Genomic DNA, 57,671 nt, shown 5'->3' with positions numbered 1-57,671 from the left:
TGTTCGATCTGTCTTCGCAAGCTCCCCTCTGGTTTTCCTCCTCCTTTCGGAGTCATCACGTCCCAGAAAATCGTATGCAGATAATGCCCGGCTCCGTGGAAAGCGGCTTCGCGTTCCCAGTGCTTGATCAGATCGTATTGCTGTTGCTCCCGTGCTTTTTGCATTTGAAGTTCGGCTTGATTTAATCCCTTCACATAGCTCAGATGATGCTCGTCATGATGCAGTCGCATCGTCTGTTCATCGATGTACGGCTCCAGTGCATCATATGGATAGGGGAGCGGAGGGAGTCTGTGCTGTCCGATCGGAACCGAAGTCATGGCATCCGTGTTTCCGGTATTCGATCCACCCGCATATTCACTCCAGGTGCCCTCTGTCCATGACGAGAGGGAGAGTGATTGCTGCCGGCTGCCAAGGCGAACGTCCATGATATCCGAACCTTTTTCTTCTGCCGCCGCCTCTTGCTGCAGCAAGGCATGCATCACATTCAGGAAATATTCTGATTCGCGAATAATATGCAGGATGACCGTTCGGGCAACATGGTTTTTTCGTATGACGCGGCTATGCTCCATCATTTGATAGAGCTGCTTGATGAATGCCTGTGAATGATAGACACAACGGTCAATAAAAGGCTGGAGCTGGTCTGCTTCAACTGTGAGAGCAGAAGCGGAAGGGGGTACAGGGGATGCGCTCAATTCCTGCTCAATCCACGCGTTTGCCGCCTCTCTGTTCTGGGCGAAAACCTGCTCCCATTCCTTCATGAGCTGGACAAAGGGCTGCTCCAGCTGGTTGACCAGGCTGCGTATGACAACCGTATGCTCCTCCTCCTGGGTTTTCCAAAATCGAATTTCTTCCAGTATGCGCATGGGCATCATGCGACCATAGATCATCAGCATGAGATGAACCTCCTTGGAGGGATGTTCCCTATCCCCATATGTATTCAGCCTGAAAAATGGATATGTGCGTGGACGATGACAATTTCCTTGATTTGCAGTACAATATTTGTAACTAAGTTTCATTATATGAAACTATGAGGTGGGATCAGTCATGGAGGAAGGAAAAGCAACGGTACGCGCGGTAGATCGTGCTTTGGATATACTGCTCTGCTTTACGGAAGCGACAGAGCTGTCGATGACAGACATCTCCGTAAAGGCAGGCCTGCATAAGAGCACCGTTCATCGTCTCTTGTTGTCACTGGAACACAAAGGTTTTGTCATACGGGATGGCGGCACCGACAAATATCGGTTAGGCTTCCGCATCTGGGAGTTGTCCGCCCAATTGTCCGAATCAGATATCAGTTCAATTCTGTTGCCGGAAATGGAAAGACTTCGGGATGAGATCGGGGAAACGATCAGCCTGTATGTACGAGACGGCAAGGAACGGATTCGCATCCAGGCCGTTCAGAGCAAGCAGTCCGTACGGCGGGTGGCTCCGATTGGAGCGAGGCTGCCTTTATATGTCGGTGCCTCCAGCAAGATTCTGCTCGCTTATGCCTCCATGGAGGATCGCAAGGCCGTGTTGCATGATGAGAACTGGCCTGTCTATATGGAGCGGGAAGCCTTTGAACAGCAGCTGGAAACCATTCGTCTTCAGGGGTATGCCACGAGCATCGAGGAGAGAGAAGCAGGGGCGGCTGCTGTCGCAGTGCCATTGTTCAACCGATCCAACCAGTTGGCCGCTTCGCTGTCCATTTCGGGACCAGCCAACCGGTTGACGATGGACAAGATGAGGGAGCATGCACGTGTCCTTCAGGAAACAGCGCGCAAAATGGGGAACATGATTCGTTCCTGACATGTTTCACCTCTCGCCTGATCGACCAGACCCATTGAAAGAAAGTCGAGTAACCAAAAGAACCAAAGAAACCGCTCCTGTAGCTCACACAGGGCGGTTTCATTTTCGTTATGAGATGGTTAACGGCAATAGGAACAACTAGGCATGAATCTTGAACTTCTGAATAAGTTGCTCCAGATTTTGTGAAAGATCGCTGACCTGTCTGGAAGCATCTGCGATTTGCTGTATGGATGCCAGTTGAGCGCCTGCCAGTCTGGATACTTCATCAGAAGCCTGTGAGGCATCCTGAGAAATGGTGGCCAGCTCAACAATGCTCGCGGTCACTTCTTCAGAGCTTGCGGACATTTCTTCAGACACAGCGGAGACCTCCTGCATCTGGCCGCTGATTTTGCCGATGGAGCTGACGATCAATTGAAAGGCCTCGTTCATGCGATGGAACAATGTCGTGATCTCCCCGACATCCTCCGAACCCCGTACCATCGCTTCGACAGCTTCAGTGGTCATCTGTTGAATACGCTGTACGATGTGTGTAATCTGGTTGGAAGCGTCTCTGGATTGTTCCGCAAGCTTGCGAATCTCATTGGAGACCACTGAAAATCCTCTTCCGTGCTCACCGGCCCGCGCTGCTTCAATCGCTGCATTGAGGGAAAGCATGTGAGTCTGGCTGGCGATACCCGTGATGACGGTTGTGATGTTGCCGATCTCCTCGCTGAGCTTCCCAAGTTGCTGGATGGCGTCAGCGGAACTGGACACAGACTGCTGAATGTTCTCGACAGTATGGGTGTAGCTCTCCACAGCCTGACGATTATGATCAGCCTGAGACAATGCTTCTGTAGAAGCTTCAGAGGCAAGGGAAGCCGATTCCGCGATGTTTTGTATGCCGCTCGACATTTCCTCTAGTGCTCTGGAGCTTTCCTGCGTACTGAGCATTTGCTGCTTGGAGCCGGTGGCGACGGACACGATAACTTCATTCGTTTTCGTTGCTGCTTGTGTGGTCGACGCCGAGTTGTCAGTCAGTGCCTGAGAGGAATGATTCACTTCAGCCACTACGTGCTGCACATTCTGGATCAAGTCTCTCAAATTGACGATCATCGTGTTAAAGCTGCCAGCCAGGATGCCGATTTCATCCTTGGATTTCTGCTCAATGGACACAGTCAGATCCCCTTTGGCTGCCTGTTCGGTAAGCCGTGAAAGTTCAATGATCGGTCGCAGGGTACGGTTGAGGATGTAGATGAGTGCAGCTGCGATTACGATCATAATGGCCAGTCCCGTCAAGATACTGCTCACGATCATGCTTCGAAACTTGTCCTTGACCATGCCATAATCAAAATCCAGTCCGACATAGGCGGTTATGCCGTTGTTGCTGTCATAGATCGGGCTGAGAAGAGACAACCATGTACCAGAATGATCGTCATAAGGGTCGGTCATGCCTACTTTTTCCGTACGTGCTTCATCCAGCGCAGTCCGGAATTCCGGCGTCAATTCATACAGACTCTGGGACGTCAGTCCATCGTCTATGAGCGCCTGATTGGCGGCGAGTACTTTAATGTACGCTTTGCCGTCCTGCTCGATGATATCCGGGTAGAGTATGTAGAGGTTGGAAATGTCCTCAGAGGTCACATAGGATTCGATTTGCGTTTGCAGCTGTCTGCCCGGTGCGGTTTCCACATACGCATTCGGGTTGCTTTCCGCCAGCTGACGATAATTGTTGAGCAGCTCCATATTGCCCTGAAACTGATGCTGGACGATGGCTTCAATGTCTTTCAGTTCTTTATAATATTGCTGCTGCAATTGAGTGGTACTGACAAAGATGAGGGCTGCACACAAGATGACAATACATGTGATGATGATGGCAGATATTTTAAAAACAATGCGGTTTTTTAGTCGATTCAGCATAGATATCGCTCCTCCTGATGATCATTCCGTCTATAACTTAATAGTACCTTTTATTAAGACAAATTTCGACCATTTTTTTGTAAAATATCTGACATAATAGTGTAAGATAACTGTAAAAATGATTGGAATATGAGAGGAAAGGAAGGAAAAGCGAAAAAAAGCGTATCGTCATGTCAGATAACAAAACGATACGCCAATAGTGAATTTGAGTTTGAGAGTTTCCTTTTACTTGTCTTCCTGAATGAGCTGACGCAATACGGTTTGCAGAATACCACCATTGCGGTAGTAATCGACATCCACCAGACTGTCCAGGCGAACGATCACTTCGAATTCAAAGGAGCTGCCGTCTGTGCGAATAGCTTCGACTTTCAGCTTCTGGCCAGGTGTGACGTCATTGCTCAGACCTTTAATGTTGAAGGTTTCAGTGCCTTCGATATTGAGCGTCTTCCAGCTTAATCCCTCAGGGAACTGGAGAGGAAGCACACCCATCCCGACCAGATTACTGCGGTGAATACGCTCAAAGCTTTCCGCAATAACCGCTTTGACACCCAGGAGATCGGTTCCTTTTGCTGCCCAGTCACGGGAGCTTCCGGTTCCGTATTCTTTACCTGCGATGACCACAAGCGGTGTTCCGTTTTCCTGATACTTCATGGAAGCATCATAGATCGGCATGATTTCACCATTTGGCAGATAAGTGGTTACCCCACCTTCTGTTCCAGGAGCCATCTGGTTACGGATACGAATGTTGGCGAACGTACCGCGCATCATAACTTCATGGTTACCACGACGGGAACCGTAAGAGTTGAAGTCTTCCTTCTTCACGCCATGGTCAATCAGGTATTGTCCAGCCGGGCTGTCCACCTTGATGTTACCTGCAGGTGAAATGTGATCCGTCGTAACGGAGTCATTCATCAGCGCCAGCGTCTTCGCGCCATGAATTTCTTCGATATTGTCCAGCTCGGTGGAGAGTCCTTCGAAGAATGGAGGCTCTTGAATGTACGTGGATTTGTCATCCCATTCATACAGTTGGCCTTCCGGTACCGGAATCTCATTCCAGCGAGGGTTCGCACGGAAGACATCCTTGTACTTCTCTTCAAACAATTCAGGGCTCATGGCCTGCTGAATCGCATTTTTGATCTCTTCATTCGTCGGCCAGATATCTTTCAGATAAACGGCTTCACCCTGTTCATTGTGACCGATTGGATCATTGGCCAAATCAACATTGACCGTTCCAGCGAGTGCATACGCGACAACTAGTGGCGGAGAGGCCAGATAGTTGGCTTTGACCTGGGCATGCACGCGGCCTTCAAAGTTACGGTTACCGCTTAGGACAGAAGCCACGGTAAGGTCATGATCGGCAATCGCCTTGCTGACCTCATCCGGCAATGGACCGGAGTTTCCGATACAGGTGGCACAGCCATATCCGGCGACGTGGAAGCCGAGTGCTTCCAGAGAGGCAAGCAGACCGGATTTCTTCAGATATTCGGTAACGACAAGAGAACCAGGTGTCAGACTGCTTTTTACATAGGCTGGCTTGACGAGTCCTTTTTCCACGGCTTTCTTGGCAACCAGTCCGGCACCCAGCATCACGCTCGGGTTGGAGGTGTTCGTACAGCTGGTGATGGCGGCAATGACGACTGCGCCGGTTCCAAGTTCTGTCGTTTCACCATTCGGATGTTTGACTTGTACCTTTTCCTCGATCTTTGCTTCATCCAGTCCATATCCGCCCTGATCGATAGGGGTACGAATAATTTGATTGAATGCTTCCTTCATGTCAGTCAGCTCAATGCGGTCCTGTGGACGCTTGGGTCCGGACAAGCTCGGCACGACGGTAGACAGGTCGAGTTCGATGGTATCGGTAAATGCCGGATCTTCCATCTCATCGGTACGGTACATGCCCTGTGCCTTGTAATAGTCCTCAACCAGCTGAACCTGCTCAGCGCTGCGGTTGGTCATTCTCATGTAGTTGAGTGTTTCATCATCTACCGGGAAGAAACCAACAGTCGCGCCATATTCAGGCGCCATGTTGGCCACCGTTGCACGGTCAGCCAGTGTAATGTTGCTCAGACCGGAACCGTAGAACTCAACGAATTTGCCGACAACGCCTTTTTTGCGAAGCATTTGGGTCACGGTCAGAGCCAGATCCGTTGCGGTCGCTCCTTCACTGAGACTGCCTGTCAGTTTGAAACCGATGACTTCTGGTGCAACGAAATACAGGGGCTGACCCAGCATACCCGCTTCTGCCTCGATCCCTCCAACACCCCAGCCAACAACGCCGAGACCGTTGATCATGGTCGTGTGGGAATCCGTTCCGACGAGGGAATCCGGGTACACTTCTGTTTCCCCATTTACCGTTTTTGTGGCTGCAACAGATGCCAGATATTCCAGGTTTACCTGGTGGACAATACCGGTTGCAGGCGGAACGGCACGGAAGTTGTCAAACGCCGTTTGCGCCCAGCGCAGGAAGCGATATCGCTCTTCATTCCGTTCAAATTCCTTGTTCATGTTATATTCAAGCGCATCTTCGCTGCCGTATGCATCGACCATGACGGAATGGTCAATGACCAGATCAACCGGAACGAGCGGGTTGATGCGTTTTGGGTCTCCCCCGGCTTTTTGCATCGTGGCACGCATGGCCGCAAGATCGACAACGACCGGAACTCCGGTGAAGTCTTGCAGGACGATCCGCGCTGGAATGAAAGGAATTTCCTTGTTCTTTTCCTTAATATTCGCCCAGTCTGTCAATTGACTGACATGATCCTCTGTGATGGCTCTGCCATCGAATTGGCGAATGGCCGCCTCTAACAGCACTTTAATCGAGAAAGGCAGGTTAGAGATCGACTTGCCGAGTTGTTCTTCCAGCTGCTTCAGAGAATAGTATTGATAAGACTTTTCTCCGACCTGAAGGCTGGACCGAACAGGGAATGCTTGCTTGCTCATGTTTTCGGCCTCCTCACAACTTTTTCAGTTTCATTCTGTGGAACACGATTTCAGTTTTTCATCCTCTCCTAGTATACCTTTTCTCTTCATTCAGGTAAAGATGTTTTTCGCTCATGTTGGCACAAACCCCGTCATATATTATGACAACGTCTATCGTAAATCAGTCATCGGGCGGATGCAGAGAAGGAGGGCTACAGTGAGCGAAGAGTGGATGGAGATGGTGGATGATTATGTACGGGCGAGAGAGGGATGGTTCAGCAGCTATGCCTTTCACTTTCCCAAACGGCATCAGGATGCAGAGCATGCCAGACGAATGCAGGAGATGCTGCAGCGGTTAAGGCATCACCACCAAGCCCGCGGAATTTCCCTGGCGTCTTCCCGTTCCACCTTGCGGGGGGTATACGTCTCTCCGATTCGAAGTGGGTACGTTGCGATTACCCTGCAAATTCATCGCGAGCTGGCCTATACCCAGCAAGGTCAGCTGTTTCAGGAAGAGCGGCTGGAATGCGAGCAGCTTCATATGAAGCAAGTGGGTCAGATCTGGCAGATTGCCCGCGTCATACGGGACAGGGCAGAGGAAGGAAGTATGGTGTATCGTGCGGATTCGGAGTCAGCCGAAATTCGGGGTCCTGCGTTTAATCGTGATGAGTATGCGGGTACAGATAATGGAGATGCCCGTCTTACATATGACCGGGATAAAGTCAGACAGTATGCGGATCAGTATTGGCAGCGACCCAATCCTTCCTTTCGTTATTTTGATGAGGATTGCACGAACTTTGTCTCCCAATGCCTCTATGCAGGCGGGGTGCCCATAAATTATACTGGGAGAAGAGAACGCGGCTGGTGGTATCGGAGCAACAAAGGCTCGGGGAGCTGGAGCTTCAGCTGGACCGTGGCCCAGAGCCTGCATCTGTATCTGTCCGCCAAACGCAGTCAACCCCTTGCAAGGCGGGTGGAACGGGCGGATCAGCTGGAAATCGGAGATTGCATCCTGTATGATTGGAACGGCGATGGCCGTTTTCAGCATGCTACCATCGTCACAGCGAAGGATAAACAGGGCATGCCGCTGGTTAATGCCCATACGACGAACAGCAAGCGCAGGTATTGGGATTATACCGATTCACCGGCCTGGAGTGGGCATACGAAGTATGGCTTCTATCATGTGAATGCGCTCAGCGGAGGATAGAAAGCAGGAATCCATGGAGGTTACTATGACTCAAAAACAGCGAGTAGGGATCGTGTACGGCGGCAAATCGGGGGAACATGAGGTTTCCCTGCAGACGGCCCGTGCCGTGATCAATGCATTTGATAAGGACAAATATGAAATAAGCCCGATTTATATTACAAAAGAAGGCGAATGGCGGATGGGGAATCAGCTTCCCGACGTGATTGAGGACGTCGATCAGCTGAGCTTTTCCAGGGAAACATCGAAAAGCGGTCTGGCCACGCTGTTCGGTCATCTGAACGACAGACAGGAGCAGCCAGTTGTATCCCTGCATGCGGTAGATGCCGAGATTTCATCGCCTCAGTCTGCACCCCCCCATTTTGATGTGATGTTGCCGCTTCTTCATGGCACCAACGGAGAGGACGGGACGATCCAGGGACTATTTGAAATGGCCAATGTGCCGTATGTAGGAGCAGGCGTCCTCGCTTCGGCAGTGGGCATGGATAAAGTGCTGATGAAGAAAGTATTCGCCCAGGCCGGACTGCCTCAATGTATCTATCGTCATTTTGCCGCATCGGAATGGGAGAAGAATCAGGCCTATCTGGTGATGGATATGGAGGTCTCCATTGGCTATCCATGCTTCATCAAACCGGCAAACCTCGGTTCCAGTGTCGGCATTTCCAAGGCGAGAAATCGCGAGGAGCTCATCGAGGGCGTGGCCTATGCGCTGCGTTTTGACCGCAAGGTCGTGGTGGAGGAATTCGTGGATGCCAGAGAGATTGAAGTGGCGGTACTTGGCAATGAAGAGCCGGAGGCGTCTGTGGCTGGAGAAATTGTTTCTTCCAGTGATTTTTACGATTACAAGGCCAAATACGTGGATGGTACGTCAGCGATGATCATACCGGCGGAGATTGAACCGGATGTATCCGAACAGATTCGGGACATGGCCCGCACCGCATTTCGCGCGATCGACGGTTCCGGCTTGTCGAGAGTGGATTTCTTCATGCGCAAGGATGACGGGGCGTTGTTTATCAACGAAATCAACACCATGCCGGGCTTTACCCCTTACAGCATGTATCCGTTGCTCTGGAAGGAAAGTGGTCTGGCTTATCCCGAGCTGCTTGATCGATTGATTCAACTGGCGCTCGAGAGGTATAATGGAAAGCAGAAGCTTTCTTTTGGCATGGAGTCTTGAATAAGAAGCTCGAATAATGAACTGTCGGAGGGACCTGCATGGGCTTTCAAACCGAATTTAACTCAGTATGCAAATTCAAAAATGAACAAGAGCTGCATGATTTGCTGGAGTACGGAAAAACAGCGATGATCAAAAGCGGTTTTCGTGTCTACCCGACCGGGCAAAAAGCCATTGCCTATACCCCTGGCAATCAGGCGATCGCCATTGTGAAGATTACCGCTTCCATTGCCGAGATCAATTTCCAGGGTGAAGAGATTACCAAGGTAGAGATGGACCTGGTTCGCAAGCTGAATGAAGAGGAAGCGCGCATTCAGACTGCATTGGCAGATGAAATGTTTTTCGGAGAACAGCAGGATCAGGCATAGCATCGGTCATCAGGCTAGACGAACGACCGAATAAAAGGCTGAAATTCGGCAGCAGCCGCTTCATTCTGGAAGGAAACCAGGATGAGGCGGTTTTTTTGTTTATTTCGCTTTCATGGATTTCTCTGGCCATGTATACCATCCATTTAACTTTTTCGTCGGAAATGCCGATATTCAATAGATATTGGCAATGACGTCCAGAGAAATGGAAGGTGTCGCATATGGGTGATCAACCGTGGATTGCGGTGATCCAGAATATGACTTTAATCCTGTCATTGGTATGGCTGATCAGCCGCTTTGATCAACGTTTTGTGTCTCGCAAAATGAAGCGCCGCAATACGGCTATTGGCGCCTGCTTTGGTCTGGTCGGTCTGATCGGCATGCTCCTTCCGGTCACCATTTCGGATGGTGTTATTCTCGATGGAAAAGCGGCCATTGTCGTTCTGTCTGCGCTGTTTACGGGCTGGAGAGGTATGTTGGTCACGGCCGCTATCCTGCTTGCAGGGCGTTATGCACTCGGGGGAACGGGCATGGAAGCAGGTCTGCTGCAGGTGGCGGGCGCGACTGTGATCGGGACTGCCTTTCGATACATAGAGAATAGACTATTTCCAAATGTCTTTCAAAAGAGAAGGTTTGCCGCCTTTCATTCGCTGCTCATCGGTCTATGCATCTCATCCCTGGTGCTGATGACCGTTTTTGTGCTGCCTCCCCATATACAGACCAGCATTCTCAGGCAGTATAGCTTGTATATCCTGTTCATCTATCCCGTTCTGATTTATATCAGTCGCTGGATGATTCAGGAGGAGCTGGATCGCATTGCGCTGCAACAGCACCTTCACCGTTTGGCTTATACGGATTCGGAGACCCATCTCCCTAATCGGGCAGGTTTCCAAAGCCTGGTGGATCTTGCCCTTGCAGAGGCGGAACAACATGACAAGTGGGCGATTGTGAAGGTACAGGTGGAACCGTATCAAAATTGGATTCATATGCTTCAGCCTGGTGAAGGGGAGCGACTGATGCTGAGCATCACGGACTGTCTGCGCGAGGATTTGCCTGAGCAGGGCCGTCTGGCCAGGACGGGTGAACTGGAATTTTCCCTGTTGATCCCTTGCTTTAGCAAACAGGAGGTCTATCAGCATGCGCGTCGGCTGGAAGAACGATTCGAGCAGGGCATCACATTGGGTCCGTACCGATTTTATCTGGCTCATCGCATTGGCATTGCCCTCTATCCCGAACACGGTCGACGGACACAAGAACTGTGCGCGCATGCAGAAATTGCCGTGTCCAAGTACAAGGAATCTCATTCGAATCGTATTGTCTTCTTCCATGAAGACATTCAGGCTGAGCTGAGAAGACGACTGGAGATTGAACAGTGGATACGGGATGCCATGAAGCAGCAGCGCTTCTATCTGATGTACCAGCCACAAGTGGATCTGAATACCCAGCTGCTGGTCGGCTTTGAAGCGCTCATCCGCTGGGACGGCTATCAGGATGATTTTTTTACAGTGTCGGAGTTGATTGAGGTGTCCGAAGAGACGGGTCTCATTGTAGGAATGGGTGAATGGATATTGAGACGCAGCTGCGAGCTTCATCATCACCTTTATGAGCAAACGGGTCATCGTTACGTCATTTCAGTGAATCTGTCTGCGATTCAGTTGAAGCACCCTGAATTTATGAACATGATAGAGACTGTCATCCAGGAGGTGGGCATTGAGCCTTCTTGTCTCAATGTGGAAATAACGGAGAATATTCTGATCCATTCTGTTGAGGAGGTACGGAAGATCCTGCGCAGACTGCATCGACTGGGCATCTGTATCTCGCTTGATGATTTCGGCAAGGGCTATTCTTCCCTGATGTACTTGAAGGAGCTGCCGATTCAGTTTATCAAGCTGGACAAATCGTTTATTCAGAAGCTGCCGAGTGCGGCAACGGAAGCATGCATAGTGGAGGCCGTGCTCCGGCTTGCGCATCAGCTGGGATTGAAGGTGGTAGCGGAAGGGTTGGAGAAAGCTGAACAATATCAATATCTACGTCAGCTTGGCTGCGACATTGGTCAGGGCTATTACTTCAGCGCACCCCTGGATCATGCGCAACTGCTTGCCTATATTCAGCAGGAGAGAACCTGAACAGCAACATGAAAAGGGTCAGCATGATAGAGTGAAAGTAAAAAAGTGGTTCGGAAATGAAACCTTATTTTAGGGATTCCGTATATATACATGTAAATACGATGAATTGTCAGTTCTGCACACAAGGGGGGACATCGATGCTTGAGCTGTACTGGATCTGCTTTATATTTGGTGTCGGATTTGTGTTGGTCACGGTCATTTTCGGCGATGTGCTGGGCGGTTTCATGGATGGCATCATGGATGCCCTGTCCATGGACGGAGTAGACTTCCTGCAGCCCATGGTGCTCGTGGGCGGGATCACCTGCTTTGGCGGACTGGGCATTCTTCTCACGCAGATGACATCACTCGGCGCGGCACAAACCGCGATCCTTTCTTTCTGTGGCTCCATCGGTGTATCAGCCTGCACGTACTTCTTCTATGTGAAACCGATGGCTCGTGCAGAGAATTCGACTTCCTATCAACAGCAGGATCTGGTAGGACGATTGGGTGAGGTCAGTGTCACGATCCCGAAGAAAGGCTGGGGAGAAGTCATCTTGAGTACCGGAACCGGACGCACCAACGAAATCGCCGCCAGCTTTGATGAGGAGGAACTTGGGGAGGGGACCAAGGTAGTGATTATCGAGATTCGGGACCGTACCCTGTACGTATCGAAGTGGGAAGAGCTGTAACCATGCTGCTAGTACAGTTGTCCGCGCAGCATGTTGATACAGGATAAATAGGAGGAGGAATGGGAAAATGGATTTTAGTAATCAGTTAGTCTTGATCCCTGCCATTATCATCGGGGTGCTGGTGCTGCTCGGGATCGCATTTTGGGCCAGGTACAAGACGGTAGGGCCCGATGAGGCCATGGTAGTGACAGGCTCAATGCTCGGCACTAAAAATGTAATCACAGATGAGAATGGTCGCAGTATCAAGATCGTGCGTGGAGGCGGCGCATTCATCATTCCGATCTTTCAGGCAGCGGAATACATATCTCTGTTATCCTTGAAGCTGGATGTTTCTACGCCTGAGGTATACACGGAACAAGGGGTTCCCGTCATGACAGATGGTGTCGCGATCATCAAGATTGGCGGCTCCAGTGAAGATATCGCCACGGCGGCAGAGCAGTTTATGGGCAAGCCGAGGGAAGCGCTGGAATCAGAAGCCCAGGAAGTGCTGGAAGGCCACCTGCGTGCGATACTGGGTTCGATGACGGTGGAGGAAATCTACCGGAATCGTGACAAGTTTGCACAGGAGGTTCAGTCGGTGGCGGCGAGAGATTTGCGCAAGATGGGGCTGCAGATCGTTTCCTTTACCATCAAGGACGTTCGTGACAAGCATGGATATCTGGATGCGCTCGGGAAACCGAGAATAGCGACGGTGAAGCGGGATGCGGAGATCGCGGAAGCCGATGCCGTCAGAGACGCGAGAATCCAGAAGGCCAAAGCCGAGGAAGAAGGTATGAAGGCCGAACTATTGAGAGATACCAATATCGCGGAAGCGGCTAAGTCCAAGGAACTGAAAATCGCAGAATTCAAGCGGGAGCAGGACCTGGCCAAGGCGGAAGCGGATCAGGCGTATCACATTCAGGAAGCGCGCTCCAAGCAGCAGGTTGTGGAGGAGCAGATGAGAATTGAGCTCGTCCGCAAGGAAAGAGAAATTGACATCGAGGAAAAGGAAATTTTGCGCCGCGAGAAGCAGTATGACGCAGAGGTCAAGAAAAAAGCCGATGCCGATCGCTATGCAGTAGAACAGTCCGCGGAAGCAGAAAAAGCCAAACGGATGCGCGAAGCCGATGCCTTGCAGTATAAAATAGAAGCGGAAGCGAAAGCCAATGCCGAGCAGAAGCGCATAGACGGACTTGCACTGGCAGAAGCAGAGAAGGCAAAAGGGACGGCGCATGCAGAAGTTATTCGTTTGCAGGGTCTTGCCGAAGCGGAAGCGAAAGAAAAACTGGCGGAAGCTTTCTCCAAGTATGGAGACGCAGCCGTGCTGGATATTATCGTGAAGATGCTTCCTGAGCTGGCAGGTAAAATTGCCGAGCCGCTGAAGGGCATTGACAAGTTGACCGTCGTCGATACCGGCAACGGAGAAGGCGCAGCCCGCGTAAGCAATTATGTGACGCAGCTGATGTCTACTGCACCGGAAATGCTGAAAGATGTATCCGGCATTGATGTACAGCAGCTCGTCAAGGGATTAACAGACAAAAAGTAGACGCAAGTCAAGGAGGAGAATGCACACAGTATGGGATGGTTGGATTGGTTGAGAGGAAGCAAAAAGAGTAGTCGTTCGGAGGGAGCGCGTTCCGCTCCCAGACATGCATTGAACTTGCAGGTACAGGATATTGTGACCTACGACCTCGAGGATTATCAAGTGGCAGGGAAACTGGTGTATGAAGACTCCGGCTACACGTGGACGTCATACAACCTGAAAGGGGATCGCGGATTTATCTGGCTGGCGGCCGAACTGGACGATGAGCTGGAGGTCGGGATCTATGAGCGGGTCCGTGCAGACATTCCCCGTCCGGAGAAGAAACTCATCCTCGATGATGTCACCTATTATCTGGAGGAGCATGGCTGGGCGATGATTCGAGAAGCACAGGGCCAGGCAGGCGCACGTCCCGGCCAGCAGGTTGAATACTGGGATTACACGTCCGAGTTCGGCGATCTCTACCTTTCCATTGAGAAATGGGGAGGGGACCTGGAGATCAGCAAGGGTTATGAAATCGATGCCTATGAATTGAAATTCCTTGCGGGAAGCTGACCGGTTGACCCGGGAAACAAAAGATTTACAATGAAATGAATCAAAAAGCTTGAAACCACACCGTCAAACATGTGTATACTTGAGAAAGCATGTAACCAATGAGGAGGAATACAAAAATGGGTATTTTCAAACGAATTCGAGATATTTCTGCAGCAGCGATCAACGACTTGATTGACAAGGCGGAAGATCCGGTCAAATTGCTTAATCAGTATTTAAGAGATATGGAAGATGACATTGCAGACGCAGAAATCGCCGTGGCGAAGCAAATTGCCATCGAGAAAAAGTTCAAGCATCAGGCGGAAGAAGCCGCCGAGATGGTGGAGAAGCGCCAGGAGCAGGCCATGCAGGCTTTGCAGAGCGGCAATGAAGATCTGGCACGTCGGGCACTGGTTGACAAGAAAGAGCATCAGCAAAAGGCAGACGATTATCAAACCCAATATGACAATGCCAAGTCCAATGCCGATGCGCTGCGTCGTCAGCTGAGTGAAATGAAGAGTGAATTCGAAAAAATGAAAAACCGCAAGGATACACTTATTGCGAGAGCCGAATCGGCCAAAGCGCAGAAGAAAATCAATCAGACCATGTCCGGGTTCGGCAAGGACACGGCGACCAAAGGCTTTGAGCGGATGAGCGACAAGGTGATGCAGCTCGAAGCGGAAGCCGATGCAAGCAAGGAGCTGCGCAGCAGCAACCGCAGTCTGGATGATGAGCTGGAGGCACTGGGTAATAATGATGTAGATGATGAACTGGCGGCTCTGAAAGCCCAGATGACAAAAGGCAATGACGAAGGAAGCAAGAACGAGCAGTAAGAGCAAGCGCAGATCAACGATGTATGACATGGAACATGCAGGAACACGTAAAGGCAGACGTGATCGTCGTCTGTCTTTTCCCTTGTTTGCTAGAAAGGTGGGAAGCAATTGAACAGCTCGAAACGAATGGTTATCCTGCTGCTGGTGAGTATGATGATCCTGACTGCCTGCGGCAATGGTGGTCTGCAGCAACAGCTTGAAGATACCTTTGTGCGTGCGGATGTGGTGTACAATGAGCAGGGGTCCGAAGCGACCATCTATCGCTCCTTTAATTCCTCCGTCGCTCAAACGGTACAGCGTGTCCAGGAACTTGAGAAGCCGCTGCATACCTCCAAAAATGACAGCGAGCATATGTTTCTGGTCTATGAGGATCACCTCGTTCATGTGATGCAGGATGCAGCCAAGCCCCAGAATACGCTGGTTGAGTTGTCCGACAAGCAATTTGTCCAGCAAAGCTACAGCATGGGCTTGCTGGAAACGTATTTGATCTTGCAAATCGTAGATGAAGTCTTTGATTTGAAATACAAGAAGAGAAAATATGCCGGTACGTACGGCGGCTATGTCACAACAGGCGGCAATTATGCCAAAAACAAGAGTGGCGGCTCGCTCCGCTATGGTTCGGTCAGCGGCTACAGTCCTCGTGGAAGAGGTCCGGGTGTAGGGAAATAAACAATCTCAGGGATTCAAGGAGGAAATACCATGGAGTTTATTGAAGAAAACGCTTATTTGTATACGTTCGTCTATTATGTGGTCACCATGGCGGCCATTGTGGTCAGTCTCTTTATTTTCGAACTGGTGACCAAATACAAGAACTGGGAGCAGATCAAGCAGGGGAATATCGCTGTAGCGATGGCTACAGGCGGTAAGATTTTTGGTGTGGCGAACATCTTCCGGTTCTCCATCGAGCATTCCGATAGTCTGGGACAAACGGTCATTTGGGGCGGATTCGGCTTTGTTCTGCTGCTTGCGGCATACTTCATTTTCGAGTTCCTGACGCTGAAGATTAAAGTGGATGAGGAAATTGAGAAAGGAAATACGGCTGTCGGTCTGATCTCCCTGCTTATCTCCATCGGTACGTCGTATGTGATCGGCGCCAGCATTACATGAAGCCGATCAACCGCATCTATACCGCGAGTGCGATCGTATCCATTTGCGGCATTACCTTTCAGGTTTTACTAGGAGCGCTCGGCTCCTATACGTTTGGTGACGGGGTTCGCCAATATGCCTTTACAATCGGTTTCTTCCTCAGTGGGATGGGGATCGGCTCTGCCCTGAGTGAACGGGTTATCAAGCATTTGATCGAACGCTTTATCGTCGTGGAATTAATCATCGGAACGGTCGGTGGCTTCTCCTCCTTTGTCCTGTTCTGGGTGCTGGCCTATTCAGACTATGAGGCGGGTCAGGTGATGCTGTTTGCCATGACCATCCTGATCGGGATGCTCACAGGTCTGGAACTGCCGATCTTGATTCGACGGGCCAGCGAGATTGGAGAGCAGTTGAATCGCAGCACGGCTCGCGTTTTGTTCAGTGATTACGCGGGAAGCCTCATTGGTGCGGTTGGATTTGCCCTCTTGCTCAGACCGTGGCTCGGAATGATCAAGACGGCTTTTTTGATCGGACTGATCAACCTCGCTGTAGCCATGTGGATGGTCTTTTCCTTTCGCGGAGAATTGCGAAGGCCAAGGTGGTTGCAAAGCGCGGCGCTGTCCCTGATGGCTCTCATGATGCTAGGATTTCTGTTCGGGGAGCAGTATGCTTTTGGATTCGAGCAGAAGCTGTACCGGGACCCCATCGTCCGCTCGTTTGATACCCCGTATCAGCGTGTGGTGCTCACGAAGGAACAGGACACCGTCAGGCTGTATCTCAATGGTAACATTCAGTTCTCCAGCAGTGATGAATACCGGTATCATGAATCATTGGTCCATCCTGCCATGAGTGCCACAAGCCATCATGACCAGATCCTGGTGCTGGGTGGCGGGGACGGCATGGCGGTGCGTGAACTGCTTAAATATGAAGACGTAGAGCGGATTACCGTGGTTGATCTGGATGAGCAGTTTGTGTCCTTTGCGATGGAGGAACCGTTGATGCAATCTCTGCATGAGCAGTCGCTTCAGTCTCCGAAGGTCAGACTGAAACATATGGATGCCTTTGAGTTTTTGAAAGAAGACAACCACCTCTATGATGTTGTCATTGTCGATCTTCCGGATCCGAACAATGAATCTCTCAACAAGCTGTATACGGTTCATTTCTATCAGCTCCTGCGCAATCATCTTCATCCCGACGGGTTTGCGGCCATCCAGGCAACCAGTCCCCTGTTTGCAGTGAAGGCCTACTGGACCATTGATGCGACCTTGCAGGAAGCCGGACTGAAGACGATGAACTATCACGCGGATATTCCTTCGTTTGGCGACTGGGGCTTTATACTGGCTTCTCGCAAACAGCTGTCTCCGGAGGAATTAACGGTGCAGGTGCCGACTCGCTATTTGACCAATGAGGTCATTCCTGCCCTGTTTCGGTTTGGCAAGGATCAGGACAACGTGACGGACAGCGGTGAGCAGCTGCCGGTGGAGCCGAACACACTGAATCATCCTACCCTGCTGCATGTCTATCAGGAAGCCTGGCAGAACTATTAGTATTCTACCTCCCGAATTCGGGTACCTTAAGCACAGAGCGTCTAAGGTGTCCTGACGGGAGGTTTTTTGATGATCGTACGTTTTGGCTATGTGGCCATGTCGGTGGTCGTGAAGAATTGCTCTCCATCGAAAACGATGACCGCCACCCATTTTCAAAAACTGGCAGACCGGGAGGCAGCGGTGCGCAAACTGGAGCGGATTGCCGCAGAAAATCTGCAAAACACCCTGCGTCTGCTCAAGCACAACCGTGCTCACGATATTCATGTGTACCGGATGTCTTCGAAGCTGATTCCGCTCATCAGCCATGAGATGCTGAAGGGATGGGACCCTTTCCCCGTGCTTGCCGATGCTTTCAGGGAGATTGGGGACTATGCCAAAGCCCATGGCATGCGTCTCAGCTTTCACCCGGATCACTTTACCGTACTTAGTACGAACCGGGCCAGTGTGCTGGATAATTCCAAACAGGATCTCGCTACCCATGTCAATATGCTGGAAACGATGGGGCTGGATGAACAGGCTACTTGCAATATTCACATTGGAGGCACCTATGGAGACCGGGAGAAAAGCTTTGCCCGATTTATCGAGCAGTTTGCCCAGCTGGATGACCGCATTCAACAACGGATTACGCTGGAAAATGACGACAAAACCTTTCACGCGCGCGAGACGCTGGAAGCCTGTGAGCGCGTAGGGGTTCCGATGGTGCTGGATATCCATCATCAATGGGTAAACAACGAAGGAGAGGACAGCTGGGCGTACTGGCCCCGCATTCTGAATACTTGGAAGCAGTTCGGGCACGGCCAGCCACCGAAAATTCATGTGTCCAGTCCCAAAAGCGCCAAAGACCCGAGAGGGCATGCCGATTATGTAGATCCAGATTTTCTGCTGTCCTTTCTGCGGCCCATTGCAGGCGACACGGACAGGCTGGATGTGATGATTGAAGCCAAGAAAAAGGACGACGCTCTGTTTCAATTGATGAAGAAGCTTCCCCAGCAGCATCCATCCCTGAAGGTCATCGACCAGGCTACGATTGAATTTTAGGGCATAAAAATTCGAATATCCTCCCCCTGCCCAGCTTGTTTTCGTGTACAATAGGAGTAGCAACACGTTCACGAAATTCCCGTACTGACTTGCACATACGGATGAAGAAAAGGAATGAGGATTGAGATGGCAGAGAAAAATGAGAAAAAGCCAACCCCGATCGTCACAAGCAAGAGCTTCACTGCCGTGGCCATCAATACGGCGGCACGGGCAGGGGAATGGATCAAGTCCAAGCTGGGCAGTTATGGACAGTTGAATCTGAAAGCTTCCGGGCAAGATCTCGTTACAGAAGTGGACAAAGGTTCCGAAGCGATGATTCGGAAGCTGATCACCACGTATTTCCCGACTCATACGTTCTTGGGAGAGGAAAGTGTCCCGCTGGATACAGCGGCACGCCAACAGACATTTGCAGAAGCAGCGGAAGCAGAATATGTATGGGTGGTGGACCCGATAGACGGAACCACGAACTTTGTACATGGCTTTCCGTTTTTTTCGATCTCGATTGCCCTTGCCCATAAGGGAGAGGTGATTGTCGGCGTCGTATATGATCCTTCCAGGGATGAGCTGTTTGTCGCGGAAAAAGGCAAGGGTGCCTATGTACACGGCAAACGGATGCAGGTTGGGCCGGAAAAGCAGTTGTCCGAAAGTCTGCTTTCTACCGGGTTTCCCGTTGATCATGTCCACACGTTGCCGCCGAATATGCGCGCCTTGCAGGCATTTGTGCCGCAGGTGCGGAACATTCGTACGAGTGGTTCGGCTGCCTTGCATATGGCCTATGTGGCAGCAGGTCGTTTAAGCGGATTTTGGGAAGTAGGCTTGAACGCCTGGGATACTGCTGCAGGTGCTCTACTTATTCAGGAAGCAGGCGGCAAGGTCACGGATACCCGTGGAGAACCGTATACACTTGCATGCAGACATATTGTAGCGACGAACGGTCATATTCACGGACAGGTACTGGATGTCCTGGAAGAGGTAGATGGTCAGGGACCGGCCTCTTGATACGGGCATGATTATTCCATGAGAACACGTTCTGAATGAAAGGGGGTTTCGGTCATGGACAAACGCAACATGGAAGATGAACTCGCAGCCTATTTGACAGAAGCCGAAATGCGCCAGTCTGAACCGAAAGAACAGACAGCAGCTCGCAAATTGCCGCCGCGTTATGAATTCAGACAGCAGATTGACGTGGACCCTATTCAGGAAGAAACGAAGCTTGTACGCGCCTTTGTAAAGCATGAGCTGGATGAACGATACGAAGCCTATAGACAGCCAAAGTCAACGTTCAATCCGGACGCATAAATAGGATGGTCGCCATCTGATACCGTAACAGCGGTAGGGATGGCGATTTTTATTTGTGCTCATTGACGATCTGACAGGTCGGTGATAAGCTGAGTATACATAAAATTAAACGTTTAATCTGTGAATCCAAAGGCAAACTGGTTGTGAACCACAGCAAAAGGAGAAAAAATGAACAGAGTCAGTATAAAAGATGTGGCCCTTCAAGCCAAGGTATCCATTGCGACTGTTTCAAATGTCGTAAACGGCAAAGGCAGAGTGTCTGCCCAAACGGCACGGAAAGTGCAGGATGTCATCGAGCAACTGCAATATTATCCAAGTCAGTCAGCGAGAAACCTGAAGGATAAGCAGTCGTATATGATCGCCGTGGTGGTGCCTTATCTGAAGGAAGCCAAGCTGTATGACAACCCCTTTTACTGGAAGTTGATTGTGGGGATCGAGGAAGGGGCGAAGCATAAACGGTTTCAGGTGATGCTAATGGATGTGAACGATGATGAGAGCTTTGCCTTTGTGCAGGAGCGACACCTGGACGGAATGGTTGTGGTAGGCACGTTTCACAATGAGCCGGTTCTGGAGCGAATATCCGCGATTCAGAAGCCGGTCGTATTTCTGGACAGCTATCTGGAACATCCTTATCTGCATCAGCTTCTGATCGATGATGAGCAAGGAGGATATCTGGGCGCGAAGCATCTGATTGAGCTTGGTCATCGTCAGATCGGTATCATGTGTGGCCTGCTGGTGAACGGGGGCGTTCATGCTGCCCGTTTGAAAGGGGTTCACACCGCGATGAAGGAAGCCGGCTTGCCGCTGGATAGCCTGCAAATTTTTGAAGTACATACGTCTGCCGAAACCGGACGATTCCTTGCACACCGCATCAACGACCAGTTTCCTCAGCTGACTGCCACTTTTTCATTTTCAGATATTGGCGCAGTAGGTTTGATTCGAGGTTTTCACGACAAAAAGGTATCCGTACCAGCCGATATGTCTGTCATCGGATTTGATGATATGCACTACGTAGAATATATGAACCCAGCCTTAACGACGATTCGTCAGGATGTCCATATGAAGGGGAAGCTGGCGGTAGAAATGTTAATGGAGATGATCGATCATCCGTCTGTTGAAGCTAGACAGATCCGCTTGCCTGTAGAATTGATCACGCGTGAAAGCGCAGGACCGTGCAGCCGTGCTTAACGTGCTTCATTCATGGCTGAATGGCGAAGGAAGAATAACCTGATTTTTTCTGTCATACCCTATTGACGATCAGAAAATTCCATGATATTCTAGGGGAGATAAAACGTTTAATCACTTTGTGCATTCGAATGATGTGAACGGTTGCAAGTAAGCCACCCATCGGAAGCACTTCTTTTTTTCAACATAAATGAAACGTTTAATCAAACTTGTTGTTTGAACACCAAGCAAGACCAATCAAGACCAATCAAGACCAAGCAAGACCAAGCAAGACCAATCAAGAAGTGATACGGAGATATTCTTTTTTTTATTGCATAAATGAAATGTTTAATCTAATCCCAAATGAAACTTGAAAGGGGTGATCGCCAAAGCGGAAAAAAATCGCAGGTTCGCATCACTGGACAGGAAAAGCAAGCGAAAACATGACGATGATGAGAATGAACAAAAGAGAGGGGACGTAAACATGTTTACAAAGAAAATGATGTGGAGTGGTCTGATTATCTTATGTATGCTTTTTACCGTCACTGCCTGCAACTCCGGAAACAACAACGAGAACAGCAGTGGAAACAATCCTTCATCTTCGCAGGCGAACGCGTCGGGTGAAGCAGATAACGGGAATGCAGGATCTGAAGCGGTGAAAGAACTGGAGCCTGAACCGGATGCCAAACTGCTCGTGTGGGATGGAAAAGACGGGTTGCCATTTCTGCAGGAGATTGCCAAGTCCTTTACAGAAGAAACGGGTATTCCGGTAGAAGTTCAGGAGCAGGGAGCACCGGAGCAGATTGAAAAAATGCGAACAGATGGTCCGGCAGGATCAGCAGCAGATATCATTACCTTGCCGCACAATGATTTGGGTAATGCCGTGTCTAGCGGATTTGTTCTACCGAATGATTTCTATGAAGAAGAAACCAGAAGTGAATTTATTGAAGCTGCGGTGAAAGCGGTTACTTTTGATGGCATGTTGTATGGCTACCCACGAAATATGGAGACCTATGCGTTATTCGTCAACAATGATCTCGTGAAAGGGGCTCCTCTTGAAACGTGGGAGGATGTTATCCAGTTCTCCAAATCGTTCAACGATGTGGAAAACAATCGGTACGGCTTCATGATGCGTCTGGAATCGCTGTACTTCACTTATCCGTTCCTGACGGGATATGGAGGCTATATTTTCGGGGAAGATGGAACAGATCCGACCGATATTGGCCTCAATCATGAAGGTTCGGTGAAAGGACTGGAAGTATATAAATCACTCAAGGAAATTTTGCCGATGGCCGTTTCAGACGCCAGTGATGATGTGAAAACAGCGCTGTTTGAGGAAGGCAAGCTGGCGATCAATCTCGACGGGGTATGGAACATCGGTAACTTCTCCAACCTGGATGCAGATATTTCAATGATACCGCTGCCGAAGTTTGACAACGGAAATCCATCTGTCAGCTTCGCAGGCGTAAAGGCGTACTACGTCAGTGCGTATTCCCAGTATCCTAAAGCGGCCCGACTGTTTGCCCATTATGTGACGACCCAGGAAGCGTTGCTGAAGAACTACGAAATCACAGGTTTTATTCCGGCTCGCAAAGGCATGGCCGAGCTCGATGCCATCAAGGCAGACAAAATGGTGGTTGGCGCTTTGAAGCAACTTGAGCATTCGCATCCAATGCCATCCATTGTTGAAATGGGTCAGGTATGGACCCCGTTCGGCAATGCCCTCCAGTTGATCTGGGATGGAGCAGACATCAAGCCGGCGCTTGATAAAGCCGTTGAAGACCTGAAAGTGGGCATTGATGCCCAAAACAATGAATAGACAGCTCTCTATCTGTCATTGCAATCACCCATCTCCTTGATGGGTGATCCATATTTCAACCACAGAGAGGTGAGTCAGAATTGGTTCAACACCGTAACAAAGCCGCGGTATTATCCATGATATACATGGGTCTTGGGCAATTATACAATCGCCAGTTTTTCAAGGGATCGGTCTTGATGCTTTTCTATACCTTTGCCCTTGCCATGATCTGGACCTATGCGCCAAGGGGATTGTGGGGCCTCGTGACCTTGGGGGAGCAAGCCGATCGTCTCGAGAAGGTAGATGGGCTGATGGTCAATGTGCGGGGAGATCATTCGATCTTTTTGATGGTACAGGGCATTATCATTTTGTTGTTTATCGGTCTTGCCTTGACCATGCTGATCGCAAACATTCGCGATGCGTATCGGGTGGGTAGCCAGCGTGAGAAGGGAGAACACGTCAACACCTTCCGGCAAACCCTGTATCATCTGATGGAAGAGAAATTCCCGTATTTTGCCTTGTCTCTTCCGCTAATTCTGGTCGTGTTCTTTACGGTGATGCCGGTGCTCTTTATGATCCTGCTCGCGTTTACCAATTTCTCGTTTCCGAAATATTTGCCTCCAGCCAAACTGGTGGACTGGACAGGATTCAAATCCTTCCTGGACATGTTTCGGATTCAGGCATGGAGCAGTACCTTCTTTGGCGTTACCTTATGGACGATCACCTGGACGATCTGTGCAACCTTGACGACATTTGTGGCCGGCTTCGGTGTGGCGCTGCTCGTTCAAATGAAAAAGATTCGCTTCAAAGGTTTTTGGCGGACGCTGTACATTATTCCGTATGCCATTCCGCAATTTATTTCATTGCTGATCATGAGAAATATGTTTAACGGACAATTCGGTCCCATCAACAACTATTTGCAATATTTCGGATTGGGCAAAGTGCCGTGGCTGACCGATCCCTTCTGGGCCAAATTTACGGTGATCATGGTGAATATCTGGATCGGGTTCCCGATTACGATGCTGATGATCATCGGCTTGCTGTCGACCATCCCGGAAGATTTATATGAAGCTGCGCAAATTGACGGGGCAAGCCGCTTTCAGCAATTCAAGGCGATTACCTTTCCTTCGATTATGTTTGCCTTCGGTCCGCTGCTTGTCATGGCCTTTGCAGGGAATATCAACAACTTCAACCTGATCTTTCTGCTCACCAACGGGGGGCCGGCCAATTCGGACTATCAGCTGGCCGGACATACGGATATTCTGATTACCTGGCTGTACAGCCTGACTCTCACGAACGGGAAGTACAACTATGCCTCTGTCGTCGGACTGTTCATTTTCGTGATCATCGCTTCCTTGTCCATCTGGAATCTTCGCAGGACGAGAGCATTCAGAGAGGAGGATATGTATTAAATGAAGCCTTCTTTTATTTCTCGATTGGAGCTGTCTGTTGCCTATCTTGCCCTGATCGCCATCGGGGTGATTGCCCTTTATCCTGCGCTTTGGGTGGTCCTCTCGTCATTTCGGCCGGGGACGGCGCTATACAGTGAACGGCTCATTCCGCAGTCCTTTACGACCGAGCATTATGTGACACTGTTTGAACGATATCCGTACTGGTCATGGTTTGCCAATACGTTGAAAATTTCTATCTCAACGATGATTATTTCGACCATTTTGGTCACGTTGACCGGATACATTTTTTCGAAGTTCCGATTTCAGGGACGCCGGAAGTTGATGCTGGGCTTGCTGGTGGCAGGCATGTTTCCAGGCTTTATGAGTATGGTCGCCATTTATATTTTGCTTATGCAACTGAACCTGCTGGATACGCATCTGGCCCTGATTGTCGTCTATTCATCCGGCTCGGCCATGGGATTCCTGTTTGTGAAGAGTTATTTTGACACGATCCCCTCCAGCATCATTGACGCCGCCAAGATCGATGGCGCCTCACATTCCGTTATTTTTATGCGGATCATGCTGCCGCTTTCCCGGCCGCTGCTTGTGTTTGTTGCCTTGACCTCGTTTAGCGGAGCCTTTGTTGACTTCATCTTCGCGAACATGGTCTTAACGGATACGAACAAGCTGACGCTGGCTGTCGGTCTGTTTAAAATGGTGAAAACCAAATTTGCGACCGAATTTACCTTGTTTGCCGCCGGCTGTGTGCTGGTAGCGGTCCCGATTACCTTGCTCTTTATCGGCTTGCAGCGCTTTTTAATAGAAGGGTTGACGGCTGGAGCTGAGAAGGGCTGAAGAAACCAGAGAAAACTTGAATCAACTAGAATAATCACCATACACAAGGAGTGGATACCTGCATGTTAATCGAAGCTATTTATCATCGTCCCAAATTAAACTGGGCGTACAGTTATGATGAGCGTACGGTTCACCTGAGATTACGTACCAAGAGAGCGGATATCGACAAGGTTGAGGTGTTTTACGGCGACAAGTGCCTCCCATGGGAAGAGATGCAGACCGTGCGCATGGAGAAACTGGCAGAGGATGAATGGTACGACTATTGGGAAACGGCTGTCCAGCCGCCCTACCGGAGATTATGCTATGCCTTTATCCTTCAGGATGGCGATGCGTCCATCTGGTATTCGGAGGAAGGGTTTCATCGGACCCCGCCGGTTAGACATCTCGGTCTGTTCGAATTCCCGTTTATCAATGCGGCTGACATCAATCGCCCCCCTGCATGGGTGAAGGATGCGATCTTCTATCAGATCTTCCCTGAACGGTTTGCCAATGGCGATCCATCCAATGATCCGGCCGACGTCCAGCCATGGGGAAACAAGCCGGAACAACGAAATTTTTTCGGTGGGGACCTGCAAGGCATCATCGATCATCTCGATCATTTGACGGAGCTGGGCATTACAGCCCTGTACCTCACCCCCATATTCGCAGGGGAAACGAATCACAAGTACGATACGAGTGACTATATGCAAATCGATTCGCATTTCGGAACGAAGGAGACGCTGAAACAACTGGTGGATGCTTGTCATGAAAAAGGCATCCGCGTCATGCTGGATGCCGTGTTCAATCACGCGGGGAAAGCTTTTGCACCGTTTAAGGATGTTATGGAAAATGGCCCTGCATCCCGTTATGCGGACTGGTTTCATGTGCGTGAGTGGCCTGCGACGATTAAGGATGGCAGGCCAACCTATGATACGTTCGCCTTTGAGCCTTTAATGCCCAAGCTGAAGACAGAACATCCCGAAGTGAAGCAATATTTGCTGAACGTAGCGAAATACTGGATTGAGGAATGCGGCATCGACGGATGGCGACTTGATGTGGCCAATGAGGTGGATCACAAGTTTTGGCGAGCATTTCGCGATGTCGTGAAGGAAGTTAATCCGGAAGCTTATATCCTCGGTGAGATTTGGCATGATTCGGTCATGTGGTTGCAGGGAGACCAGTTCGACGGGGTGATGAATTACCCGCTTTCCAACACCATGCTTGACTTTTTCGTGTTCGGTCATCTGGATGCCCAGGCTTTTGCCAACAAGATCGGCGGCCTGCTTGCCCGATATCCGAAGCCGGCAAACGAAGCCTGCTTTAATCAGCTCGACAGCCATGATACCGTTCGACTCATTACATTGTGTAAAGAGAATACCGACATGATGAAACTCGCTTTGCTGTTTCAGTTCTCCTTCCCGGGTGCTCCCAGCATTTATTATGGAGATGAGATCGGGCTGACGGGTGAGTTCGACCCGGATAACCGCAAATGCATGCCGTGGAATGAAGAAAAACAGGATCGCTCGCTGTTTGCGTATTATCAGCAGCTAATCCAACTACGGAAAACGTACGGGTCCTTACGCTCCGGCACATTGCGTTTTCTGCATGCAGAACAGCAATCCACGGGCTTGATCTATGAACGAAGTGATCAGTCAGAAAAACTGATTATTCTGATGAATGCGGGGGAACAGGCGCAGACGCTTTCCGTCCGACTCGAAGCCGGAGCCTGGAGCGATGCGCTAACAGGTGATAGCCTGCCGGTATCAGATGGCGTGTACACGGAGAATCTCCCGCCTTACGGTGCTCGGGTCATCGTGAAGGGCGCCCGTTAAAGAGAGCTTAATAAAAAGAGAAAAAGAGCCTGATAAAAAGAGTACAGAAATACAGATCGCCTTTCTCCTCTCTGCAGATGTTGGGATCTGCAGAGAGGAGAAAGGCGATTTTTCGTATCAGGAGGGGGAGAAGTCTAGGATGATGTCCACCAGGCCGTGGCGGGGTATTGCTCGGCACCCAGGGTGACAGGTTCACCGATCCGTGGTGTCGCAATCGGCAAATCATGCTGTTCTGCCGCTTTCTTCGCACGCTCGACCGGGTCCGTCCACGAGTGAAAAGCGAGGGTGAAAGCCGACCAGTGAATCGGGAAGAGCAGCTTGCCCTTCACATCGAGGTGAGCCTGGACGGTTTCTTCCGGCATCATATGAATGGCGGACCACCGTTCATCATACTGCCCGCATTCCATGAAGGTGGCATCAAACGGGCCGTAGGCGGCGCCAATCTCCTTGAAATGAGGACCGTACCCGCTGTCACCGCTAAAATAAACCTTGTGCTGATCCCCCTGGATGACCCAGGAGCACCACAGACTGGCATCGCGTCCGGACAGGCCTCTGCCGGAATAATGTCTGGCCGGCGTACAGGCCAGTTTCAACCCGTCCAGTTCTGTTTCCTCCCACCAGTCCATTTCGCTGATTTGTTCAGGCAGGACGCCCCAGCGCTCCAGGTGGCTGCCGAGGCCCAACGGCACAATAAACTGTTTCACTTTATGGCGTATGCGCTTGATCGTTCCGTAATCGAGGTGGTCATAATGATCATGAGAGAAGAGTACGGCATCGATCTCAGGAAGCTGCTCAATCTCGACCGGAAGCTTCTCACTGAAGCGCTTCAGTCCAAAAAATGGAACAGGGGAAGGTCGATCCCCGAACATAGGGTCCAGTAATAAGGATTTTCCGTTGATTTGCAGCAGGAGGGCAGAATGGCCAAACCAGATCCATCGGTCTGCCACAGGATGCTTGAGTGAATCGGGATCGACAGACGTCATCGGAATCGGATACCCGGGCTGTCGGTGCGGATTCTTTTTGGTGAAATCCCGCAAAATGGAGAGACCTGTTCGAAAATCGGTACGCATGTCCGTAGGAATGGGGTACTGAAATTTCTCATTGTTATATTGCTTGGAACGGGTAAAGGTCAGCCGTTTCTGTGTAGAGGGCTTGCTGCCAAACACCGGATGGCGGGTCAGTACGATCCCAAGAACGGCGAGACTGGCGACGATCAGAGTGAGAATGAGAGTGATCCATAAAAATAAGGGCATGGTGATATTCCTGCTTTCTATAAAGGATAAGAATCGAGAATAATATCAAATTAACAAAATGAATGCATTTTGTCAATTTGTCGTTGACGAAGGGGAAGGAGTGTGACAAAATAAGCTTGCAAGCACGAGCAGCCTTTCGGTTGCAAACGCAAACAAGCCTTGAACACATACCAGGCAATGAGGATGATTCGGATATGGGACAGGTACGACAGGAAGAACGAAGAAAAGTGATTTTAGGCGCTGCTGTCGATTGTTTTCTGCAATACGGGTATGCCAAAACCGCCATGGATGATATCGCGAAAAAAGCCAGCATCTCAAGATCGCTATTGTATATTCAATTTAAGAACAAGGAAGACATATTGGTGAATCTGCTGCAGGATCTGTGGCAGCAGCAGATGGAGCAGGCCGCACACATTCTGGACAGGGAAGATTCGTTGCAGCAGAAGCTGATCGCGATCTTCGACGTGCTGGTCATTCAGCCCTGGGAGCAGTTTGCCAATCAGGATGGTCAGGAGCTGTTGGAAGAGTACGTTCGGCTATTTCCCCAGTTTGAGGAAGCATACAGGAAAGATTTTATTGAAGTTCTGATGACCGTGCTGAACGATCGCCAATTGGCTGAAGTGATGATGCTGTCTGTGAAAGGATTAAAGATGGATCACCCCACCCTGAAAGTGCTTCGGGAGCGGATACAGGTGCTGGTGACGCGCCTGACTAGCTCTGACTAGCTCTGACTAGCTCTGACTAGTCCATCACAGCAATAGACATAGCAAAAAACGCAAAAAAGGATTGCACCCTTGCTGAGAGATCAGCGGGATGCAATCCTTTTATTTTTATCGTGAGCTTAGTCGATTTTCATGACGCCGCCTGTGCTTGCAGACGTCACGAGTTTGGAATAGCGGGCGAGATAGCCGGTTTTGACTTTTGGTTCAAAGCCTTTCCAGTTCGCTTTGCGCTTCTCCATTTCTTCGTCGCTGATGCACAGCTCAATCTTGCGGTTGTTCAGATCGAGGATGATATCGTCTCCGTCTTCGACAAACGCGATCGGGCCGCCTTCAGCCGCTTCCGGAGAAATGTGACCGATGCTGATGCCGCGGGAAGCACCGGAGAAACGTCCATCCGTTATGAGACCGACTTTGGCGCCAAGTCCCATTCCGACGATCTGGGAAGTAGGAGCGAGCATTTCTGGCATACCCGGGCCACCTTTAGGGCCTTCGTAACGAATGACGACGACATGTCCTTCTTTTACTTTTCCGTTGGCAATGCCATGCAGCGCCTCATCTTGGGAATCGAAGCAAATGGCAGGACCTTGATGGTATCCGCCTACCGATTCATCTACCGCACCGACTTTAATGATCGCCCCGTTTGGCGCGAGATTTCCGAACAGAACGGCCAGACCGCCTCGCTCACTGTGCGCGTTCTCCAGTGGATGAATCACATCGGTATCGAGAATCGGGGAGTTCTCCACATTCTCGCGCAGCGTTTTGCCTGTTACAGTAATGCGATCTGCGTGGATTGCGCCTTCTTTCTTCAGCAGCTCGTTGAGAACTGCGCTGACGCCGCCAGCATTGTGCACGTCTTCAATGTGGTAGTCAGACGCCGGCGCGATCTTGGCAATATGCGGAACGCGGGAGGCGACTTCATTAATCCGCTCGATCGGATAGTCGATGCCGGCTTCATGAGCCAGTGCCAGTGTATGCAGGACCGTATTGGTTGATCCGCCCATCGCCATGTCCAGCGCGAAAGCGTTGTCGATTGCTTCTGCGGTGACGATATCTCTTGGCTTCAGATCCAGCTTAATCAGTTCCATAAGCTGCTTGGCGGATTTTCTGACAAATTCTCTGCGCTCTGGTGCTACGGCCAGAATGGTTCCGTTTCCTGGAAGAGCAATCCCCAGCGCTTCAGCCAGACAGTTCATGGAGTTGGCGGTAAACATGCCGGAACAGGAGCCGCAAGTCGGACAGCCGAATTGCTCCAGCTCCGTCAGGCTCTGCTCATCGATTTTGCCGGACTGGAATGCGCCGACCCCTTCAAAGACAGAGGAAAGGGAGATAGACTTGCCTGTGCTGTCCTTTCCGGCTTTCATCGGTCCGCCGCTTACAAATACCGTCGGGATGTTGACGCGAAGTGCGCCCATCATCATACCTGGCGTGATTTTGTCACAGTTAGGAATGCAGACCATGCCATCGAACCAGTGCGCGGATACGACGGTTTCCAGGGAATCGGCAATAATTTCACGGCTTGGCAGCGAGTAACGCATGCCGATATGCCCCATGGCAATGCCGTCATCGACCCCGATGGTGTTGAATTCAAACGGAACACCGCCTGCTTCGCGAATCGCTTCCTTGACGATTTTCCCGAATTCTTGCAAGTGAACATGTCCCGGTACAATATCAATGTATGAGTTGCAGACCGCAATAAACGGCTTGCCGAAATCCTCTTCCTTCACCCCAGCTGCACGGAGCAGGCTGCGATGGGGAGCACGGTCGAATCCTTTTTTGATCATATCAGATCTCATTTTCTTTTCGGACATTCTGTATACCTCCATATTAAATATATTGATGATCATTGCATTTTTGGAACGAGCATGATTCCTATCTCATTAATCTAACACACTCGCTGGCTTGTTTTCTAGTCGAACCGCAAAAATAGGGCAAAATGAGAAAGAAGTGCAAGTCATATATTTCCATATGAAGGACATAATAGGATGGTGTCAGATTGAAGCTGGGAGTGATCGGGCTTGTGGACAGAAAAACAGGTGGAATGTATATGCTGGAGTATAGCGCTCCCCGGATTCGGACAATTGCGCAACGGCAAGCTGGTAAAAGGCCTTACATTGATTGTGCTCGAAATGCTGATCAATGTATACGCCCATTTGAACCGGATCATTATCTCCAGCTTTAACGGGCAGATATCGGGGAGTATTGAGCAGGCGAATGATCAGTGGCTGATGTTTTATCCCTGTCTGTATATGTTTGCGATGTGGGATGCTTACCGCGATGCAGGAGGCGGAACGAAGCCTTATTCCGTGCTGCCCTTTGCGTTTGGCGCCTATATGGGGACGGTCGGCATCATCTACTCGCGGCTGTGGCTGGGACCGGTATGGCTCGGCCTGATCGGGCTGGCAGTCGGGCTGCTGGTCGGTCATCTGCTTCGGAGGCTGTTAACCCGATTGGCACAAAACCAGAAGGCGAAGGAAGGCAGACCCGAACATTCGTGACAGGTCAGCTCTCCTTGCATGCTTTCTGGCAGGTCCCTTACGGGATGTTGTTGTATGTTTCCTGGTGGAGCCCTTGCGGGAGTTTGCTCTAGGTGTCCTGTTAGGTCCCTCGCGGCATGTTATCGTACGCTTCCTGGTACGTACCTGGTGGCATTTTATAGGTTTGTTTGAATACATGGGAGAAATGCTTGACGCTGATGTAGCCCACCTTCTCGGCAATTTCGTAAATTTTAAGCGGCTGCTCTGCCACGAGCAGTTTGGCGGCTTGCTCCATTCTCACACGCGTGAGAAATTTGATGTAAGATTCGCCCATGCTCTTGTGAAAAATATTGCTGAGGTAGCTGGAGGACACCCCGATTTTTTCTGCAATTAACGCCAGACTAAGTGGTTCTGCATAGTGCATATAGATGTATTTCTGTGCCTGCAGAACGGCATCATGCTCATCCACTTCCGGCTGCTCTGTGGATGCGAAGATGTGCAGGATATCGGCAAACAATTGCTGAACGCGTTCATCGGTGACTGCACTGGTCTGCTTCGCGAACTGCTTGAGGATATTTAACCCCTGACCTGCCTGCACCGCCTGCTCGCCCTGAAAGCGATGGGAGGTTTCGGTGAGGGCCTCCAGCAAATAAAGACCGTAGCGGATCACAGCGACAGAAGTAGAAGTCTCCATCTGTGCCATCCATTTATTCAAGGCATCATAATAGATCATTTTGTTGCGGTTGAGCAGGCCGGATTGAAGCAGAGAGATCATCTTGTCCCACTCCATGAGGGTATGAAGGTGCGGATCATGGGCGTCGTAATGGAAGACGTCTTCCTGATCCTGATAGAGACGTTTGCCCAGCATTTTGCGGGCATTTTGGTAAGACACATGCAGCTGGAGTACTTCATGCTCGGCAGTGCCGGCTGCGGCGACCAGGGGGATACCCGTGCTGGTTTTCATCATGTCCGAGACATGCTGAAAAATTTGTGCACTTTGTTTGCGCAAGGCCTCCCGGTCTTCACCAGCCAGAAACACGATCGTATTCTCTTCTTCATCGGAGAAGACCCAGCCATTTCCGGATTCTTCGATCCATTCCGAAGCGGCCTGATTGAGGATGAATTTGAAAACGGGAATATCGCTGGCGGGTATCGGCTTCTGCAACAGGGCCGCTGTGTCCAGAGACAGAATCAGAATCATGCCTTCTGATTCGATCAAGTTAATTTTGAAGCGATAGAGCAAGGGGTATAGGGCCTTGATTTCCACGCTGTGATCGGTGATGACTGCTTTCAGAAATTGCTTGATGACTTGTTTTTTGGCGGATTCGGACACGTTCAGCATGGCGCGGTAAGCCAGTTCCTTGTTTCGCTCCATGGCGATGTCGTTTGCGATACGTTTCAGTGCCTGAGCCAGCTCATCTCTGACGATGGGCTTCAGCAGGTAATCATTGACCCCATATTGCAGCGCTTCCTTGGCCAGGGAAAACTCATCGTAGCCGGAGATGATGAGGATCGGCACATTCGGATAGGTGTCGCATACGATCCTGGACAGCTCCAGGCCGTCCATCTCCGGCATTTTAATGTCTGTGATCAGCAGATCAAGTTCAATGGATACGGATTCGATGTTTCCTTGTATGACGGGACGGCATGTGTGCAGGAGATGTCGAGTTCCTTTGATGTCGTATCCTCCTGGAGAAAGTCGACGAGATACGGATTTTTGAGTGATTTCTATACGAGTGAAACGGGACGGCATCAGGACGTGGAGAAACTGAACAAGCTCCATTTGAATCTCATTCAATTTTACGACTGGATGTACAAGCATGATGAACTGGTTGGTCCTGAGTCGGAATATACCGATTTGATGGGCAGGAAACTGAGCCTGGATGTGGTGAAGGAGAAAGTGGCGGCCTGTCATCGCTACGGGATGAAAGCGATGGCCTATGGGGCGGTTTATGCAGCGAGCCAATCGTTCTATGAATCTCGCAAGGACTGGGCGCTCTATGACAGCAACGGCAACGTACTGGACTTCATTGATATTTTCTACATGATGAATGTGGCAGAGGAGTCGCCATGGCATGATCATATCATTGGCGAATACCGGAAGACGATTGAGCAGGTTGATTTTGACGGTATTCATATGGACACCTATGGCACGCCGAAGACCGCCATCTCCAAATGGGGAGGGGAAGAAAAGGTGGTGAAGCTGGAAGAGCACTTTCCGGCGCTGATTAACCATACCCGTGAGGCACTGGAGCAGGTCAAGGAGGACATTGCGCTCATTTTCAACAATGTAGGGAACTGGCCGGTAGACACCGTAGCGGTTGCCGAGCAGGATGCGATGTATATTGAGGTCTGGAATCCGTACGAGCGCTATCACCATATTCAGCAGATCATTGCCTGGGCTCGTCATTTCAGCCAGGACAAACCGGTCATTCTGGCTGCCTATCTGAAGCCGTTCAGACTGGAAGCGATGGAAAAGGCCGAGATTTCTGCCCTGCTGCTTACCGCGGCGATCACTTCGAACGGCGGTTATCACTTGCTATTGGGCGAAGACAATGCGGTACTGACTCAGGGCTACTATGTGGATTATTCGCTTGTCGGCGAACCGTTCATGCGGACGATGCGCAACTATTATGACTTTATCATCCGCTATGCGAACCTGTTCTTTGATGCTTCACTGCGGGACGTGTCCATGACGCACGCCAAGGGAGACAACCAGGAGTATCAATTGACGGGTGCTGCATTCAGTACGTATGGCGAGGCTGACAAGGTGTGGACGATCATCCGGGAGAAGCGGGGAAGGAAAGTCGTATCCCTGGTGAATCTGGTCGGGAATCTGGACGACAGATGGAACGAAGGCAAGGATGAGCCTGCGCGGATCGAGCTGGTAGAGATGCGCATTCAGGTGGAGGAACAGGTGAAGGACGTGTATATGGCAAGCCCGGACGAAGAGATGGGTCGTCCGCAGCCTGTGCCGTATGAGTTGGTTGAAAGTGACAAAGGCATGGTCGTCGTTGCCCAGATTCCGAATCTGTATATCTGGAAGCTGCTCGTTATTGAGCTTGGAGCCAAATAGAAGGGAAAGCACCGTTCTTTGCGAGTCAGGATCGCGCAGAGAACGGTGTTTTTGTGTGGATCATGAACAACTCCCTGAAAGGATACGTATTGTCAGCGCGATAAAAAAAGGGTAAGATAGGGACGATTATGATTGTTAACCCCTCGGGGTTCTGAAGGTTGACAATTCAGGATATACATATACACCAAGCACACATGATCGGGAGTGAAACGGCAAGGATGAGACCTCTCTTTGTTACGGGTACAGACACAGGGATTGGCAAAACAAGAGTCACCTACGGACTCGCATCGGGCTTGCGAAAACGGCACATTCAAACCCAGACCTGGAAGCCGGTTCAAACCGGTGTCAGGACGGGCACGGCGGAAGCAGACAGCTTTCGGTTGAAATGGGGAAGCGGTGCAGAAGAAGAGGAAGCGCATCTGGTAAGCGTCACACTGCCGGACCCGCTGGCTCCCTGGATGGCTGCCAGGCGCAGGAGTATGAAGCTGGACTATGAACAGCTGGTTGAGGAAGGCCGTCAACGTGCGAGCCAGACCGATCTGTTGATCATGGAAGGGGCGGGCGGCTTGCTTGTTCCGCTGACCGAGAAGCAACTCATTGCCGATCTCGCGATTGATCTGGAAATGTCGGTATTGATCGTGGCCCGGGCGGGGCTCGGTACGGTCAACCATACGCTGTTAACAATTGAAGCAGCGAGAAGTCGCGGCCTGCAAGTGGCAGGGATCGTCATCAATGGCATGTTGGCGACTCAGAGGCCTGAGGTGCAGGAGAATCGGGAGATGATCGAGCATTTCGGGCAGTGCAAGGTACTGGGACTGCTGCCGGATGTTCAGGGCGAGCCGGAAACCACTTCACCCGCAGACTGGCAAAGCTGGAAAGAGCGGTGGGATGAGGTCTGTGAGCAGAATCTGGACTGGACGTTGGTACTCGGTCTGGCAAAGAATGCGGGCATGTAAGCCACTAAACATTGAATGAATCATGAGATGGAACCATATAGAGGAGGAGCATGGATATGCTGCAAACACAATTGAACTGGGATGAACTGGCACGAAAATCGTTAAACGGGGAACTGCTGACTGTAGAAGAAGGATTGTCTGTACTGGAGGCTGATGATGACGAGCTGCTGTCGATCATGAATGCAGCGTTTCAGGTTCGTAAAGCCCATTACGGCAAAAAAGTAAAGCTGAACCTGATTATCAATGCCAAGAGCGGGCTATGTCCGGAGGACTGCGGATATTGCTCGCAGTCAATTGTGTCCGATGCGCCCATTGACAAGTACACGATGATGGAAAAGGATGTTCTGGTGAAGGGTGCGCAGCAGGCGATGAATATGCAGGCCGGCACCTATTGTATTGTGGCGAGCGGAAGAGGGCCAACCAACAAGGAACTGGATCAGGTGGTAGAAGCCGTCAAGGAAATCAAGGGGACCATGCCGCTCAAAATCTGTGCATGTCTTGGAATTCTGTCCGATGAGCAGGCAGAACGACTGAAGGATGCCGGTGTGGATCGCTACAATCACAACCTCAATACAAGCAAGTCCAATTTCTCCAGCATTACGACGACACATACGTATGATGATCGGGTGAAAACCGTCAACAAAGCGAAGGCTTCCGGTATGTCTCCTTGCTCCGGCTGTATTGTCGGTATGGGAGAGACCAATACGGAGATCGTGGAGATGGCGTATGCGCTGAGAGAGCTGGATGCAGACTCCATTCCGGTCAATTTCCTCAATGCCATTCCGGGTACACCACTGGAGGACAAGAAGGAACTCGATCCGAGAAAATGTCTGAAAGTGCTGGCGCTGATGCGTTTCATTAACCCAACGAAGGAGATTCGTATTTCCGGAGGCCGAGAGGTGAACCTTCGCTCGATGCAGGCGATGGGCTTATATGCGGCGAACTCAATTTTTGTAGGCGATTATTTGACGACAGAAGGTCAGGAAGCGACGAGTGATCATCAGATGATCGAGGATATGGGATTTGAGATTGAGCTTTGTGCCTTGTAAGCGAGGGATCCAATAATGAAGCACCGACAAGCAGACGAGAACAGTGAATATACAGCTGATCAGACCCACACGCCAACGGATTCTCTTGCCTGGATGGATGCGGAACTCGATGAACTTCAGGCCCGGCAGCAGGTTCGGTCGCTCCGTGAAACCGCAGTAACTGCGGCGGGCTGGCTAGATGTGGAAGGAAAGCGGCTGCTGCATCTGGCCTCCAATGATTATCTGGGACTCAGTATGGCAGAGAATGACTGGCCGGAGCCGTCTCCCGCTGCGCGATTGCTCGGTTCGGGCGCTTCCAGGCTCATCACGGGTCATTATCCCGCTTATGCCCGGCTTGAGGAAGAGTTTGCCGCGTTTAAGCAAGCCGAAGCCTGTCTGGTGTTCAGCAGTGGCTATATGGCCAATATCGGGGTGATCAGTTCCCTCGTCGGCAGAAATGATGAGGTGTTCAGCGACCGCTACAACCATGCCAGCATCGTGGACGGTATGCTGCTTAGCCGGGCGAAGCTTCATCGTTACAAGCATGGAGACATGAATCACCTAGAATCTCTACTGAAAAAAGCGAACCCCAACGGGAAAAAGCTGATTGTCTCGGATAGTATTTTCAGTATGGACGGTACCATGGTCCCGCTGAAGGAACTGGTGGAGCTGAAACATCGCTACGGTGCCATGTTGATGATCGATGAAGCGCATAGCAGCGGCCTTTACGGACCTGAAGGAGCAGGGCTTATTCACGAGATGGGACTGCAGGATGACATCGAGATTCAAATGGGCACCTTCAGCAAGGCATATGGCGGTTATGGCGCCTATATCACAGGGAGCCGCAGACTGATCCGCTATCTGACAAACCATGCGAGAAGCTTGATTTATACAACGGCTTTGCCCCCGGTCGTGGTGGAAATGAACCGCTACAATGTTCGGCGCTCGCGCCAGGAGCCCTGGAGAAGGGAAAGACTGAACGAGTTGAGTGGCTGGTTCCGGCATCAACTGAAGGGAATGGGCTTTGATACGGGGAACAGTGTCTGTCAGATTATTCCGGTCATGACCGGTTCCAATGAGAAGGCCTTGCAGTTCAGTCGTGAACTGCATCAGCGAGGCATTGCCGGAGTAGCGATCCGTCCGCCCACGGTTCCGGCAGGAAGTGCCCGCATTCGCTTCACGCTGACAGCTGTGCATGAGCGAGCGGACCTGACGTGGGCGCTGGAGCAAATGGAAGAAGCCGGACACGCGTGCGGACTGATATCATCTCAAACAGATCGCGCTGATCACGTATGATCATGAAAGGAATGGATGAGCATTGCGAATCCTATGGGTTGCAGGTTGGGGGATGCCTTCGAATTGCTGGGAGGAGGTCCTCCCTTTTTTTTCGAACGACAAGCACCAGATCGTGAAAATGGAAAACGGCCATACCTTGGCGGATTGGGAGCGGATGTTGTCTGAGGCGATCCGAATGACGCCAGATGAACCGCTCGCGATTGTCGGCTGGTCCATGGGGGGAATCCTTGCACTCGATGTGCTGGCGCGCATGCACAAGGAAGCCCCGGCGTCTATATCTTCAGTCAAGCGAATCGTGCTGGTGAGCACGACATTGAAATTTACGTCGGAAGACCGCCAGCTGGGCTGGCCGGAGCGAATTATGCATCGCATGATTCATAAATGCCGGGCGTCATCTGAAGTGGTGTTCCAGGATTTTGCGGCAGCTATGCTAACGCAAGCCGAACGCCATCAGACGGAGAGAAAATTAGCCGAGCTGCTGGTTCATTCATCCTGGTCCCATCAAGCATTGTTGGCAGGATTGCAGTACCTGTGTGAGGCGGATGTGTCCCAGGCGTATGTGAAGCTGCTCGAAGAGAAAGACATTCAGATCGACTGGATTCACGGCACGCAGGATGCGACGTGCCCGGCTGCGGCGCTGAGGAAGCTGGAGCAGCGGGACGGAGAGGCGAAAGGCAAGGCTGGCTTTCTGTGGGTAGAGCAGGGCGGACATGCCCTGCCGCTCAGTCATCCTGCGCAGCTGGCCTCACACATTCATACATTATGGAAAAGGACACCGATGCCAAATGGAAGGGAAGAATCTCTCACCGATTAACAAAAAGATCGTCAAGCGCCACTTCGATCGGCATGCCGGCACCTATGATCAGTTTGCCATCATTCAGCGCTATGCAGCGGAACAATTGCTGCGCATGCTGGACGCTTCGGTGACAAATGCCAGTGCCTCCATGCGAATCCTGGAGATAGGTTGTGGAACCGGCTACGTGACGGAACGTCTGGCGGTGCAATATCCGCAGGCCCGGGTGGTGGCACTGGATATGGCTCCGGCGATGCTACAGGCCACAAGACAGAGACTTCATGACCACCATGGGGAGAACGTGCGCAGCAGGATCGAATACGTGTGCGCAGACGCCGAAGAATGGGTGCAGCAGTTCCCGCAGATGTGCCAGAATTCGCATGTCTCCAAGGTTTCGATAGATTCAGGAAAATTTGATCTCATCATTTCCAGTGCAGCTTTTCAGTGGTTCAATGAACCTCGCGAAACGGCAATGGCGTATTGGAGGCTGCTCAACCCAGGAGGATATGCCGCCTTCAGCACGTATGGCCCGGATACCTTTACTGAATTGCATCAATCCTTTGCCGAGGCTGAGGCAGCGCTCGGATTGCCCCGTCACCGGCACGGACAGAGGTTTCCAGCCTTGTCTGACTGGGCGCGTTGGCAGTCTGAGGCAGGTCTTGAACCGCTGTGGATGCAGGAGGAACATGCGGTGGAGTGGCATTCTTCTGTGGACGCATTTTTGCGTGCTGTTCAGAAGACGGGAGCGTCCAGTGCGAGCACAAGCCCAGGCTCGGGCCGGTTAAGTAGAGCCCTGCTGCGGAACATGAAAGCATATTATGAGCGGCATTTTGGAGCAGAACAGACTGGGGAAGTGAACCATGACGCTCGTATACAGGCCACCTCTCATTTGTTATGGGTGGGGGGGATGAAGGATCATGGAATGTCAGTCAAACAGAGAAGCCGCAAATAAAAATCCAGCAACGCCTTGGCGCCTGCTGGATTTTTTGCTGTTAATCGGGATATGGATTTGTTTATTTGGCTTGACGTTCTCAGTGGTTCATATGGGCAAAGGCGTGTTCGGCTGCTTCAATCGTACGATCGACATCCTGTTCGGTATGCGCGATCGTCAGGAACCAGGCCTCGAATTTAGAGGGAGCCAGGTTAATGCCTTGATCGAGCATCAAGCGGAAAAACTGGGCGAAATGTTCCCCGTCTGTATCTTTGGCTTCCTCATAGTTCGTAACGGGATGCTCGCAGAAGTGGGTCGAGAGTGCGCCGACAATGCGGTTGACGGTTAGGGGCACTTGGTGGTGCCGTGCAGCCTGTTCCAGGCCGTTTTGCAGACGCTGCCCCAATTGATCCAGCCGGGTATATGTTCCGGGCTCACTCAGCACTTCCAGACAGGCCACACCTGCGGATATCGAAGCCGGATTGCCAGCCATCGTTCCTGCCTGGTACGCAGGCCCAAGGGGAGCGACCTGCTCCATAATTTCCTTGCGGCCGCCGTAGGCGCCAATCGGCAGTCCACCGCCGATAATTTTCCCCATCGCAGTCAGATCCGGTTCGACCAGTGAAGGATCGGGGAACGCACTGTACGTTTGGGCGGCGCCATAGTGGAAACGGAATGCACTGATCACTTCGTCATAGATGACGAGTGCGCCGTAGGAGCGAGTCAGCTGACATAAGGCTTCCAGATAGCCGGGCTTGGGCATGACCATGCCAAAATTACCGACAATCGGCTCGATCATCACCGCAGCCGTTTCTTCGCCCCATTTGTCCAATGCCTCGCGCAGGGCGTCGATATCGTTGAAAGGAACGGTTATAATCTCCTGCGCAATAGAGCCGGGGATACCAGCGCTGTCCGGTATGCCCAGGGTGGATGGGCCAGAGCCGGCCGCCACCAGCACCAGATCAGAATGACCGTGATAACAGCCGGCGAACTTGATGATTTTGCTGCGTCCCGTGTAGGCACGTGCCACGCGTATCGTCGTCATGACCGCTTCCGTGCCGGAATTGACAAAGCGAACCTTGTCCATTGACGGAATGGCATCCTTTAATTGCTTGGCAAATGTAATTTCCAGCTCTGTAGGGGTACCGTACAGGACGCCCGACTGGGCGGCCCGGGTGATCGCCTCGGTAATATGCGGGTGGGCATGACCGGTAATGATCGGTCCGTACGCCGCCAAATAATCAATATAGCTGTTGCCGTCTACGTCGGTAAAGGTTGCACCCTTCGCTTCTTTCATAAAAACGGGGGCACCGCCTCCGACTCCCTTGAAGGAACGGGAGGGGCTGTTTACGCCTCCGACAATATGCTGCAATGCCTGCTCATAGAGGGCATGGGAACGTTCACGTTTCATCGTTGTTGTATACTCCTTTTGCCTGTCTGACAGACCAGATTGCCTGCATGTCGAGTGGAATCAGGAGGCAGAATCAGATGCTGGTTCTGTCAGGGATGATGACGATTCGCCAGTCTGTCCGTCAGCGCCAGATGAGGAATGGGTTCCTTCAGCATCCGTTGGAGCTGGTTGCTCCGGTTCCGGTTGCTTGGCGAATGACTCCTGAATAAATTGCTGCAATTGGGCCTGATCAGCAGTTAGTACGCTGGCTCCGCCGATGGATACTTCCTGCAGAAGCTCAAATGGCGGGAGCTGCAAGCTGGCAACCTGGCTGGTACGCACATCAAAGGCGAGATTGCCCAGTTTCAGCAGGTTGTTCGGTGTAATATTCGTTTCAATATGCTTTTTGACATTGTTCAGAATGGACGGAAACTTCATGATGGACGAGGTGGACTGCACCTTGTCCGCGATAGCGGTCAGGAAATTGCGCTGACGCTCGGTTCTGGCATAATCGCTCATGGCATCGTGGCGGAAGCGAACATATTGCAGTGCTTTCTGACCATCCAGATGCTGATAGCCTTCCTTCAGGTTAATGGTATAGGCCGGGCCATCTGCACGACTGCTGTAGTACATGTCTTTTTCTACATAATAGTCAATGCCACCTACTGCATCGACCAGGGCGATGAAGCCTTCAAAATCAACAAAGATATGATATTGAATCGGGATGCCAAGCCATTCACTGACGGCTTTCTGGGCCAGGTACGGGCCTCCGGTCGCAAAGGCCGAGTTGATGCGGCTTTGTCCATGTCCGGGGATATCCACCCAAGTGTCCCGCAGAATGGACAGCAAATGAACCTGCTTCGAGACGGGATCGACAGAGACGACGATCATCGTATCCGATCGCGGAGGTTCCCCGTTCTCAATGCCCCGGGAGTCGCCGCCAAGCAGAAGAATATTGACTCGTTCTGTTCCTTCCCATACTTCAGGCTCATATTGCTGCACTTCATCATCCTGGTACAGATCCTTGAATCGTGAATTCTCCTTGGATGTATGTATATCGGCGGCAACGGAATACAAGTAATACGTGAGTGCACTGCCTAATCCAATCAGGACAATCAGCAGGCTGATCAGAATCCATTTCCATTTACGTTTTTTCATGTGTGTTCTATTATCCTTTCGTGTCGGTCAAATCGAGTCCATGTTTTCTGCATGTGGCAGGCTCGTCCAACGGACGTCTGTTCCATGCTTTCCACGCTATCTCGGATCGTGTATGATGATCATGATGTTTAGTTTATACGAAAATGGATGTTGGTTCAATGCATCTGTTTCTGATCCATAGGAAGCATCCATATAAAGGAGAGGGAAACCGCGAATGAATGCGATTGAGGTTGAACATCTGCGCAAGCAATTTCGGGTTCAACAAAATCGGGAGGGACTAACGGGGGCGATCCGTGACCTGTTCCGAAGAACCTATAAAGAAGTGATCGCCGTTAACGATATCAGCTTTACGATCCCCCAGGGAGAAATCTGCGGATATATTGGAGAGAACGGGGCAGGGAAATCGACGACGATCAAGATGCTGACCGGTATCCTGGTTCCGACATCGGGCCGCCTGCAGGTTGGAGGCTATGTCCCGTATGAGCAGAGAGAGAAGTTCGTGCGCCATATCGGGGTCGTCTTCGGTCAGCGCAGTCAATTGTGGTGGGATCTCGGTGTCATCGAATCCTTCCAGCTGCTGCGCAAGGTATATCGGGTCGGACAGCAGGATTACAAGACCCGTCTGGATGAACTGGTGGAGCGTCTGCAACTGGGTGATCTGCTGAATCGACCGGTGCGCAAGCTCAGTCTCGGACAGCGAATGCGCTGTGAACTGGCCGCCTCCCTGATTCATAACCCTTCGCTGCTGTTTCTCGATGAGCCGACCATTGGCCTCGATATCGTGGTCAAGACGGAGATCCGGCAATTTCTGAAGGATCTGAATCAGCGAAACGGTACGACGATATTGTTGACCACTCATGATTTGCAAGACATTGAGGCACTGTGTTCCCGCGTCATTATGCTGGATGAGGGACAGGTGATCTATGACGGCAATCTCGATCATCTGAAGTCCACATGGGGCAAGGGCAAGGAAATCGCCTTCCAGTTCGAGTCTGCGGTCGAGCTTGGGCAGCTGGAGCAGTTAACGAAGGATCTGCAGGTAGAGTGGTCGCTGGAGAATGCGATGCAAGGAAAGGTGTTTATTCCGCAGCACGCAGCCAAGGTGTCCCAGGTGCTGGCCCGTTTGGTCAATGAAGTGGAGATTCGGGACATGAAGATTTTTGAGACGAATACAGATGACATTGTGCGAGAGATTTACAAGACAGGTTCTGCGGACAAGCCGGCTGAGGTGAGTGTGCATGTATAGTGCCTATCTGGAAATCATTCGCATTCGTTTTCTGATGATGCTCGCCTATCGGGTGAATTACTACAGCGGGATTATTATTTATGCCATTAACATTGGCGCGTATTATTTTTTGTGGAAAGCGATCTACGGCAACAGTGATACGCTGGCAGGATTTACGGTGGAACAGATGACGACTTATGTGGCAGTGGGCTGGATGGCGAGGGCTTTTTATTTCAATAATCTGGATCGTGAGATTGCGCGCGAGATCAAGGACGGCAGTGTTGCGATTCAGATGATTCGGCCCTATCAATATTTAATTGTGAAAATGATGCAAGGGCTCGGTGAAGGGATTTTTCGTCTGCTGCTGTTTTCCGTACCGGGAATGCTACTGATTCTGCTCTTGTTTCCGGTGAAACTGCCTGCTGACCCAGCGACCTGGGGGATTTTTCTCATTATGATCTGGTTTAGTTTCCTTATTAATTCCCAGCTGAATATTTTGGTGGGTCTGTTTGCGTTTTTCGTGGAGAATAATGAAGGCTTGATGCGAATGAAACGGGTAGCCGTAGATTTGTTCTCCGGACTGATCATTCCGCTGACCTTCTTTCCAGACTGGGCGGAGCGTATACTGACCTGGCTGCCGTTTCAGGCGATTACCTTTCTTCCTGCCTCGGTATTTACAGGACGGGTGACGGGTGGAGCCATTTGGGAGGCCATGGGGGTTCAATTGCTATGGTTCCTCGTGCTTACCGTACCGATTGCGTGGACATGGCGCAAGGCGAGAAAACGTTTGTTTGTGCAGGGAGGGTAGGCGAACCATGTTTTATTTGACGATGTTCTGGGATTATTTGAAGGCTTATATGAAGACGAGGATGACGTACCGCTCGGATTTTTGGATAGAGGTATTTACAGATTTGCTCTTTCAGGGGATGAATCTGTTGTTCATTCTGGTGGTGTTCGGGCATACGGATCTGTTGGGCGGCTGGAACCGCAATGAAATCATTTTTATCTATGGTTATTTCATGATTCCGTATGGAATCTTCGCCTGCTTCTTCAACCTGTGGGATTTCACGGAGCGCTATATTGTAAAAGGGGAAATGGATCGTATCTTGACCCGGCCTGCATACAACCTGGTGCAGCTGTTGCTGGAAAATGTGTCCCCTCCTTCGCTGTTGGGGGCCGTAACAGGAGGCATCATCATGGGATATGCCTGGATTTCACTCGGACTGCCGTTTGAATGGTATACCCCGCTCGCACTGCTGTTGTTTATCGCAGGGTCTGTCATGATTTACGCAGGGATTTATATTGTCTTGACGGCGATTTCCTTCTTCTCGGATTCCCCGACGGGCATTTTGCCGCTCATGTGGAATATTCAGCAATATGGCCGCTATCCGGTGAACATTTACAACAAGATTATGAAGTTTGTGCTGACCTGGATGATTCCGTTTGCCTTCGTGGGTGTCTATCCGTCTGCCTTTTTTCTGGACAAGGAAACGGTTGCTGGCTTCGCCTTTCTCACCCCGCTGGTGGGGGCTGTCTTTCTCACTGTCGGGATCTCGATCTGGAATGTCGGCATTCGTAAATATCGCGGAGCGGGAAGCTGAGGCCACTTGTTCTGCTTCTGTTGTGATATTTTCCTGGAGGTGGACAGCGCAAGTTTGGTCTTCCTGCTCTCACTTATGTACAATAGAAGCAGAGGTTCATATGCGATGAAGTACATCCAGGCAGATGCACAAGCCGTTCCATCTAGATTTGCACTGATGGCACCGATTTTCATTTTACAGACGGTACAAAGACGGTTTGCAAGATTGTACAGAAACTGGTTTTACAGACTACACCGAAACAGGCTACACCGAAACAGGCTACACCGAAACAGATTTCAGAGATTGCACAAAATATGAAGAGGAGTGAATGGGATGTCAGAGATTGAAGTAGGACAGGTCGTACCGGATTTCACGTTGCCCGCTTCCAGCGGCGGTGAGGTGAGCCTGCATGATTTCAAAGGACAGAAGGTCGTCATTTATTTCTATCCAAAAGACAACACGCCGGGATGTACGACGGAGTCATGCGATTTCCGTGATGCTCATCCTGATTTTGAACAGCTTCAGACGGTGGTACTGGGCATTAGTCCGGACAGTCTAAAGTCGCATGACAAGTTTATTGCCAAGCACAGTTTGCCGTTTACCCTGCTGGCAGATGAGGATCACACGGTGAGTGAGCAGTTCGGGGTGTGGAAGCTGAAGAAGATGTACGGCAGAGAATTTATGGGGATTGAGCGCTCTACGTTTCTGATTGATGAGGAAGGCAAGCTGGCTCAGGCGTGGCGCAAGGTCAAGGTAAAAGGGCATGTGGACGAAGTGCTGGCTGCGGTAAAGGGCTAGGGTTCATCCTCCCGGCTGTGATGAGACAGATAGGCGGAATGGGCATCAAATGAAATGTATGCGCAGCAAGTGAAATGTTAATGGCGTAAAAGCTAAAAGAGAGAAAGCTAAATGAGAGAACACTAAAGAGAAAGCTAAATGAGAGAACACTAAAGAGAAAGCTTAAAGAGTGAAGGCTAAAAAGAAGCTAGATGAGTGAAAAGCTGACCGCGTCCTGGGATAGGGCGTGGTCTTTTTTGATGATCGTCTCCCAGGCAGGCCTGCAACAAGTGATTAAGGTGCCTTTTCCGTATCGACGACAACATAGCCGAGGAACCCATTCTTTTTGACAACAACCTCTTGTACAGGTGTGTAGGTTTCGCTGTTTATCCAGCCGTTTACCGCGTAGAGGTTGTCTTGGGGCATTTTCGTGATTTCAGCCTGTAAGGCGGTTTTCCATTGCAGGTTCATCCAGATGATTTTGCGAATGGCCATTTCGGGCGTATAGCTGCGAATGAGAACAAGATAAACGGTCAGGATGGCAACGATGGCAAATGTCCATCTTTTTTTCTGCTTTGTGTTCATATGGGGTGTTCTCCGATCTCCTCAAGCGGGGCAGATTTCCTGTCAATAATCTGATTAAGGCTAGTTTGCTGTATGCTGGCAGACATTTAATAGATAGGGAGGATTCAGTTAGGAACGAGTCACAAAGAAGGTACAAGATATCACAAGAAATCAGCATGTAATTTCCTGATTATACCATGGATAGGGTTAATCATCCATAGACCGTGACACCGCAGACGATGGCACTATGACACCGCAGAACATGACATCGTGACAAGGCTGGAATGATCTCACGAGATTATTTGTACAACCAGTCATACACATTGCTTCTTCCCCATATAATCTAGCAATCGGTTTATATCAAAGATTCCATTTGGGAGGAAGCGAAACGGATGAGAACGGTGAAGGGTTGCGTAATGGTCGTCATCGCACTGCTGATCATGATCGGTTGGGGACAAGAATGGGCATGGGCAGCAGAGGGAGAAAGTGACGGACAGGAAGACCAGAGCCTGGACGCGCACTATAGGCAGTTGAAGCAGGGTGAGAGAATCATGCCGCAAGCTTTTGACTATGTTACACCGGAGGAGCCGACAGTCTATTTGACTTTTGACGACGGCCCGAGCAAGCTGACGCCCCTAGTTCTCGACATTTTGAAAGAGGAACAGGTTCCCGCGACTTTTTTTGTACTGGGTGAACTGGCCGAGTACAGACCTGAGCTGCTGGAGCGAATGGTGGAGGAAGGTCATGCGATTGGCAATCATACGTATAATCATAAGTATTCCGAATTATATACAAGCTATGAGACTTTCTGGGAGCAGATGGAGCAGACAGAAGCGGTGATAGCGCGCATCACGGGCAAACCGACGATGCTGGTCAGAGCTCCCGGGGGGACGTATTTGAATTTTGACGCCTTTTATTTCTATTATCTCAACCAGGCGGGCTATCGGATTCATGACTGGACGATCGACAGCGGGGACAGCCGCAGCAGCCAGGTGAGTGCGGAAGAGATTATCCGTACGGTCAAACAAGGCACGCTCGCCCATGAGGTCAATGTGTTGATGCATGATGCGGCAGGTAAGCAGGCGACGGTGGAAGCGCTGCCTGAGATCATTCAATGGTTCAAGAGCAAGGGATATGAGTTTGCCGCACTCACTCCGCAGGTAAAACCGGTCATGTTCAGACTGGGCTCATCCAGATGGGAACGCAACGTTTCGATGAACCAGCATGAAGCCTGGACCCACAGCAGTCTCGATCACCTGGAGGAAATTCGTCTGGTGGAGAACTCGGAAGAAGCGCGACGCCTCGCATCTTCACAGTTGCCTGCGAAGATGCCAACGGTGCTGGCAGATATCATGATTGACACGGATCCAGTAGATAAGGCAAGGGCAACTACCTCATCAGATCCAGCAGAGACGCCGGAAACAAAGGTATTCACAGCAACCACAGATCCAACCGGAAAAATGAGAAATACGAAACCAATCGAAACCATGGCAAACACGAATCTAACCGAAATAAGTGAAGCATTTGAAATGACCGATTCAAGCGGGGCTGGAGAAGCAGGCGCTGCCGTGCTTCGGACGCCAATCTCTATTCGCCAATTAACCACATGGCTGGGAGGCATCGTGAGATGGGAAGGCGAGACCAAGCAGGCTGTATCCATATTCAGAAACGGCACGATTGAATGGCTGCCAATTGAGCAGAAAGCTCGGGTGCATATGCCGTCAGGTACCTTTACGGTGTCATTGCCTGAGCTGGAGCTGGATGAGGCAGGGCATACGACGATAGAGGGCATTGGACTGGTTAGATTGATTCAATCCTCTCTCATGGATTCCCTTTCATAGATTGCGAGTCTAAGATCCTCTTCTTTCGGCAATGCTATTCAGAGAGAATAGATTTGTCTGGAAGGCAAGGAGGTCGATCTCATGGAACGGTCTGTGGAAAAGGACTGGCCGCTGGCGGAAGCCCCCCGGGAGTTGCTGGAGCGCGTGATTAACCGTGTGCAGCAACGATTTGCCGGGAAGAGAGAGCTCATAGAGAAATGCATGCTTTCTTTTGTGAGTGGAGGTCATGTACTGCTGGAAGATGTACCGGGTGTTGGGAAGACGCTGCTGGCGCAGACAATTGCGAATGCGCTGGATATGGATTTTCATCGTGTACAGTGTACGCCGGATGTTATGCCGGCGGATTTGACAGGCTATCCTATCTATCATCAGCCGAGTCATCGTTTTGAATTTCAGAAAGGGCCACTGCACTGCAATCTGCTGCTGGCTGATGAATTGAACCGGACGACGCCGAGGACGCAATCTGCACTCCTGGAGGCGATGGGGGAAGGCAGTATCAGTGTAGACGGTACCCAGATGCCGTTGCCGGTTCCTTTTCTGGTCATCGCAACGCAGAACCCCTCGTCCTTCGAGGGAACGTATCCGTTGCCGGAAGCGCAGCTGGATCGATTTATGATGAAGCTGTCACTGGGTTATCCCGATCCGGATTCAGAGGTGCGGATGCTGGATCAAACGGATCGATTGGCCGAAAGGGCACGACAAAAGCGACCGATTTTGTTTCGGGAAGAATTCGTCCAGTTGATGAAGCAGCGGGCGAAGGTGTATGTCGATCCTGCCTTGAAGAGTTATATGGTGGCATTGGTGACGCAAACGAGACAGCATGCGGATATATCGCTGGGTGCCAGCCCACGTGCAACCGTCCAATTGCTCCAGTGCGCTCAGGCCCGTGCGATGCTGGCAGGCAGAAGCTATGCAATCCCTGATGACATCCGCGCTATGGCCCCTCATGTGCTGGCCCATCGTATGGTGTGGCATACGCGTCATGCTTACACGCATCAGGAGGCGGTGGCGTGGATGAGCGAGCTGGTTCATGCGATTCCCGTTCCGGTGTTCTCCGCTTCGGGTGTACGGTCCAATCGAGATGTGAAGCAGAGGGTACCGGGATGAGATGGCTGACGCTGACTTTATTGTGGACGGGATCATGGATATATGCAGGTGTGTCGGGCGGAGCTACGGCCTACTTTTTCGTATGCAGTTTGGGTTTGGTTTGGCTGTGTGCCTGTCTGCCATTTTTTGCGAGAAAGGCTGTTGCGTCGATAGATCGGGAAGTAGAAACGTTGGAGGCAGAGGAAGGGGATACGGTTCGAATTCGTACACGTCTTGTCTTGGGCACGCGATGGCTTCCGGTGTGGCTGTTCGTAGAGGAAGCATGGAACTGTCCGCTTTCTGCGGATACGTGGGTGGTCAGAAAACTCGGTTTTCCGCTTGGAAGAAGAAACTGGACCTATACGTATGAACTGGAGAGCTTGCCAAGAGGAAGATATACGAGTACAGGAGTACGGATCGAGTATGGGGAACCTTTCGGTATTACCCGCCAGAAACGTCGTGTGCAGGATGAACAGATGTTAGACGTACATCCGAAACCGGATGAGAATCGGGATCGAAGCAGGTTGCTAGCTTCGCTGCGAATCCCGCCGACCCTGGATATGGAGGGGGAGCGGGAATGGACAGGAGTAAGGGAATTTCGCCCCGGAGACCGGGTGAGGCACCTGCACTGGAAGCAGTCCGCCAAGCATGGCAAACCCCATTTGCTGGAGTATGGTTATAAAGGAAATCCATATAGAGGGATTTGGCTTCATAGCTGGCTCGATGATCCGCAGCGTGAGGAGCGACTGGAGAGGCTGATTCAACAGATGATGAATCTGCAGGCTGAACTGCATGTGGATGCTGTTTCGGTTTATTTGGGTTTGTCCTGGAAGACGAAGAGCGGGGTGCTCGGTTATTGTGCAGATTCATTTGAATCGATGATGGACAGGCTTTGTCAGTATCCCGCTATGTCGGCTGGTGAGGCTCATTCCGCTCATGCCCTGTTGCACCTGTTCAGGCGTATTCCCGTGTGGACGATCCTGGATCATTCTCAGCAGCAGGCCATGGAGGATGTGAAGCATTGGAGCGGACAAGCGATGATGCAGTTGATACAGGGGAAGGGAGGAGAGGGGAATGAAGCCGTCCGTACCTTCTCCTGATAAAGCTATTTTCGGTCGACGCAGGGTAATGGCTCCATATAGGGTCTTGTTTTCGATGAAGGGGATGCTTCGCTGGCTGATTGCAGGATGTTTGTTGGGCTGTATTTACACATGGCTCAAAACGTTGCAGGTGCAGTGGATGCATACGGAGGTGTATATCCTGCAGCCGTTTATGCTGGCGGCAGGGGTGTTTGCCGCGCTGCGCATGCTGGTGGACTCGGTGGCGGTGAGGATCTGCGGGTATGTGCTTACCGGTTTGTTGTTGATCGTCTCTTATTTTGAGCCACATTCAGCCTTTCAAGAGGCGGTATGGTCAGACTTGTTCCATGTCTATGTTCAGGATGCGGGCTTTTTGCTGCACGGCGAGTTGGGATTAGTCAGTGGACAGGGCAAGACGCTGCTTTTCTTCATCGGTCTGGTTCTCATGATTGAAGCGCTCTATTATTTGACGATTGTGAAGCATTCGGTCAGCTGGTTTGTGGCTTTCCTGGTCAGCTATGTCGCTGTATTTCAGCTGCTGACGGGTGCAGATGTGAGATGGGAAGCGGCGGGGACGGTTGCTTTGGGTCTGAGCCTGCTGTCCCTGACCAGACTATTGCAATTCTACGACGAAGGCAAGCATCCCTCTCATTCGATGCTGACTTGTTCAGCGATTTGGCTGGTGGTGATGCTCGGCCTGACTGGAGGGACCCTTATCGTGTCTCATGCGCTGACAACGGGTTATGAGGGACAGAGCAAGGTGATGGACCTGGATACGCTCATGGAAAAAGCGGGCTGGATCACACCGGGTCACCTGTCCACTGATTCGCTTCCCGCGCTGTCCGGCTACGATCAGGATGACCGTCAACTTGGCCAAAGCCTGGTGCCGGATCATACGTCTGTTTTTGTGGCGAAAACACCGCATGTGACCTACTGGCGTGGTCAGTCCAGAGCCTTGTACTCCGGTAAAGGTTGGCTGAATGACGGGGAAACGGGAGAGGCCGCCTCCAAACCTTTCGAATCTGCCAACTTTAATGGCATGGCTTATGCAGCGGGTGGCGAAGAGATCTTCCAGCAAACGATCCAAATGAGAGAAGGGCATGCGACCACGGTATTATTTGCAGGAGGGCCTGCGGTTCAGGCGGAAGCGACGGAAGATGAGGAGCTGGCAGCCGTGTATTATGATTCAGTGAGTCAGGCGTGGTTGAGCGCCACGTCAGCGGTTTCGGACTATGCAGTCACGGTCGCCGCTTCATCCAGAAATGGTTCACTTGTACCCGCCCTGCTGCGGGAAGACAGCCTGTATGTGTTTCCGAGGCCGGGATTTCTCTCCGCAAGGGAACAAAGGGTGTATACACAGCTTCCCGAGGGACTTCCGGTCAGGGTGGCCGAGCTGGCAAGAGAGTGGACGAAAGAGAGTGAAAGTGAGGAGATGTCCATTCTGCTTTTGCTCAGGGAGCTTAGCGCGCGTTATTCTTATCGAATGACGGGCAGTGAACGCCCTCCGAAAGACATGGATTTTGTCGATCATTTCTTGTTTGAACAACAGTGGGGCTATTGTGATCACTTCTCCACCACCTTTGCGGTGATGCTGAGGACGTTAGGTATGCCGACTCGCTGGGTGAAGGGATATGGAGCGGGAGAAGTCATCGCTGCCCCAACGGATGAGACGGACACGTTCGAAGTCGAGGTGCGGCAGGCAGATGCCCATTCCTGGGTGGAGGTGTATGTGGCAGGCACGGGCTGGATTGGACTGAACCCTACCCCGGCCAGATCGGATCATCCAGTCTGGGCAAGTCTGTCAGGGGAGCCTTCTTCGTCTGAAACAAAGCGGTGGAGCACGGCAGATGTATTCACTTCTGTCCAAGCTTGGGCTGGAGAGTGGTCACAAGCCTCCATGCTCGGAAGAAGCTGGCTGAGGCATCTGTCTGCGGAAGAAGCAGGTTCATGGGCGCAAGCTGCGAGTGGAAGGCTGCAAGCGTTGCCGATGCTCCCAGATGTGTCGGAGAATCGACGGATTTCCGTTGCATGGATTCTGGGGATCGGACTCCTCTTGCTCCTGATTGTCATGGCCATCGCCTGGCGGTTCGGTTATCCGTTACGGGCACGGGGCTGGCAGTGGTGGCAGCGCGGTGTTCCTGTTCACCCGGGGAGAAGTCCAGAGCAAGCTGTGATGTGTCAATTGGATAGAAGGTGGCAGCGTATTTTCCGCAGGCTGGGAGCGCGGAATGACGGGGAAACGCTGCGGGACTACGCGAGTCGCATCTCTAGCAAGCGACCAGAGCTTGAAGACCGCTTGCGGGCCTGGGTACAGTTCGACGAACGGTTTCGTTATCAGGAAAGGGCGCCCATGCGCAGTCGGCAGGAGGATGTCAGGCAGATGACCCGTTTATATGACAGCCTGTTTTCCAATTCCAGTTATTTTTCTTGACGGTATGAATTGCGCTTCGATATAATGAGTTCTATTAGTTAGGCACGCCTTGTCCGGCGTGTCCCTATTACGTTTAGGAGGGCTTTGTCGCACATGATTAACAAGCCGAATGAAATGGTCGTCGTACTGGACTTTGGTGGACAGTACAATCAGCTTATTGCACGGAGAATTAGAGATTTAGGGGTTTACAGTGAACTGCTTCCATATAATACTTCGATGGAAAAGCTGAAGGAACTGAATCCGAAAGGGATTGTATTTTCTGGCGGACCCGCAAGTGTGTATGGGGAAAATTCCCCGATTGTAGACACCGCTGTCTATGATTTGGGCATTCCCATTTTGGGGATTTGCTACGGCATGCAACTGATGGCTCACCAGCTAAAAGGCAAGGTGGAGCGAGCTCATAAGAGAGAGTACGGTAAAGCCATCGTGAATTTTAATGAAAATTCTCAACTCGTGCAGGGTCTGGAGCAGCTGCAACAGGTGTGGATGAGCCATAGTGATTTGGTGCTGGATCCGCCTGCAGGATTTATGATTGATGCCAGCACGGAACATGCCCCAGTTGCGGCTATGAGTCATCCGGAGAAGCAGTTTTTTGCGGTTCAATTCCATCCAGAAGTGCGTCATTCCGTCTACGGGAACGATATGATTCGGAACTTTTTGTTTGAAGTGTGCGGATGCGAAGGTCAGTGGAGTATGGAGACCTTTATTGAGGATGCGATTCGTGAAATTCAGGAACGGGTTGGGGATCGCAAGGTATTGTGTGCACTAAGCGGAGGCGTTGATTCCTCGGTGGTGGCGATTCTGATCCACAAGGCGATTGGCGATCAGCTGACCTGTATGTTTATTGATCATGGCTTGCTGCGTAAAGGCGAGGCAGACAGTGTCATGGAAACGTTCAGCGGCAAATTCGACATGAACGTGGTGAAGATTGATGCCCGTGAACGCTTCATGTCCAAGCTTGCAGGCGTAAGTGACCCTGAGCAGAAGCGTAAAATCATCGGAAACGAGTTTATTTACGTCTTCGATGAGGAGTCTGTTCAAATTGGTGAATTTGACTTCCTGGCACAAGGGACTCTGTATACGGATATCGTGGAAAGTGGAACAGATACTGCGCAAACGATCAAATCGCATCACAACGTAGGCGGTTTGCCGGAGGATATGCGTTTCGAGCTGATTGAGCCTCTGAATGCGCTGTTCAAGGATGAGGTGCGCAAGGTTGGGGAAGAATGCGGTCTGCCAGCTGAAATTGTATGGAGACAGCCATTCCCGGGACCGGGTCTTGCGATTCGTGTGCTTGGAGAAGTAACGGAAGAAAAACTGGAGATCGTGCGTGAGTCGGATGCCATTTTGCGTGAGGAAATCGCCAAAGCCGGACTGGATCGTGAAGTGTGGCAATACTTTACGGCCTTGCCGAACATGAAAAGTGTCGGGGTTATGGGGGATGCCCGTACGTATTCCTATACGGTCGGGATTCGTGCAGTAACGTCCATCGACGGCATGACGGCGGACTGGGCCCGTATTCCATGGGAGGTACTCGAGAAGATCTCGAACCGGATCGTGAATGAAGTCGATAACGTCAATCGCATCGTGTACGATATTACTTCCAAACCGCCTGCTACGATCGAGTGGGAGTAGGCTCGGCAACTCGGCAAGTAGCCTGGTGCTGAAAAGATATCATAAAGAAATATCAGGATGAGATATCTGAATAAATGGACAGGAAAGATAACCGAGAAATAAACAGGAACGATCTATAGCAAGCGCTCACTGTCTCTATGGGCAGTGAGCTTTTTAGATTCTTGTCAGACTTTCCAGCATCCGTCAATGGGTGAGCTCGAAAACCGACCTTTCTTCTGTGATTAAAGTCATTTCATTCATATTGGACTTGTATTATTAGGTAGAAAGCGTTTTCTTCCGAACTTAATTTATTTTTCATTAAAAAATGTTCGGATTTCATGTTGACAAGTGCCGACATCCCTTTTAGAATAGAGAACGGAAAACAACAAAAAAAGCTTTCGTATATTCTCAGGAATTGGCTTGAGAGTCTCTACAGGACCACCGGAATGGTCTCGCTACGGAAGACGGCAGCATGTACATCTAGCTTTACGAAGATGTTCTCGCAGGTTGTCGTTGGGTGTGGAAGTCGTAGAGAGTTTGAGGCCAGAGAATATATCTGGCCTTTTTTTGTTATTAATCCGAACGCTAACATTTCCAATTTAGGGAGGACTCAGCTGTATGGCTAACACACCACAGCAAGGCAACAAGAACGAGAATGGCATCGCGAGATACTTCGAATTTGCCAAGCATGGAACCACTTTTAGAAAAGAGATCATTGCGGGGATTACGACGTTTTTGGCAATGGCGTATATTTTATTCGTTAATCCGAATATGTTGAGCGGTGGAGAGCTTCCTCCAGATGTGAAGCAAGGGATGATCGACGCGGGAATCAGCTTCCCGAGCTTTTCTGCTGTGTTTACCGCTACAGCAGTCGCCGCGATTATTGGCTCGCTGATCATGGGAATCTTCGCTAAATATCCGATTGCGTTGGCACCGGGTATGGGCCTGAATGCATTTTTTACTTATTCCGTCGTGATTGGCATGGGCATTCCTTGGCAAAATGCATTGGCGGCTGTATTTATCTCGGGTATTGTGTTTATCTTCCTGACGATGTTTAAAATACGTGAAACGATTATCAATGCCATTCCACCTGTCTTGAAGCATGCAGCTGCGGCAGGGATCGGGTTGTTCATTGCCTTTATCGGTTTGAAGAACGCAGGTATTGTGGTTGCAAACCCTGTCACCTTTGTTGAACTGGGCAGCTTTCAAAGTAAAGAAACGTTATTAGCGATTTTCGGGATTGTCATTACCGCTCTGCTCATGACACGCAAACTGAACGGCGCGATTTTCTATGGCATGATCATTACAACGGTCGTTGGTATTATTGTTGGTATTATTAACGGACCAAGCGGTGTGGTGGATACACCAGCTGCACCTGAAACATTTGGAGCCCTGTTTGATCCATTGTTCAGCTCTGACTTTTTCACCAAGGATATGTTGATTGTGATATTGACGTTCCTGTTTGTAGACTTTTTTGATACGGCAGGTACATTGGTAGGTGTGGCAAGCCAGGCTGGATTTATGAAGGATGGCAAATTACCGCGTGCGGGCAAGGCACTTGCTTCTGACTCTGTCGCAACTGTAGCTGGTGCAGTAATGGGTACTTCCACCACTACTTCTTACATTGAATCTTCTGCAGGTGTTGGTGCGGGCGGAAGAACTGGTTTTACCGCGGTGATCGTAGCAGGCTGTTTCTTCCTTGCGATGTTCTTTGAACCGTTGCTGTCTGTCGTTACACCGCAGGTTACAGCGCCAGCGCTCATCATTGTAGGTGCGCTCATGGCTTCCAATTTGGCCAAGATTGCGTGGGAACAATTAGAAGAAGCGATTCCGGCATTTCTGACGATTATTACGATGCCATTGACCTACAGCATTGCAACGGGGATTGCGCTTGGATTTATTCTTTACCCGCTTACGAAGGTCGTGAAGGGTGAGGCGAAAAAGGTTCACTGGATTATGTATCTGCTCTTCTTTGTTTTCCTCTTCTACTTCATTTGGTTGAGAGAATAGACTGGATAGCCAGATATCAAATAAAGGACTTCGGCATGCACGTGAGCCGGAGTCCTTTTTCGTTACGCGAGATTTATCTATGATCTATTTGCGGTACGATGCATGCTTTCTATTGTAATAGAATAGCGCATAAGCGCATAATGATGGACGGCTTTGAAGGGAGGGGTACTAAACGACTTTTTGTTTAGCCTCATGTTGCTGCAATACTTTCTTCAGTTCCATATACAGTTCCTCTGTGCTGGAGGTGCATAAGATTTTTTGTGATTTTCCAATAGAGACGATGCATTGTTTGGAACAGTCTTTGCAGCGACCGATGCAATCTTTCTTCTTGTGTTTATGTTGAGGAAATTCTGCTTTCATATGTTTGTAAACGGATTTGGATGTCTTCTTCATGTTGCGGCAGCAGTAATGAATCTTCATTTTGATCCACCTCAATCAGTCATATACTTTTAAGACAATGATAATCATTATCAGTTTAAACGTCAATTCATTTCCTTACTATTGGATTTATATTTTGATTTAGTTGACAAGTTTATTCGTGCTGTGATACATTATTACTCGCCGCTTCAAACGGCTTGTCTATCGAACATCCCGCAATCGAGTTCATCTCCGTATAGAGTGAATTGGAGAGGGGAGTTGTTGCAAGCTAACCTTATCGTCAGATAGGGAATATGCGGTCTGATATGATCCGGTTGCTTCATGACTTCAGCAAGCGTCATAACCCTTCTGGACTCAGCGCCATGTGCGAGAGACCGGATGAAAAAAGCACTTGCAAAAGCGCAAGCGATTGTGATATATTAAAAAGCGTCGCTGAAAACGACAGCGACATGGATGAGTTCTTCTTCACTCCATATCAAGTCATCACCGAGTGAAAAAAAACTTGCCAAACAAAAACGGATGTGTTATGATACTTCTCGCTGCTAACCACGCAGCGAATGAGAAAAGGCATCACACAAACGAAACACATTGTCCTTTGAAAACTGAACAGCGAGCGAAATTGTCCAAATTTCAAAATAAGGTTTCATTGTCCTTTCCTTTATGGATCGGACGGGAACCCCCGGAATGAAAATTCCAACCAGCAACAAAATGAGCAAGTCAAACACTTTATTGGAGAGTTTGATCCTGGCTCAGGACGAACGCTGGCGGCGTGCCTAATACATGCAAGTCGAGCGGAGTATAAGAAGTGCTTGCACTTCTTATACTTAGCGGCGAACGGGTGAGTAACACGTAGGCAACCTGCCTGCAAGACCGGGATAACTAGCGGAAACGTTAGCTAATACCGGATGGTCCAGAAAATCGCATGATTTTCTGGGGAAAGAGGGTTTCGGCTCTCACTTGCAGATGGGCCTGCGGCGCATTAGCTAGTTGGTAAGGT

The 57,671-nt window shown here is 50.6% G+C and carries 47 protein-coding genes, 1 rRNA gene and 1 riboswitch (1 of these 49 running past the window's edge); of the genes, 39 read left to right on the top strand and 9 right to left on the bottom strand.

From position 1 onward, the window contains the following. A protein-coding gene (locus tag ACFSUC_RS18660) for a Fe-Mn family superoxide dismutase (protein ID WP_379931162.1) crosses the window boundary here: on the bottom strand, positions 1-893 show its 5' portion. Its footprint begins 316 nt before the window's first position; the window shows 893 of its 1,209 coding nt (coding positions 1-893); its start codon is at positions 891-893; its stop codon lies beyond the left edge, outside the window. A gap of 151 nt (positions 894-1,044) precedes the next feature. On the opposite strand from ACFSUC_RS18660, the gene ACFSUC_RS18655 reads away from it, so the two are divergent. Further along, positions 1,045-1,788, top strand: a complete 744-nt coding sequence (locus ACFSUC_RS18655; RefSeq protein ID WP_379931161.1) for an IclR family transcriptional regulator — start codon at positions 1,045-1,047, stop codon at positions 1,786-1,788. 138 nt (positions 1,789-1,926) lie between these two features. Here the strand turns inward: ACFSUC_RS18655 and ACFSUC_RS18650 are convergent, their stop codons facing one another. Beyond that, a complete protein-coding gene (locus ACFSUC_RS18650) occupies positions 1,927-3,684 on the bottom strand; it encodes a methyl-accepting chemotaxis protein (RefSeq protein ID WP_379931160.1) in 1,758 nt (585 codons plus the stop codon). Positions 3,685-3,909: 225 nt separating this feature from the next. Next, entirely contained in the window at positions 3,910-6,624 is a 2,715-nt protein-coding gene (gene acnA, locus ACFSUC_RS18645; RefSeq protein ID WP_379931159.1) for an aconitate hydratase AcnA, read from the bottom strand. A gap of 196 nt (positions 6,625-6,820) precedes the next feature. On the opposite strand from acnA, the gene ACFSUC_RS18640 reads away from it, so the two are divergent. The 19 genes from ACFSUC_RS18640 (at position 6,821) to ACFSUC_RS18550 (ending at position 27,012) form a co-directional block, all read left to right on the top strand. Then, a complete protein-coding gene (locus ACFSUC_RS18640; protein ID WP_379931158.1) occupies positions 6,821-7,810 on the top strand; it encodes an amidase domain-containing protein in 990 nt (329 codons plus the stop codon). A gap of 25 nt (positions 7,811-7,835) precedes the next feature. After that, a complete protein-coding gene (locus ACFSUC_RS18635; RefSeq protein ID WP_379931157.1) occupies positions 7,836-8,984 on the top strand; it encodes a D-alanine--D-alanine ligase in 1,149 nt (382 codons plus the stop codon). A 38-nt stretch (positions 8,985-9,022) separates the two neighbouring features. Next, entirely contained in the window at positions 9,023-9,349 is a 327-nt protein-coding gene (locus tag ACFSUC_RS18630) for a hypothetical protein (RefSeq protein ID WP_379931156.1), read from the top strand. Positions 9,350-9,567: 218 nt separating this feature from the next. Beyond that, entirely contained in the window at positions 9,568-11,472 is a 1,905-nt protein-coding gene (locus ACFSUC_RS18625; RefSeq protein WP_379931155.1) for a putative bifunctional diguanylate cyclase/phosphodiesterase, read from the top strand. A gap of 137 nt (positions 11,473-11,609) precedes the next feature. Continuing rightward, positions 11,610-12,140: a protease gene (locus tag ACFSUC_RS18620; RefSeq protein ID WP_379931154.1), complete on the top strand. Its 531-nt coding sequence runs from the start codon at positions 11,610-11,612 to the stop codon at positions 12,138-12,140. 67 nt (positions 12,141-12,207) lie between these two features. Then, positions 12,208-13,665, top strand: coding sequence for a flotillin family protein (locus ACFSUC_RS18615; RefSeq protein ID WP_379931153.1), 1,458 nt, complete (start codon positions 12,208-12,210; stop codon positions 13,663-13,665). A gap of 30 nt (positions 13,666-13,695) precedes the next feature. Continuing rightward, on the top strand, positions 13,696-14,214 hold the full coding sequence (locus tag ACFSUC_RS18610; protein ID WP_379931152.1) for a DUF4178 domain-containing protein: 519 nt from the start codon (positions 13,696-13,698) through the stop codon (positions 14,212-14,214). A 116-nt stretch (positions 14,215-14,330) separates the two neighbouring features. Then, on the top strand, positions 14,331-15,023 hold the full coding sequence (locus tag ACFSUC_RS18605) for a PspA/IM30 family protein (RefSeq protein WP_379931151.1): 693 nt from the start codon (positions 14,331-14,333) through the stop codon (positions 15,021-15,023). Positions 15,024-15,131: 108 nt separating this feature from the next. Further along, positions 15,132-15,692 (top strand): DUF4247 domain-containing protein, encoded by a 561-nt coding sequence (locus tag ACFSUC_RS18600; RefSeq protein WP_379931150.1) that lies wholly within the window; start codon positions 15,132-15,134, stop codon positions 15,690-15,692. A gap of 30 nt (positions 15,693-15,722) precedes the next feature. Beyond that, complete coding sequence (locus ACFSUC_RS18595; protein ID WP_379931149.1) at positions 15,723-16,130, top strand: DUF350 domain-containing protein; 408 nt, start codon at positions 15,723-15,725, stop codon at positions 16,128-16,130. Further along, entirely contained in the window at positions 16,127-17,656 is a 1,530-nt protein-coding gene (locus tag ACFSUC_RS18590) for a polyamine aminopropyltransferase (RefSeq protein ID WP_379931148.1), read from the top strand. Before ACFSUC_RS18595 ends, ACFSUC_RS18590 begins: the two co-directional genes overlap by 4 nt. Positions 17,657-17,725: 69 nt before the next feature. Then, a complete protein-coding gene (gene uvsE, locus ACFSUC_RS18585; protein WP_379931147.1) occupies positions 17,726-18,694 on the top strand; it encodes a UV DNA damage repair endonuclease UvsE in 969 nt (322 codons plus the stop codon). A gap of 126 nt (positions 18,695-18,820) precedes the next feature. Further along, positions 18,821-19,693, top strand: coding sequence for an inositol monophosphatase family protein (locus tag ACFSUC_RS18580; protein WP_379931146.1), 873 nt, complete (start codon positions 18,821-18,823; stop codon positions 19,691-19,693). A 54-nt stretch (positions 19,694-19,747) separates the two neighbouring features. Next, a complete protein-coding gene (locus ACFSUC_RS18575) occupies positions 19,748-19,993 on the top strand; it encodes a hypothetical protein (protein ID WP_379931145.1) in 246 nt (81 codons plus the stop codon). A gap of 168 nt (positions 19,994-20,161) precedes the next feature. Continuing rightward, entirely contained in the window at positions 20,162-21,181 is a 1,020-nt protein-coding gene (locus tag ACFSUC_RS18570; RefSeq protein ID WP_379931144.1) for a LacI family DNA-binding transcriptional regulator, read from the top strand. 460 nt (positions 21,182-21,641) lie between these two features. Next, positions 21,642-22,976: a sugar ABC transporter substrate-binding protein gene (locus tag ACFSUC_RS18565; RefSeq protein ID WP_379931143.1), complete on the top strand. Its 1,335-nt coding sequence runs from the start codon at positions 21,642-21,644 to the stop codon at positions 22,974-22,976. Positions 22,977-23,056: 80 nt separating this feature from the next. Further along, on the top strand, positions 23,057-24,367 hold the full coding sequence (locus ACFSUC_RS18560) for a carbohydrate ABC transporter permease (protein WP_379931142.1): 1,311 nt from the start codon (positions 23,057-23,059) through the stop codon (positions 24,365-24,367). Next, positions 24,368-25,201: a sugar ABC transporter permease gene (locus ACFSUC_RS18555; protein WP_379931141.1), complete on the top strand. Its 834-nt coding sequence runs from the start codon at positions 24,368-24,370 to the stop codon at positions 25,199-25,201. Positions 25,202-25,263: 62 nt separating this feature from the next. Next, on the top strand, positions 25,264-27,012 hold the full coding sequence (locus ACFSUC_RS18550) for an alpha-glycosidase (RefSeq protein ID WP_379931140.1): 1,749 nt from the start codon (positions 25,264-25,266) through the stop codon (positions 27,010-27,012). Between the two features lie 134 nt (positions 27,013-27,146). On the opposite strand, the gene ACFSUC_RS18545 is transcribed toward ACFSUC_RS18550, so the two are convergent. Beyond that, the gene (locus ACFSUC_RS18545) at positions 27,147-28,265 is read right to left on the bottom strand and encodes an MBL fold metallo-hydrolase (protein WP_379931139.1); all 1,119 of its coding nucleotides are present in this window, start codon (positions 28,263-28,265) and stop codon (positions 27,147-27,149) included. 194 nt (positions 28,266-28,459) lie between these two features. Here ACFSUC_RS18545 and ACFSUC_RS18540 point away from each other — a divergent pair, with 194 nt between their 5' ends. Continuing rightward, a complete protein-coding gene (locus ACFSUC_RS18540; protein WP_379931138.1) occupies positions 28,460-28,990 on the top strand; it encodes a TetR/AcrR family transcriptional regulator in 531 nt (176 codons plus the stop codon). Positions 28,991-29,106: 116 nt separating this feature from the next. Here the strand turns inward: ACFSUC_RS18540 and ilvD are convergent, their stop codons facing one another. Then, entirely contained in the window at positions 29,107-30,795 is a 1,689-nt protein-coding gene (gene ilvD / locus ACFSUC_RS18535) for a dihydroxy-acid dehydratase (protein WP_379931137.1), read from the bottom strand. Between the two features lie 207 nt (positions 30,796-31,002). Here ilvD and ACFSUC_RS18530 point away from each other — a divergent pair, with 207 nt between their 5' ends. Further along, the gene (locus ACFSUC_RS18530) at positions 31,003-31,482 is read left to right on the top strand and encodes a hypothetical protein (protein WP_379931136.1); all 480 of its coding nucleotides are present in this window, start codon (positions 31,003-31,005) and stop codon (positions 31,480-31,482) included. Between the two features lie 100 nt (positions 31,483-31,582). Here the strand turns inward: ACFSUC_RS18530 and ACFSUC_RS18525 are convergent, their stop codons facing one another. Further along, entirely contained in the window at positions 31,583-33,052 is a 1,470-nt protein-coding gene (locus ACFSUC_RS18525) for a helix-turn-helix domain-containing protein (protein WP_379931279.1), read from the bottom strand. Between ACFSUC_RS18525 and ACFSUC_RS18520 the strand changes: the two genes are divergently transcribed. From ACFSUC_RS18520 to ACFSUC_RS18495, 6 genes are all read left to right on the top strand, one after another. Continuing rightward, positions 32,951-34,537, top strand: a complete 1,587-nt coding sequence (locus tag ACFSUC_RS18520; RefSeq protein WP_379931278.1) for a glycoside hydrolase family 66 protein — start codon at positions 32,951-32,953, stop codon at positions 34,535-34,537. The two genes, ACFSUC_RS18525 and ACFSUC_RS18520, sit on opposite strands and share 102 nt — an antisense overlap. A gap of 218 nt (positions 34,538-34,755) precedes the next feature. Next, positions 34,756-35,493: a dethiobiotin synthase gene (bioD, locus tag ACFSUC_RS18515; protein ID WP_379931135.1), complete on the top strand. Its 738-nt coding sequence runs from the start codon at positions 34,756-34,758 to the stop codon at positions 35,491-35,493. 56 nt (positions 35,494-35,549) lie between these two features. Then, on the top strand, positions 35,550-36,542 hold the full coding sequence (bioB, locus tag ACFSUC_RS18510; RefSeq protein ID WP_379931134.1) for a biotin synthase BioB: 993 nt from the start codon (positions 35,550-35,552) through the stop codon (positions 36,540-36,542). Positions 36,543-36,557: 15 nt separating this feature from the next. Further along, positions 36,558-37,817, top strand: coding sequence for an 8-amino-7-oxononanoate synthase (bioF, locus tag ACFSUC_RS18505; RefSeq protein ID WP_379931133.1), 1,260 nt, complete (start codon positions 36,558-36,560; stop codon positions 37,815-37,817). 52 nt (positions 37,818-37,869) lie between these two features. Then, positions 37,870-38,631 (top strand): alpha/beta fold hydrolase, encoded by a 762-nt coding sequence (locus ACFSUC_RS18500; RefSeq protein WP_379931132.1) that lies wholly within the window; start codon positions 37,870-37,872, stop codon positions 38,629-38,631. Then, positions 38,603-39,562: a methyltransferase domain-containing protein gene (locus tag ACFSUC_RS18495; RefSeq protein WP_379931131.1), complete on the top strand. Its 960-nt coding sequence runs from the start codon at positions 38,603-38,605 to the stop codon at positions 39,560-39,562. The genes ACFSUC_RS18500 and ACFSUC_RS18495 overlap by 29 nt, the downstream gene beginning before the upstream one ends. A gap of 79 nt (positions 39,563-39,641) precedes the next feature. On the opposite strand, the gene ACFSUC_RS18490 is transcribed toward ACFSUC_RS18495, so the two are convergent. Further along, a complete protein-coding gene (locus tag ACFSUC_RS18490) occupies positions 39,642-40,952 on the bottom strand; it encodes a glutamate-1-semialdehyde 2,1-aminomutase (protein WP_379931130.1) in 1,311 nt (436 codons plus the stop codon). A 60-nt stretch (positions 40,953-41,012) separates the two neighbouring features. Next, positions 41,013-42,089 carry an LCP family protein gene (locus ACFSUC_RS18485; RefSeq protein ID WP_379931129.1) on the bottom strand — a complete coding sequence of 359 codons (1,077 nt, stop codon included), beginning with the start codon at positions 42,087-42,089 and terminating at the stop codon, positions 41,013-41,015. 214 nt (positions 42,090-42,303) lie between these two features. On the opposite strand from ACFSUC_RS18485, the gene ACFSUC_RS18480 reads away from it, so the two are divergent. From ACFSUC_RS18480 to bcp, 4 genes are all read left to right on the top strand, one after another. After that, complete coding sequence (locus ACFSUC_RS18480; RefSeq protein ID WP_379931128.1) at positions 42,304-43,335, top strand: ABC transporter ATP-binding protein; 1,032 nt, start codon at positions 42,304-42,306, stop codon at positions 43,333-43,335. After that, positions 43,328-44,122, top strand: coding sequence for an ABC transporter permease (locus tag ACFSUC_RS18475; protein ID WP_379931127.1), 795 nt, complete (start codon positions 43,328-43,330; stop codon positions 44,120-44,122). The genes ACFSUC_RS18480 and ACFSUC_RS18475 overlap by 8 nt, the downstream gene beginning before the upstream one ends. 7 nt (positions 44,123-44,129) lie before the next feature. Next, positions 44,130-44,915, top strand: a complete 786-nt coding sequence (locus tag ACFSUC_RS18470; protein ID WP_379931126.1) for an ABC transporter permease — start codon at positions 44,130-44,132, stop codon at positions 44,913-44,915. Between the two features lie 312 nt (positions 44,916-45,227). Next, positions 45,228-45,692 carry a thioredoxin-dependent thiol peroxidase gene (gene bcp, locus ACFSUC_RS18465; protein ID WP_379931125.1) on the top strand — a complete coding sequence of 155 codons (465 nt, stop codon included), beginning with the start codon at positions 45,228-45,230 and terminating at the stop codon, positions 45,690-45,692. A gap of 273 nt (positions 45,693-45,965) precedes the next feature. Here the strand turns inward: bcp and ACFSUC_RS18460 are convergent, their stop codons facing one another. Beyond that, entirely contained in the window at positions 45,966-46,256 is a 291-nt protein-coding gene (locus ACFSUC_RS18460; protein WP_379931124.1) for a hypothetical protein, read from the bottom strand. 371 nt (positions 46,257-46,627) lie between these two features. On the opposite strand from ACFSUC_RS18460, the gene ACFSUC_RS18455 reads away from it, so the two are divergent. From ACFSUC_RS18455 to ACFSUC_RS18425, 7 genes are all read left to right on the top strand, one after another. Next, positions 46,628-48,076, top strand: coding sequence for a polysaccharide deacetylase family protein (locus tag ACFSUC_RS18455; RefSeq protein ID WP_379931123.1), 1,449 nt, complete (start codon positions 46,628-46,630; stop codon positions 48,074-48,076). Between the two features lie 81 nt (positions 48,077-48,157). Next, the gene (locus ACFSUC_RS18450) at positions 48,158-49,183 is read left to right on the top strand and encodes an AAA family ATPase (RefSeq protein ID WP_379931122.1); all 1,026 of its coding nucleotides are present in this window, start codon (positions 48,158-48,160) and stop codon (positions 49,181-49,183) included. Then, complete coding sequence (locus ACFSUC_RS18445; RefSeq protein ID WP_379931121.1) at positions 49,180-50,262, top strand: DUF58 domain-containing protein; 1,083 nt, start codon at positions 49,180-49,182, stop codon at positions 50,260-50,262. The genes ACFSUC_RS18450 and ACFSUC_RS18445 overlap by 4 nt, the downstream gene beginning before the upstream one ends. Beyond that, the gene (locus tag ACFSUC_RS18440) at positions 50,237-52,672 is read left to right on the top strand and encodes a DUF4129 domain-containing transglutaminase family protein (protein WP_379931120.1); all 2,436 of its coding nucleotides are present in this window, start codon (positions 50,237-50,239) and stop codon (positions 52,670-52,672) included. Before ACFSUC_RS18445 ends, ACFSUC_RS18440 begins: the two co-directional genes overlap by 26 nt. A 96-nt stretch (positions 52,673-52,768) precedes the next feature. Beyond that, positions 52,769-54,307 carry a glutamine-hydrolyzing GMP synthase gene (guaA, locus tag ACFSUC_RS18435; RefSeq protein ID WP_379931277.1) on the top strand — a complete coding sequence of 513 codons (1,539 nt, stop codon included), beginning with the start codon at positions 52,769-52,771 and terminating at the stop codon, positions 54,305-54,307. 357 nt (positions 54,308-54,664) lie between these two features. After that, positions 54,665-54,764: riboswitch (purine riboswitch) on the top strand. A gap of 182 nt (positions 54,765-54,946) precedes the next feature. Further along, a complete protein-coding gene (locus ACFSUC_RS18430; protein ID WP_379931276.1) occupies positions 54,947-56,296 on the top strand; it encodes an NCS2 family permease in 1,350 nt (449 codons plus the stop codon). Positions 56,297-57,400: 1,104 nt separating this feature from the next. Next, positions 57,401-57,671: ribosomal RNA gene (locus ACFSUC_RS18425) — 16S ribosomal RNA — on the top strand; the annotation flags it as partial.

It is taken from the genome of Marinicrinis sediminis, assembly GCF_042685085.1.
In the GTDB taxonomy this organism is placed as follows: Bacteria; Bacillota; Bacilli; order Paenibacillales; family KCTC-33676; genus Marinicrinis; species Marinicrinis sediminis.
The sequence above is the reverse complement of the archived record's forward strand: the minus strand, read 5'-3'. Positions and strand labels throughout refer to the sequence as shown.

What these genes read in the sequence shown, in the direction of transcription:
- ACFSUC_RS18655 (WP_379931161.1), top strand. Translation starts at nt 1,045, where the DNA reads ATGGAGGAAGGAAAAGCAACGGTACGCGCGGTAGATCGTGCTTTGGAT.
- ACFSUC_RS18650 (WP_379931160.1), bottom strand. Translation starts at nt 3,684, where the DNA reads ATGCTGAATCGACTAAAAAACCGCATTGTTTTTAAAATATCTGCCATC.
- acnA (WP_379931159.1), bottom strand. Translation starts at nt 6,624, where the DNA reads ATGAGCAAGCAAGCATTCCCTGTTCGGTCCAGCCTTCAGGTCGGAGAA.
- ACFSUC_RS18635 (WP_379931157.1), top strand. Translation starts at nt 7,836, where the DNA reads ATGACTCAAAAACAGCGAGTAGGGATCGTGTACGGCGGCAAATCGGGG.
- ACFSUC_RS18630 (WP_379931156.1), top strand. Translation starts at nt 9,023, where the DNA reads ATGGGCTTTCAAACCGAATTTAACTCAGTATGCAAATTCAAAAATGAA.
- ACFSUC_RS18625 (WP_379931155.1), top strand. Translation starts at nt 9,568, where the DNA reads ATGGGTGATCAACCGTGGATTGCGGTGATCCAGAATATGACTTTAATC.
- ACFSUC_RS18620 (WP_379931154.1), top strand. Translation starts at nt 11,610, where the DNA reads ATGCTTGAGCTGTACTGGATCTGCTTTATATTTGGTGTCGGATTTGTG.
- ACFSUC_RS18615 (WP_379931153.1), top strand. Translation starts at nt 12,208, where the DNA reads ATGGATTTTAGTAATCAGTTAGTCTTGATCCCTGCCATTATCATCGGG.
- ACFSUC_RS18610 (WP_379931152.1), top strand. Translation starts at nt 13,696, where the DNA reads ATGGGATGGTTGGATTGGTTGAGAGGAAGCAAAAAGAGTAGTCGTTCG.
- ACFSUC_RS18605 (WP_379931151.1), top strand. Translation starts at nt 14,331, where the DNA reads ATGGGTATTTTCAAACGAATTCGAGATATTTCTGCAGCAGCGATCAAC.
- ACFSUC_RS18595 (WP_379931149.1), top strand. Translation starts at nt 15,723, where the DNA reads ATGGAGTTTATTGAAGAAAACGCTTATTTGTATACGTTCGTCTATTAT.
- ACFSUC_RS18590 (WP_379931148.1), top strand. Translation starts at nt 16,127, where the DNA reads ATGAAGCCGATCAACCGCATCTATACCGCGAGTGCGATCGTATCCATT.
- uvsE (WP_379931147.1), top strand. Translation starts at nt 17,726, where the DNA reads ATGATCGTACGTTTTGGCTATGTGGCCATGTCGGTGGTCGTGAAGAAT.
- ACFSUC_RS18580 (WP_379931146.1), top strand. Translation starts at nt 18,821, where the DNA reads ATGGCAGAGAAAAATGAGAAAAAGCCAACCCCGATCGTCACAAGCAAG.
- ACFSUC_RS18575 (WP_379931145.1), top strand. Translation starts at nt 19,748, where the DNA reads ATGGACAAACGCAACATGGAAGATGAACTCGCAGCCTATTTGACAGAA.
- ACFSUC_RS18570 (WP_379931144.1), top strand. Translation starts at nt 20,162, where the DNA reads ATGAACAGAGTCAGTATAAAAGATGTGGCCCTTCAAGCCAAGGTATCC.
- ACFSUC_RS18565 (WP_379931143.1), top strand. Translation starts at nt 21,642, where the DNA reads ATGTTTACAAAGAAAATGATGTGGAGTGGTCTGATTATCTTATGTATG.
- ACFSUC_RS18555 (WP_379931141.1), top strand. Translation starts at nt 24,368, where the DNA reads ATGAAGCCTTCTTTTATTTCTCGATTGGAGCTGTCTGTTGCCTATCTT.
- ACFSUC_RS18550 (WP_379931140.1), top strand. Translation starts at nt 25,264, where the DNA reads ATGTTAATCGAAGCTATTTATCATCGTCCCAAATTAAACTGGGCGTAC.
- ACFSUC_RS18545 (WP_379931139.1), bottom strand. Translation starts at nt 28,265, where the DNA reads ATGCCCTTATTTTTATGGATCACTCTCATTCTCACTCTGATCGTCGCC.
- ACFSUC_RS18540 (WP_379931138.1), top strand. Translation starts at nt 28,460, where the DNA reads ATGGGACAGGTACGACAGGAAGAACGAAGAAAAGTGATTTTAGGCGCT.
- ilvD (WP_379931137.1), bottom strand. Translation starts at nt 30,795, where the DNA reads ATGTCCGAAAAGAAAATGAGATCTGATATGATCAAAAAAGGATTCGAC.
- bioD (WP_379931135.1), top strand. Translation starts at nt 34,756, where the DNA reads ATGAGACCTCTCTTTGTTACGGGTACAGACACAGGGATTGGCAAAACA.
- bioB (WP_379931134.1), top strand. Translation starts at nt 35,550, where the DNA reads ATGCTGCAAACACAATTGAACTGGGATGAACTGGCACGAAAATCGTTA.
- bioF (WP_379931133.1), top strand. Translation starts at nt 36,558, where the DNA reads ATGAAGCACCGACAAGCAGACGAGAACAGTGAATATACAGCTGATCAG.
- ACFSUC_RS18500 (WP_379931132.1), top strand. Translation starts at nt 37,870, where the DNA reads ATGCCTTCGAATTGCTGGGAGGAGGTCCTCCCTTTTTTTTCGAACGAC.
- ACFSUC_RS18495 (WP_379931131.1), top strand. Translation starts at nt 38,603, where the DNA reads ATGGAAGGGAAGAATCTCTCACCGATTAACAAAAAGATCGTCAAGCGC.
- ACFSUC_RS18490 (WP_379931130.1), bottom strand. Translation starts at nt 40,952, where the DNA reads ATGAAACGTGAACGTTCCCATGCCCTCTATGAGCAGGCATTGCAGCAT.
- ACFSUC_RS18485 (WP_379931129.1), bottom strand. Translation starts at nt 42,089, where the DNA reads ATGAAAAAACGTAAATGGAAATGGATTCTGATCAGCCTGCTGATTGTC.
- ACFSUC_RS18480 (WP_379931128.1), top strand. Translation starts at nt 42,304, where the DNA reads ATGAATGCGATTGAGGTTGAACATCTGCGCAAGCAATTTCGGGTTCAA.
- ACFSUC_RS18475 (WP_379931127.1), top strand. Translation starts at nt 43,328, where the DNA reads ATGTATAGTGCCTATCTGGAAATCATTCGCATTCGTTTTCTGATGATG.
- ACFSUC_RS18470 (WP_379931126.1), top strand. Translation starts at nt 44,130, where the DNA reads ATGTTTTATTTGACGATGTTCTGGGATTATTTGAAGGCTTATATGAAG.
- bcp (WP_379931125.1), top strand. Translation starts at nt 45,228, where the DNA reads ATGTCAGAGATTGAAGTAGGACAGGTCGTACCGGATTTCACGTTGCCC.
- ACFSUC_RS18460 (WP_379931124.1), bottom strand. Translation starts at nt 46,256, where the DNA reads ATGAACACAAAGCAGAAAAAAAGATGGACATTTGCCATCGTTGCCATC.
- ACFSUC_RS18455 (WP_379931123.1), top strand. Translation starts at nt 46,628, where the DNA reads ATGAGAACGGTGAAGGGTTGCGTAATGGTCGTCATCGCACTGCTGATC.
- ACFSUC_RS18450 (WP_379931122.1), top strand. Translation starts at nt 48,158, where the DNA reads ATGGAACGGTCTGTGGAAAAGGACTGGCCGCTGGCGGAAGCCCCCCGG.
- ACFSUC_RS18445 (WP_379931121.1), top strand. Translation starts at nt 49,180, where the DNA reads ATGAGATGGCTGACGCTGACTTTATTGTGGACGGGATCATGGATATAT.
- ACFSUC_RS18440 (WP_379931120.1), top strand. Translation starts at nt 50,237, where the DNA reads ATGAAGCCGTCCGTACCTTCTCCTGATAAAGCTATTTTCGGTCGACGC.